General features: G+C 71.5%; 59 protein-coding genes (1 of these 59 only partly in view). 9 read left to right on the forward strand and 50 right to left on the reverse strand.

The features are described 5' to 3' along the window. Positions 1–193: 193 nt before the first annotated feature. From ACFP3R_RS07865 to eccCa, 7 genes are all read right to left on the reverse strand, one after another. Positions 194–493, reverse strand: coding sequence for a WXG100 family type VII secretion target (locus ACFP3R_RS07865; protein WP_380634258.1), 300 nt, complete (start codon positions 491–493; stop codon positions 194–196). Positions 494–563: 70 nt separating this feature from the next. Then, positions 564–875: a WXG100 family type VII secretion target gene (locus tag ACFP3R_RS07870; protein ID WP_380634260.1), complete on the reverse strand. Its 312-nt coding sequence runs from the start codon at positions 873–875 to the stop codon at positions 564–566. Positions 876–1,019: 144 nt separating this feature from the next. Continuing rightward, positions 1,020–1,442, reverse strand: coding sequence for a hypothetical protein (locus ACFP3R_RS07875; RefSeq protein ID WP_380634262.1), 423 nt, complete (start codon positions 1,440–1,442; stop codon positions 1,020–1,022). Positions 1,443–1,460: 18 nt separating this feature from the next. Next, entirely contained in the window at positions 1,461–3,236 is a 1,776-nt protein-coding gene (locus ACFP3R_RS07880; RefSeq protein ID WP_380634264.1) for a type VII secretion-associated protein, read from the reverse strand. 97 nt (positions 3,237–3,333) lie between these two features. After that, positions 3,334–6,240 carry an AfsR/SARP family transcriptional regulator gene (locus ACFP3R_RS07885; protein WP_380634266.1) on the reverse strand — a complete coding sequence of 969 codons (2,907 nt, stop codon included), beginning with the start codon at positions 6,238–6,240 and terminating at the stop codon, positions 3,334–3,336. 322 nt (positions 6,241–6,562) lie between these two features. Continuing rightward, entirely contained in the window at positions 6,563–9,295 is a 2,733-nt protein-coding gene (locus ACFP3R_RS07890) for an AfsR/SARP family transcriptional regulator (RefSeq protein WP_380634268.1), read from the reverse strand. A gap of 544 nt (positions 9,296–9,839) precedes the next feature. Further along, on the reverse strand, positions 9,840–13,844 hold the full coding sequence (eccCa, locus tag ACFP3R_RS07895) for a type VII secretion protein EccCa (protein ID WP_380634269.1): 4,005 nt from the start codon (positions 13,842–13,844) through the stop codon (positions 9,840–9,842). Positions 13,845–14,104: 260 nt separating this feature from the next. Between eccCa and eccD the strand changes: the two genes are divergently transcribed. Then, complete coding sequence (eccD, locus tag ACFP3R_RS07900; RefSeq protein WP_380634270.1) at positions 14,105–15,499, forward strand: type VII secretion integral membrane protein EccD; 1,395 nt, start codon at positions 14,105–14,107, stop codon at positions 15,497–15,499. Between the two features lie 7 nt (positions 15,500–15,506). Continuing rightward, positions 15,507–16,934 carry a type VII secretion-associated serine protease mycosin gene (gene mycP / locus ACFP3R_RS07905; protein WP_380634272.1) on the forward strand — a complete coding sequence of 476 codons (1,428 nt, stop codon included), beginning with the start codon at positions 15,507–15,509 and terminating at the stop codon, positions 16,932–16,934. A 90-nt stretch (positions 16,935–17,024) separates the two neighbouring features. Here the strand turns inward: mycP and ACFP3R_RS07910 are convergent, their stop codons facing one another. The 3 genes from ACFP3R_RS07910 to eccB form a co-directional block, all read right to left on the reverse strand. Beyond that, the gene (locus tag ACFP3R_RS07910; protein WP_380634273.1) at positions 17,025–18,137 is read right to left on the reverse strand and encodes a WXG100 family type VII secretion target; all 1,113 of its coding nucleotides are present in this window, start codon (positions 18,135–18,137) and stop codon (positions 17,025–17,027) included. Beyond that, positions 18,137–18,493 (reverse strand): hypothetical protein, encoded by a 357-nt coding sequence (locus ACFP3R_RS07915; RefSeq protein ID WP_380634275.1) that lies wholly within the window; start codon positions 18,491–18,493, stop codon positions 18,137–18,139. The genes ACFP3R_RS07910 and ACFP3R_RS07915 overlap by 1 nt, the downstream gene beginning before the upstream one ends. 217 nt (positions 18,494–18,710) lie before the next feature. Then, positions 18,711–20,354: a type VII secretion protein EccB gene (gene eccB, locus ACFP3R_RS07920; RefSeq protein WP_380634277.1), complete on the reverse strand. Its 1,644-nt coding sequence runs from the start codon at positions 20,352–20,354 to the stop codon at positions 18,711–18,713. Between the two features lie 283 nt (positions 20,355–20,637). Here eccB and eccE point away from each other — a divergent pair, with 283 nt between their 5' ends. The 4 genes from eccE to ACFP3R_RS07940 all read left to right on the forward strand — a co-directional run bounded on the left by eccE (position 20,638) and on the right by ACFP3R_RS07940 (position 25,121). Further along, the gene (eccE, locus tag ACFP3R_RS07925) at positions 20,638–21,840 is read left to right on the forward strand and encodes a type VII secretion protein EccE (RefSeq protein ID WP_380634644.1); all 1,203 of its coding nucleotides are present in this window, start codon (positions 20,638–20,640) and stop codon (positions 21,838–21,840) included. Positions 21,841–21,854: 14 nt separating this feature from the next. Beyond that, entirely contained in the window at positions 21,855–22,559 is a 705-nt protein-coding gene (locus ACFP3R_RS07930) for a hypothetical protein (protein ID WP_380634646.1), read from the forward strand. 257 nt (positions 22,560–22,816) lie between these two features. Beyond that, positions 22,817–24,376 carry a S8 family peptidase gene (locus ACFP3R_RS07935; protein ID WP_380634278.1) on the forward strand — a complete coding sequence of 520 codons (1,560 nt, stop codon included), beginning with the start codon at positions 22,817–22,819 and terminating at the stop codon, positions 24,374–24,376. Between the two features lie 145 nt (positions 24,377–24,521). Then, positions 24,522–25,121 carry a Uma2 family endonuclease gene (locus ACFP3R_RS07940; protein WP_380634280.1) on the forward strand — a complete coding sequence of 200 codons (600 nt, stop codon included), beginning with the start codon at positions 24,522–24,524 and terminating at the stop codon, positions 25,119–25,121. Between the two features lie 3 nt (positions 25,122–25,124). On the opposite strand, the gene truA is transcribed toward ACFP3R_RS07940, so the two are convergent. The 38 genes from truA to rpsL all read right to left on the reverse strand — a co-directional run bounded on the left by truA (position 25,125) and on the right by rpsL (position 49,311). Next, positions 25,125–25,913 carry a tRNA pseudouridine(38-40) synthase TruA gene (truA, locus tag ACFP3R_RS07945; RefSeq protein ID WP_380634283.1) on the reverse strand — a complete coding sequence of 263 codons (789 nt, stop codon included), beginning with the start codon at positions 25,911–25,913 and terminating at the stop codon, positions 25,125–25,127. A gap of 59 nt (positions 25,914–25,972) precedes the next feature. Next, a complete protein-coding gene (gene rplQ, locus ACFP3R_RS07950) occupies positions 25,973–26,551 on the reverse strand; it encodes a 50S ribosomal protein L17 (RefSeq protein ID WP_380634286.1) in 579 nt (192 codons plus the stop codon). A gap of 58 nt (positions 26,552–26,609) precedes the next feature. Next, positions 26,610–27,668: a DNA-directed RNA polymerase subunit alpha gene (locus ACFP3R_RS07955; RefSeq protein WP_380634288.1), complete on the reverse strand. Its 1,059-nt coding sequence runs from the start codon at positions 27,666–27,668 to the stop codon at positions 26,610–26,612. A gap of 163 nt (positions 27,669–27,831) precedes the next feature. Next, positions 27,832–28,437 (reverse strand): 30S ribosomal protein S4, encoded by a 606-nt coding sequence (gene rpsD, locus ACFP3R_RS07960; RefSeq protein WP_344036119.1) that lies wholly within the window; start codon positions 28,435–28,437, stop codon positions 27,832–27,834. A 23-nt stretch (positions 28,438–28,460) separates the two neighbouring features. Further along, complete coding sequence (gene rpsK / locus ACFP3R_RS07965) at positions 28,461–28,868, reverse strand: 30S ribosomal protein S11 (protein ID WP_015105236.1); 408 nt, start codon at positions 28,866–28,868, stop codon at positions 28,461–28,463. A 33-nt stretch (positions 28,869–28,901) separates the two neighbouring features. Beyond that, positions 28,902–29,282 (reverse strand): 30S ribosomal protein S13, encoded by a 381-nt coding sequence (rpsM, locus tag ACFP3R_RS07970; RefSeq protein ID WP_380634290.1) that lies wholly within the window; start codon positions 29,280–29,282, stop codon positions 28,902–28,904. A gap of 216 nt (positions 29,283–29,498) precedes the next feature. Beyond that, a complete protein-coding gene (rpmJ, locus tag ACFP3R_RS07975) occupies positions 29,499–29,612 on the reverse strand; it encodes a 50S ribosomal protein L36 (RefSeq protein WP_010148647.1) in 114 nt (37 codons plus the stop codon). A gap of 49 nt (positions 29,613–29,661) precedes the next feature. Then, positions 29,662–29,883, reverse strand: a complete 222-nt coding sequence (gene infA, locus ACFP3R_RS07980; protein ID WP_005166804.1) for a translation initiation factor IF-1 — start codon at positions 29,881–29,883, stop codon at positions 29,662–29,664. Between the two features lie 169 nt (positions 29,884–30,052). Then, positions 30,053–30,919: a DUF1707 SHOCT-like domain-containing protein gene (locus tag ACFP3R_RS07985; RefSeq protein WP_380634292.1), complete on the reverse strand. Its 867-nt coding sequence runs from the start codon at positions 30,917–30,919 to the stop codon at positions 30,053–30,055. 165 nt (positions 30,920–31,084) lie between these two features. Beyond that, positions 31,085–31,858 (reverse strand): type I methionyl aminopeptidase, encoded by a 774-nt coding sequence (map, locus tag ACFP3R_RS07990; RefSeq protein WP_380634294.1) that lies wholly within the window; start codon positions 31,856–31,858, stop codon positions 31,085–31,087. 47 nt (positions 31,859–31,905) lie between these two features. Further along, complete coding sequence (locus ACFP3R_RS07995) at positions 31,906–32,457, reverse strand: adenylate kinase (RefSeq protein WP_380634296.1); 552 nt, start codon at positions 32,455–32,457, stop codon at positions 31,906–31,908. Then, on the reverse strand, positions 32,457–33,767 hold the full coding sequence (gene secY, locus ACFP3R_RS08000) for a preprotein translocase subunit SecY (protein ID WP_380634298.1): 1,311 nt from the start codon (positions 33,765–33,767) through the stop codon (positions 32,457–32,459). Before secY ends, ACFP3R_RS07995 begins: the two co-directional genes overlap by 1 nt. A gap of 282 nt (positions 33,768–34,049) precedes the next feature. Continuing rightward, on the reverse strand, positions 34,050–34,289 hold the full coding sequence (locus ACFP3R_RS08005) for a hypothetical protein (RefSeq protein WP_380634299.1): 240 nt from the start codon (positions 34,287–34,289) through the stop codon (positions 34,050–34,052). A gap of 662 nt (positions 34,290–34,951) precedes the next feature. Further along, positions 34,952–35,395: a 50S ribosomal protein L15 gene (gene rplO / locus ACFP3R_RS08010; protein ID WP_380634300.1), complete on the reverse strand. Its 444-nt coding sequence runs from the start codon at positions 35,393–35,395 to the stop codon at positions 34,952–34,954. Next, entirely contained in the window at positions 35,392–35,577 is a 186-nt protein-coding gene (gene rpmD / locus ACFP3R_RS08015; protein WP_033428588.1) for a 50S ribosomal protein L30, read from the reverse strand. The genes rplO and rpmD overlap by 4 nt, the downstream gene beginning before the upstream one ends. Before the next feature lies 1 nt (position 35,578). Next, complete coding sequence (rpsE, locus tag ACFP3R_RS08020; RefSeq protein WP_037330379.1) at positions 35,579–36,187, reverse strand: 30S ribosomal protein S5; 609 nt, start codon at positions 36,185–36,187, stop codon at positions 35,579–35,581. A gap of 34 nt (positions 36,188–36,221) precedes the next feature. Then, positions 36,222–36,635: a 50S ribosomal protein L18 gene (rplR, locus tag ACFP3R_RS08025; RefSeq protein ID WP_380634301.1), complete on the reverse strand. Its 414-nt coding sequence runs from the start codon at positions 36,633–36,635 to the stop codon at positions 36,222–36,224. Position 36,636: 1 nt separating this feature from the next. Next, positions 36,637–37,176 (reverse strand): 50S ribosomal protein L6, encoded by a 540-nt coding sequence (gene rplF, locus ACFP3R_RS08030; protein WP_380634302.1) that lies wholly within the window; start codon positions 37,174–37,176, stop codon positions 36,637–36,639. A gap of 16 nt (positions 37,177–37,192) precedes the next feature. Continuing rightward, complete coding sequence (rpsH, locus tag ACFP3R_RS08035; protein WP_344036131.1) at positions 37,193–37,591, reverse strand: 30S ribosomal protein S8; 399 nt, start codon at positions 37,589–37,591, stop codon at positions 37,193–37,195. Positions 37,592–37,727: 136 nt separating this feature from the next. Beyond that, entirely contained in the window at positions 37,728–37,913 is a 186-nt protein-coding gene (locus ACFP3R_RS08040; RefSeq protein WP_053715226.1) for a type Z 30S ribosomal protein S14, read from the reverse strand. Position 37,914: 1 nt separating this feature from the next. Further along, on the reverse strand, positions 37,915–38,478 hold the full coding sequence (rplE, locus tag ACFP3R_RS08045) for a 50S ribosomal protein L5 (protein ID WP_380634304.1): 564 nt from the start codon (positions 38,476–38,478) through the stop codon (positions 37,915–37,917). Then, positions 38,478–38,792 carry a 50S ribosomal protein L24 gene (gene rplX / locus ACFP3R_RS08050; protein WP_344036135.1) on the reverse strand — a complete coding sequence of 105 codons (315 nt, stop codon included), beginning with the start codon at positions 38,790–38,792 and terminating at the stop codon, positions 38,478–38,480. Before rplX ends, rplE begins: the two co-directional genes overlap by 1 nt. Positions 38,793–38,794: 2 nt before the next feature. Beyond that, complete coding sequence (gene rplN, locus ACFP3R_RS08055; RefSeq protein WP_015805282.1) at positions 38,795–39,163, reverse strand: 50S ribosomal protein L14; 369 nt, start codon at positions 39,161–39,163, stop codon at positions 38,795–38,797. A gap of 63 nt (positions 39,164–39,226) precedes the next feature. Beyond that, positions 39,227–39,511 carry a 30S ribosomal protein S17 gene (gene rpsQ / locus ACFP3R_RS08060; protein WP_380634305.1) on the reverse strand — a complete coding sequence of 95 codons (285 nt, stop codon included), beginning with the start codon at positions 39,509–39,511 and terminating at the stop codon, positions 39,227–39,229. Further along, positions 39,508–39,756, reverse strand: coding sequence for a 50S ribosomal protein L29 (gene rpmC / locus ACFP3R_RS08065; protein WP_380634307.1), 249 nt, complete (start codon positions 39,754–39,756; stop codon positions 39,508–39,510). Before rpmC ends, rpsQ begins: the two co-directional genes overlap by 4 nt. Continuing rightward, positions 39,756–40,175: a 50S ribosomal protein L16 gene (rplP, locus tag ACFP3R_RS08070; protein ID WP_033436719.1), complete on the reverse strand. Its 420-nt coding sequence runs from the start codon at positions 40,173–40,175 to the stop codon at positions 39,756–39,758. The genes rpmC and rplP overlap by 1 nt, the downstream gene beginning before the upstream one ends. A gap of 3 nt (positions 40,176–40,178) precedes the next feature. Then, positions 40,179–41,021: a 30S ribosomal protein S3 gene (gene rpsC, locus ACFP3R_RS08075; protein WP_344036139.1), complete on the reverse strand. Its 843-nt coding sequence runs from the start codon at positions 41,019–41,021 to the stop codon at positions 40,179–40,181. Then, positions 41,021–41,419, reverse strand: coding sequence for a 50S ribosomal protein L22 (gene rplV, locus ACFP3R_RS08080; protein WP_344036140.1), 399 nt, complete (start codon positions 41,417–41,419; stop codon positions 41,021–41,023). Before rplV ends, rpsC begins: the two co-directional genes overlap by 1 nt. A gap of 36 nt (positions 41,420–41,455) precedes the next feature. Further along, positions 41,456–41,737 (reverse strand): 30S ribosomal protein S19, encoded by a 282-nt coding sequence (gene rpsS, locus ACFP3R_RS08085; RefSeq protein ID WP_015105260.1) that lies wholly within the window; start codon positions 41,735–41,737, stop codon positions 41,456–41,458. Between the two features lie 18 nt (positions 41,738–41,755). Continuing rightward, a complete protein-coding gene (gene rplB, locus ACFP3R_RS08090; protein WP_380634309.1) occupies positions 41,756–42,592 on the reverse strand; it encodes a 50S ribosomal protein L2 in 837 nt (278 codons plus the stop codon). Positions 42,593–42,614: 22 nt separating this feature from the next. Further along, positions 42,615–42,914, reverse strand: coding sequence for a 50S ribosomal protein L23 (gene rplW / locus ACFP3R_RS08095; RefSeq protein WP_073885918.1), 300 nt, complete (start codon positions 42,912–42,914; stop codon positions 42,615–42,617). After that, positions 42,911–43,603: a 50S ribosomal protein L4 gene (gene rplD / locus ACFP3R_RS08100; RefSeq protein ID WP_380634311.1), complete on the reverse strand. Its 693-nt coding sequence runs from the start codon at positions 43,601–43,603 to the stop codon at positions 42,911–42,913. The genes rplW and rplD overlap by 4 nt, the downstream gene beginning before the upstream one ends. Before the next feature lie 2 nt (positions 43,604–43,605). Next, positions 43,606–44,256: a 50S ribosomal protein L3 gene (rplC, locus tag ACFP3R_RS08105; protein ID WP_380634312.1), complete on the reverse strand. Its 651-nt coding sequence runs from the start codon at positions 44,254–44,256 to the stop codon at positions 43,606–43,608. A 52-nt stretch (positions 44,257–44,308) separates the two neighbouring features. After that, positions 44,309–44,614: a 30S ribosomal protein S10 gene (rpsJ, locus tag ACFP3R_RS08110; protein WP_003938093.1), complete on the reverse strand. Its 306-nt coding sequence runs from the start codon at positions 44,612–44,614 to the stop codon at positions 44,309–44,311. 329 nt (positions 44,615–44,943) lie between these two features. Next, the gene (gene tuf / locus ACFP3R_RS08115; protein WP_380634313.1) at positions 44,944–46,137 is read right to left on the reverse strand and encodes an elongation factor Tu; all 1,194 of its coding nucleotides are present in this window, start codon (positions 46,135–46,137) and stop codon (positions 44,944–44,946) included. A 134-nt stretch (positions 46,138–46,271) separates the two neighbouring features. After that, positions 46,272–48,374, reverse strand: a complete 2,103-nt coding sequence (fusA, locus tag ACFP3R_RS08120; protein ID WP_380634315.1) for an elongation factor G — start codon at positions 48,372–48,374, stop codon at positions 46,272–46,274. Positions 48,375–48,466: 92 nt separating this feature from the next. Then, positions 48,467–48,937, reverse strand: a complete 471-nt coding sequence (gene rpsG, locus ACFP3R_RS08125) for a 30S ribosomal protein S7 (RefSeq protein ID WP_380634316.1) — start codon at positions 48,935–48,937, stop codon at positions 48,467–48,469. Further along, entirely contained in the window at positions 48,937–49,311 is a 375-nt protein-coding gene (gene rpsL / locus ACFP3R_RS08130; protein WP_030473471.1) for a 30S ribosomal protein S12, read from the reverse strand. The genes rpsG and rpsL overlap by 1 nt, the downstream gene beginning before the upstream one ends. 437 nt (positions 49,312–49,748) lie before the next feature. Between rpsL and ACFP3R_RS08135 the strand changes: the two genes are divergently transcribed. The 3 genes from ACFP3R_RS08135 to ACFP3R_RS08145 all read left to right on the forward strand — a co-directional run bounded on the left by ACFP3R_RS08135 (position 49,749) and on the right by ACFP3R_RS08145 (position 51,535). Next, positions 49,749–50,708, forward strand: coding sequence for a phosphotransferase (locus tag ACFP3R_RS08135; protein WP_380634318.1), 960 nt, complete (start codon positions 49,749–49,751; stop codon positions 50,706–50,708). Between the two features lie 38 nt (positions 50,709–50,746). Next, on the forward strand, positions 50,747–51,031 hold the full coding sequence (locus ACFP3R_RS08140) for a TFIIB-type zinc ribbon-containing protein (protein WP_380634319.1): 285 nt from the start codon (positions 50,747–50,749) through the stop codon (positions 51,029–51,031). 96 nt (positions 51,032–51,127) lie between these two features. Next, complete coding sequence (locus ACFP3R_RS08145) at positions 51,128–51,535, forward strand: hypothetical protein (protein ID WP_380634320.1); 408 nt, start codon at positions 51,128–51,130, stop codon at positions 51,533–51,535. 140 nt (positions 51,536–51,675) lie between these two features. On the opposite strand, the gene ACFP3R_RS08150 is transcribed toward ACFP3R_RS08145, so the two are convergent. Then, complete coding sequence (locus tag ACFP3R_RS08150) at positions 51,676–55,572, reverse strand: DNA-directed RNA polymerase subunit beta' (RefSeq protein ID WP_380634322.1); 3,897 nt, start codon at positions 55,570–55,572, stop codon at positions 51,676–51,678. A gap of 104 nt (positions 55,573–55,676) precedes the next feature. Further along, on the reverse strand, positions 55,677–56,217 hold the final stretch of the coding sequence (gene rpoB, locus ACFP3R_RS08155; protein WP_380634324.1) for a DNA-directed RNA polymerase subunit beta. It continues 2,942 nt past the right edge of the window; only the last 541 of its 3,483 coding nucleotides appear in the window; its start codon lies beyond the right edge, outside the window; the stop codon is at positions 55,677–55,679.

A 56,217-nucleotide genomic window follows, 5' to 3' on the forward strand; every position in this document is an offset into this window, starting at 1 on the left:
CCTCGGTCGCGGCGGTCCGCGCCGCGCTCGGCCGCGGCTGGCCGCCGCCCTCGGCCGCGCCGGCCCATGCCGCCCCCGGCCGCCCGACCGGCCCCGACGCCCCACCCCGGCCCACCACCGCACGCAAAAACGCGGGCCCCGGAACCGACGTCGAGTTCCGGGACCCGCGAAAGGCGCTGCGCGCCGGGGGAGATCAGCCGCCCCAGCGGTTCGCGTTCTGCTGCTCGGCGGCCTGGTACGCCTCGCCGGCCTGGAGGACGGCGGTGGCGATGCTGGCCAGCACCTGCTGGATGCCGGCGGCGGCCTCGTCCCACTCCTTCTGGCGGGCCTGGTACTCGGTGGACGCGCCACCGTCCCACTGGGCGATGAGCGGCGCGAGGCGGGACTTCAGGTTGTCCAGCTCGGACTGCACCTGGTTCGCCTGGCTCTGGATCGCGGAGCCCGAGCTCGACATTTCGCCGAAGCTGACCTTGATGCGGTTGGTGTCGACCATGATTCCCCTCTTAAAAGACCAAGTCAGGAAGAAGCGAAAAGCGGGTGGAGCGGAAGTGCGGCAGGACCTGTCAGCCGTTGAGGCGGTTGGCGATGGAGGACATCACCTGGTCCTGGTCCTGGTCCTGGGTGAGGTAGGTGGAGGCGGTGCCGCTCATCTGCTCCGCGATCTCCACCAGCGCCTGGTGCAGCTTCTGGGCGTCGCCGTTGAAGCGCTCCATCAGGTTGGTGAAGGCCACCGCGGCGCTACCGGCCCAGGCGCTGGACAGGCCCTCTACCGTGCTGCGGAGCTGCGACAGGATGGCCTGCACCGACTCGTCGACGCTGATGATGTCCTCAGCGCCCTTGACCAGTTCGGCGTGTCCAGTCTGAAAGCCACTCATTCGTGAGACCCCCTAGGTCTTCTCGATCAGGCGTTCTCGGTTCGTACGCCTCTTCCGACGCAGACCCTGCCACGCCCGGTTCCGCCCTGGCGCGTTTTTCCCGGAAGTAGTTGCGCTAGTAAACGTTTGGGAGAGCAAACGGCGTCAGTAGAGGATTCGCGCTTGCGAAAAGTCCTCGTCATCGCCGGTGTCGGGGGGCAGTTGACCGCTCGGGCCGGCCACCGCGCGAGAACCGAGCGGAGTGGTGGGCGCCACGGAATTTGCATCAGCGTCCGTTTGCTCTCGCGATTTCTCCGGCGCGGGCAACTCCGCCGCGGCCGGCAACCGCTCCACCGGCAGGCCCCGGTGCTCGCGGAACCCGGCGGCGACGCGCCGGACGTCCGCCGAGGTCGCCTCGTGCGCCCCGGGCCGCACCTCGCGGCCGCGGGCCCGCTCGGCCAGCTCCCGGTTGCGCTCGCGCTGGGCCGCCGTCCGCGCCCCGGCCGCCGCGGCGGCCCGGGTGGCCCTGGTCACGGCGGCGTCGAGGTCCGCGCGGAACCTGGCCGTGGACTCCGGAATGCCGGTCATCGTCTCCCCTGGGGTCTGTCAGCCGGTCACGGTCAGCGTGCGGACGACCTGCTCGCACGCGGGTCGGACCCGCTCCCGCCCGTCCGCCGGGTACTGGCAGCCGACGCTGACCTGGAACGAGTCCTGGAACAGCACGTACCAGTCGATGGTCGTCGCGCCCGCCGTCTCCCGGTAGTGGACGACGTCCTTGCCCGCGAAGGTGGCGGAGGCGTCGAACCCGGACAGACCGGTGCCCCGGTCGTAGAGCGCGCGCAGCTCGGACCGGGCCCGGTCCGGGTCGGTGGAGGAGTCGTAGTCGAGCTTCTGCTCCTGCACCGCGATGGCCTCCGGGCCCGCGCCGCCGGAGGCGGGCTCCAGCAGCACCTTGCGGGTCTCGACCTGCCCGCCGGTCTGCTCCCAACCCGCCGGCGCGGTGAAGCTGTAGTCGTACTGGGCGATCGCCCGACCGCCGGCGGCCGAGGCGGACGACCCGGTCGTGGCCGGTCCCGGCGTGCCGTCCTCGCCCCGGCTCAGCGCGTAGGCCACGGAACCGCCGACGGCGGCCAGCACGACCACCGCCCCGGTCACCAGCAGCGGCACCCGGCTCCGGCGCGGCGCGGGCGGCGGGTGCGGGAAGTGCGCGGGGAACCCGGTCGGCGGCGGGGTGATGCGCCGGGTGATCCGGCGGGTGCCGTCGTCGGGGATCCGCCGCGTGGCCTCGTCGCGCGGCGGCAGGGCCCCGGTGCGCAGCGGGTCCGCGGCCACCGCCCGCAGCGCGCCCCGCGCCACCACGGTCTCCGGCTGGTCGATGCTCGTCGGCACCACCCCGGACTGCTCCAGCACCAGGCGGGCCACCAGCGGTATCCGGCTCGACCCGCCGACCAGGAACACGCCCGACAGCTCGCGCGGGTCCAGCCCGGCGTCGCGCACCGCGCCCACGACCAGCGCGGCGGCCCGGGTCAGCGGCGCGGCGACCAGGCGCTCCAGGTCCGCGCGGGTGACGTGCGCGTCGGGGAACGGCGGCGGCAGCGGCACGTCGGTGTAGGAGTGCCGGGACAGCGTCTCCTTGGCGCCGCGCACGTCCTGGCGCAGCACCCGGCGCTTGCGGCGGTCGGCCAGCTCCCGGCCCTCGACCAGCCCGCGCCACGCGTCCGGGTCGCCCGGGGCGACCAGCGAGCCGATGTGGTCCAGCAGCGCCTGGTCGACGTCCGCGCCGCCGAACCCCGGGTCGCCCTTGGCGGCCAGCACCCGGAACGAGCCGCCCCGCCGCACCACCACGCTCGCGTCCACCGTGCCGCCGCCCAGGTCGAGTACGGCCAGCGCCGCGCCGTCCGGCACGGCGTGGGTCGCGGAGTGGAACACGGCCGCCGCGACCGGCTCCGGCACCAGCCGCGTCTCCTGCGCCAGGCCCCGGGCCGCCCCGAGCAGCACCCGGGTCCGCATCGCGCCCCAGTCGGCGGGGTGGGTGAGCACCAGCAGGTCGACCGGGGCGTTGCCGGCCACCCGCCGCGCCTCGCCCACCGCCCGCGCCAGCACCGCCCGCACCACGTCCGACACCGGCAGCACGCTGGTGCCCAGCAGCAGTTCGCCCTCGTCGACCCGGCGCTTCGGGTGCGGCTCGTAGCGGGAGGGGTCCACGGCCGCCTGGCGCTCGGCCTCCTGCCCGACGAACAGCGTGCCGTCCGCCGCGGCGAACACCGCCGACGACACGATCGGCTGGCCGTCGACCACGACCACCTGGGGTTCCCGCCCGTTCCGGGACAGGGCGACGCAGGTGCTGGACGTGCCGAAGTCCACCGCCACGTGCAAGCTCATGCGCCATCCCCTCGTCCCGGCACCCGCGGGCACGCACATGCATACCCGATGCGGGAACGATCCGTCCCCGCCGCACACCCCGCCGCCGGCGCCGCGGTCACGGCGCCGCGGATCCCCCCGTCCCCCCGACCGCGGCGCCGGCCTCCGCGAAGGCCCTGCGCATCCGCTCCACCTCCAGCGCCGTGCCGACCTCGCCGTACTCGCGCAGGGCGGGCTCCAGCACGGCCAGCGCGTCGGCCGGCCGGCCCAGCGCCAGGTAGCCCTCGCCGATGGACGCCGCCGCGTTCGCCGCCCCGATCCCCTCGCCCACCTCGACGAAGATCCGGTACGCCCGCGTCGCGAGCCGCACGCCCTCGGCCGGGCGACCGGTGGCCACCGCCACCCGGCCCGCGAGGCTCGTCACGTAGCCCGTGCCCCGCAGGTCGTCCACGACGTCGATCCGCGCCACGGCGCGGGCCGACGCCTCGGCCGCCCGCGCCAGGTCGCCGTGCTGGAGGGCGCACCTGGCCACGCTGTGGTTCAACTGCACCTCGGCCAGCTCGTTGCCCAGCTCGCGGCACAGGGCCAGGGTCTCGTCGAAGTGCGGCAGGGCCTCCTCGTAGCGCCCGGAGTGGGCCAGCATCAGGGCCAGCTCGCGCCGCACCGAGCAGGCCGCGCTCCGGACGCCGCCGCGCCGCGCCGCCTCCACCGCGCGCCGGGCCAAAGCCACGTCCGCCACACCGGTGCGCAGGTGGCCGTAGTGCGCCAGCGACGCCAGGGCGAGCGCCTCCGCGGCGTGGTCGCCGTCCCGGCCGAAACCGCGGGCGCACTCCGCCAGCGAGCCCAGCAGCTCGTCGTCGAGCGACGCCTTGATGTGCTGGATCGCCAGGTGGTACCTCATGCGCCCGGCCCACCGGTCCTCGCCCGCGTCCCGGAGGGCCCGCTCGACCACCCCGGCCAGCTCGATCACCCGGTCGTTGGGGACGAACACGTCCAGGTACCGCATGGCGCGCTCGTAGAGCCGGAAGGACTCGACCGCCCACCCCCGCCGGGCCGTCGCCTCGATGGCGCGCTCCAGCGCGACCTGCTCGGCCAGCAGCCAGGCGACGCCGTCCGCGGTCAGCCGCTCGACCTCCCGCGCGGGCAGCACGCCCGAGGGCTCCACCGGGCTGAGCGGCACCTCGTCCACGCTCTGGGTCGTCCGCCCGGACGCCGCCTCGGCCAGCGTGGTCAGCACGCCGAAGTAGGCGCGCAGCACCGCGTCGTTGCCCGCCGGGTCGTCCGCGGCGGCCATCTCGGCCGCGTAGACCGCGAGGACGTCGTGCAGGCGGTAGCGCGGCTCGCCGGTCGCGTCCGCGCCCGTCTCCTCCAGCAGGTTCGCCTCGACCAGCTGCTCCACCGCGGGCTCCGGGTCGTCGAGCCCGGTGAGCGCCCTGACCACCCACGAGGCCACGTCCACCGCGCCGAGCAGGCCCAGCCGGCGGAACGCCAGCGCCGCCTCCGGCGCCAGCGCCCCGTAGCTCGGCTCCAGGCTCGCCCGGACCTCCAGGTCCCCCGCCGCCAGCTCGTCCAGCCTGCGCCGCTCGTCGACCAGCCGGGCGGCGAGCTTCGCCGGCGGCAGGGACGGCCGGGCGGCGAGCCGGGCGCCCACGATCCGCAGGGCCAGCGGCAGCCCGCCGCACACCTCGACGACCTCGTCGACCGCCCGCCCCGCCGCGGCCACCCGGTCCGCGCCGATCATCAGCGACAGCAGGTCCAGCGCCATCGCGGGGGACAGCGGCGGCACCCGCAGCACCCGGACGCCCGGCAGGCCGGACAGCCGCCGCCGGCTGCTGATCAGCACCGCGGTGCCGGGCGTGCCCGGCAGCAGGTGCCGCACCTGCGCCACGCTCGCCGCGTCGTCCAGGACCAGCAGCACCGCGCGGTCGGCCACGTGCGCGCGGAAGGCGGCGGCCCTGGCCTCCAGCCGGTCCGGGATGGCCGAGGAGGCGACGCCGACCGCGGTCAGCAGCTCGGCCAGCACCTCGCCCGGGTCGCGGGGCGCGCGGCCCGCGCCGTCGAGCCGGACGAACAGCTGGCCGTCGGGGAACCGGTCGCGCAGCGCGTGCGCGACCCGGACCGTCCAGGCGCTCTTGCCGCCGCCGGGCGGGCCGGTGATCGCGACCACCGGCACCCCGGTGCCGCCGGAGCGGCCGGTCAGCAGCGCGATCGCCTCCTTGCACAGGTCCTCGCGCCCGACGAAGTCGACCGTCTCGGGCGGCAGCTGGCACAGCGCGGTCCACGCGCCGGACGCGCCGGACGCGGCGGGTGGCGCGGCCGGGGGCGCGGGCTCGCCGACGAGCACGGTGTGGTGCACCGCGCGCAGGTACTGGCTCGGGTCGACGCCCAGCTCCTCCACCAGCCGCTCGCTGATCGCCCGGTACTCGGCCAGCGCCTCGGCCTGCCGGTCGCCGCGGTGCAGGGCGAGCACCAGCTGGCCCCAGAACCGCTCCCGCAGCGGGTACGCCTTCGTCAGCGCGCGCAGCTCGGGCACCAGGTCCACGGCGCGCCCGGCCGCCAGGTCCGCCTCGATCCGCCGCTCCAGCACCACCAGCCGCTCCTCCCGCAGCGGCTCGACGTCCTCCTGGTGCAGCGCGTCGGACCGCACGTCCGACAGCGGCTCGCCCCGCCACAGGCCCAGCGCCTCCGCGCACCGGCCCTCGGCGGCCAGCGCGCGGAACCGGTGCAGGTCCAGCGCGTCGGGCCCCACCTCGGCGAGGTAGCCGTTGGTCGTGGTGCGCACCACGTTGGCCTCGCCCAGCGCCTGCCGCAGGCGGGTCACCACCATGTGCAGCGTCGAGCGGGCCCGCGCCGGGTTGCCCGCGCGGCCGTCCCACAGCCGCTCGACCAGCGCGTCCACCGTCACGGTCTGGTTCGCGCGCAGCAGCAGGGTCGCCAGCAGCACCCGGGCCAGGCCGGCGGGCACCTCGACCCGCTCGTCGCCGTGCCACACCTCCAGCGGGCCCAGCACGGTGAACCGGATCACGCGAGGGCCGCCCGCCGACGCGCGTGCGGTGGCACCGGACCACGTCCCCACCGGGCCAGGGCGGAACCCGGCACCTCGACCCGAACCACCATGCCCCTCCCCCTGGACGTGGACCAGTTTACGGCTGGTGGCGGGTTGTGCGCCCACCGTTGTGCGCGCCGGTGCCGCGACCGTCCACACGGGTGGGTCACCGCGCGACGGGGGGATCGGCCCGCACCAGCTCGACCGGCGCGGCCGTCGGCCGCGTCCGGGCGCGGGGGCCCGCCGCACCCGGGACCGCCGGCGCGGTGGCCCCCGACCGGGTCGGGGGCCACCGCGCCGCTCACCCGGCGACCAGCTCCGCCAGCCGGGCCCGGACCTCCTCCGCCCGCGGGTTGGCGTCGCGCTCCAGCACCTCCAGCGCCCTGCGCAGGGCGTCGCGCGCCCCCGCGGCGTCCCCGGTGGCCTCCAGCGCCGTGGCCAGGTTGTCCAGGGCGAACACCTCCTGGCGGGCGCTGAGCAGGTGCCGCGGCAACGCGAGGATCTCGGTGAACTCCCCGATCGCCAGGTCGAACCGGCCCAACCCGAGGTAGATCACGCCCAGCGTGTCCTTGACCGAGGCCAGCAGGTCCTGGTCGGCCCGCAGGCAGGTCTCCATGGCCTCCAGGCAGGGCGCGAGCGCCCGCTCGTACTCCCCCATGCGCGTGAGCGTGTCGGCGTAGTTGTTCAGGGTGACGGTCGTGTAGTCCGCGCCGGGCAGGGCGCGCGACAGCTCGATGGCCCGCACGTGCAGCCGGCACGCCTCCTCGAACCGGCCGGTCCGCGAGTAGACGCCCGCGACCTGGGCGACGGTCGACGCGGTGCCCCGGACGTCGCCCACCCGCTCGCGCAGCCGCAACGCGTCCTCGAACAGCCGCAGCGCGCTGTCGTACTCGGTGCGGTTCTTGGCCAGGCAGCCCAACGTGTGCAGGGAGAGGGCCTCCGCGTACTCGTCGCCGACCGCGCGGGCCGCCTCCAGCGCGATCTCGGACAGGTGGGTCCACTCGGCCGAGTCCTGGCGCAGGTTGAGCCACGGCCACATCGCGTTGGGCAGCCGCCAGCCGTGCTCGGGGAACCCGTGTCGCCGCGCCAGCCCGACCGCCTCGACCAGGTTGCGGTGCTCGACCTCGCACCAGGCGGACGCGCCGTCCCGGTCGGCGAGCACCACCGGGTGCACGGCCTCGTCGGGCGTGGTGAGCGGGACCGCGGCGTGGTGCCGCGACATCAGCGCGCCCGCGCGGTGGGCGGAGTGCAGGTGGAAGTCGAGCAGCCGGCGCACCGCGGCGCGGCGCTCCGCCGCGGTCTCGTGCTCCTGCACCAGCTCGGCCGCGTACGCGCGCAGCAGGTCGTGCCACGCGTAGCGGCCGGGCTCGTGCTCGGTCAGCAGGTGCGCGCCGGTCAGTTCGCCCAGCACGCGGCGGGTCCGCCCGACCGGCAGGCCCGCGAGGCTCGCCGCGGCGGCCACCGGCACGTCCCGACCGGCCGCGACGCCGAGCAGCCGGAACAGCCGGGCCGCGGCCGGGCTCAGCCGGCGGTAGGACCAGGACAGGGCGGTGCGCACGCTCGTGGCCCGGTCGCCGGTCTCCAGCGCGTCGAGCCGGGTCTCCTCGTCGGCCAGCTCGTCGACCAGCGCCCGCAGCGGCAGCCGGGGGTTCACCGCGGCGCGGGCGGCCACCACGTTGAGCGCCAGGGGCAGGCCCGCGCACCGGGCCACCAGCTCGTCGATCGCCCCCGCGTCCGCGTCGACGCGCCGGGCCCCGAGCCGGCGCCGGAGCAGGACCACCGAGTCGCCGGCGTCGAGCAGGCCGAGGGTCAGCGGTGCGGCGCCCTCGCCGGCGACCAGGCCGGTGAGCTGGTTGCGGCTGGTCACCAGCACGGCGCAGCGGGGGCCGGCGGGCAGCAGCGGCCGCACCTGGTCGGCGTCCCGGGCGTTGTCCAGCAGCACCAGGACCCGTCGGTCGGCCAGCAGGCTGCGGTACATCGCGGCCATCTCGTCCACGGTGGGCGGAACCGTGGCGGGCGACACGCCCAGCGCGTCGAGGAAACCGCGCAGCACCACCCGGGGCGGCACCGGCTCGCCGCCGACGTCGAACCCGCGCAGGTTGGCGTGCAGCTGCCCGTCCGGGAACCGGTTCGCCACCCGGTGCGCCCAGTGCACCGCCAACGCCGTCTTGCCCACCCCGGCCGTGCCGTTGACGGCCGAGATCACCGCGCCGCCGCCGGACGCGGCCTCGTCCAGCGCGGCGATCGCGTCCCCGCGTCCGGTGAAGAACGGCGGCGGCGCGGGCAGCTGCCGGGGCACCGCCGGGCCGCGCGGCGCCGGCTCGTCGCCCAGGACCCGCCGGTGCACCTCCCGCAACGCCGGTCCGGGCTCGACGCCCAGCTCGTCGACCAGCTGCTCGCGCACCTCCCGGTAGGCGGCCAGCGCCTCGGCCTGCCGGTCCGCCCGGTGCAGGGCCGCCACCAGCTGCGCCCACAGCCGCTCGCGCAGGGGGTACTGCCTGGTCAGCGCCCGCAGCTCGGGCACGAGCTCCGCCGCCCGGCCCACCGCCAGGTCCGCGTCGACGCGCCGCTCCAGCACGCCCAGCCGCTCCTCCAGCAGCGGCGCGACCTCCTCGCGGTGCAGCGAGTCCGACCGCACGTCCACCAGCGGCTCACCGCGCCACAGCGCCAGGGCCTCGGCGAACCGCCGCCGCGCCACCAGCTCCCGGTACCGGTGCAGGTCCAGGCTCCCCGGCGGCACCTCGGCCAGGTAGCCGTCGGCGACCGTGCGCACCACGTTGGCCTCGCCCAGCGCCTGCCGCAGCCGCGTCACCACCATCTGCAACGTCGCGCGGGCCCGCGACGCGGTGGGCGGCGCGCCGTCCCAGAGCCGGTCGATGAGCAGGTCGGTGGGCACCACCTCGTCGGCGCGCAGCAGCAGCGACGCCAGCAGGACCCGGGCCCGGCCGGCGGGCACGGGCACGGGGCGATCGCCGAGCCGCACCTCCAGCGGCCCGAGGACACGCAGCTCGACCGACAGCTCCCCCACCTCCACCGCCGTTGGAGCATAGGGGAGTCCTGATCACCGTGACAGCGCGGCGTGAGTCGACTGTGAGCGCCACCGGGCACAGTGGAGCCGGTTCACCGCGGTCCCGGTCCGGTGGGCGGGCGGCGGCAGGCAGGAGGGGGTCCGCCGTACGCGCGCCGGGCAGGTCCGATGGGGCGGCCCCGGGGGGACACCGGGGGCCGGGACCGGGGACCGGGGTGGACGCCACGACCCGTGGCCGCCGGGGCGCTTCCCCGCACCGGTGGCCACGGGTCGTGCCACGTGCGCGTGCGCGGGTCGGGCCGGTCCGGTCCGGTCCGGCAGGCGCGGCCCGCACCACCTCCCGCGGGCACGACGAGTCGTTCCGGCCCGGCGGGCGCTCGCAGCACGGCCCGCAGGCGCGGCCCGCGCCAGTCCGGCAGGCGCGGCCCGCACCACCTCCCGCAGACGCGTGGGGGCCCCACCGGTGTCCGGTGGGCCCCCCACGCGTCCAGACCGCGCGTCCAGACCTCCGAGCGCCCGGGGCCACCAGTCCGGCGGCCCCGACCACGCGCTACTCCGGGTCGATCCAGGCCACCTGGATGCGCTGCTGCCCGAACTTGCGGGTGACGAGCGTGCCCCGGCCCGGGGGCTGCGGCGAGGGCTTGAGGTTGCCCACGATGTTGCCCTCCTCCTTGGACCCCGACCCGACCATGATCGGCGCCGAGATCTCCTTGAGCTTGCCCAGGATCGGGTCGAACAGCGCCCGCGACGCGCCACCCATGCGGCGCACCACGATGATGTGCAGGCCGACGTCCTTGGCCTGCGGGATGAACTCGGCCAGCGGCTGGAGCGGGTTCACCCCGCCCTGCGGCGCGACCAGGTCGTAGTCGTCGACCACCACGAACAGCTCCGGCCCCTTCCACCAGGACCGGTTCCTCAGCTCCTCCTGCGTGACGTTCGGCCCCGGCAGCCGGCCCTGCATCGAGCCGCGGACGTCCTTGATCATGTCCGTCAACTGGTTGCCCGACACCGCGTAGGACAGCAGGTGGTCGGTCCCGATGTAGCCGAGCATCGTGCGCCGGTAGTCGACCAGCAGGATCAGCGCCTCGCTGGAGGTGTAGCTGCCCATGATGCCGCGCACGATGGTGCGCAGCATGTTCGTCTTGCCGGACTCGCCGTCGGCCAGCGCCATGAAGTGCGGGTCGGCGTCGAAGTCCAGGAAGACCGGCGCCAGCTCGTCCTCGTTGACGCCCAGCGGCACCAGGTGGCCCCGGTTGGGCCTGACCTGGAGCACCTGGTTCATCAGCTCGTCGTGCGGCAGCACGTCGGGCAGCAGGCGGACCTGCGGCGCGTGCCTGCCACGCCACGTGCCGCCGACCTTGGCGATCATGTCCTGCACGCCCGCCGCCACGTTGACGGCGTCCGACGAGGCGTCGATGCGCGGCAGCGCGGTCAGGAAGTGCAGCTTCTGCGGCGACAGGCCGCGACCGGGCCGGCCGGCGGGCACGTTGACCGCGACCTTCCGGTCCACCTCGGACTCGCTCGGGTCGCCCAGCCGCAGCTCGAACCGGGTGCCCAGCAGGTCCTTCATCGCGGGCCGGATCTCCGCCCACCGGTTGGCCGCCACCACCACGTGCACGCCGAACGACAGGCCCTGCGCGGCGAGCGCCTGGACCGCCGGCTCCAGCACCTCGAACTCCTGCCGGAAGTTCATCCAGCCGTCGACCAGCAGGAACGCGTCGCCGAAGTCGTCGTCCCGGATCTCGCCGCGCCGCTTGCGGTTGCGGAACTCGACCATCGAGTCGATGCCCTGGGCGCGGAACCGCTGCTCGCGCTCGGAGATCAGGCCGGACAGCTCGGCCACCATGCGACGCGCCTTGTCCACGTCCAACCGGCTGGCGAAGCCACCGACGTGCGGCAGCTTCTCCAGCGCGGCGAGCGTGCCGCCACCGAGGTCGAGGCAGTAGAACTGCACCTCCTCGGGCGTGTGCGTCAGCGCCATGGACGTGACCAGGGTGCGCAGCATCATCGACTTGCCCGACTGCGGGCCGCCGACGATCGCGCCGTGGCCGGCGGCGCCGGAGAAGTCGGCCCACAACAGGTCGCGGCGCTGCTCGAACGGCTTGTCGACCACGCCGAGCGGCACCTGGAGCTTGCCGTTGGCGAAGAACCCCGGCGCGGTCAGACCGCGGTCCTCGGTCTGCTGGAGCGGCGGCAGCAGGGTGTCCAGCGACGGCGGCTCGTTCAGCGGCGGCAGCCACACCTCGTGCGCCGGCGGGCCCTGGCCCACCAGGCGCTCGACCACGACCTCCAGCTCGCTGGGCTCGTTGGAGTCCTCTTCCTTCTTCTGCTGGACCACCGGCTCCAGCGGCCGGATCGGCTCCTTGGGGACCTCGATGTAGTCCGGCACGAAGAACCGGGGCCGCTTGTCGCTGGTCACCGGCGCGGCCGGGCCGCCGACCTGGATGCCGGCGGGCCGGTACGGGCCCGACACGTACAGCGCCTTGAACCGGGTCAGCGGCGAGCCCTGCACGCCCAGGTAGCCCGAGCCCGGGATGGGCGGCAGCTCGTAGGCGTCCGGCACGCCGATCGCGGCGCGCGACTCCGCGGCGGAGAACGTCTTCAGGCCGATCCGGTAGGACAGGAACGTGTCCAGGCCGCGCAGCTTGCCCTCCTCCAGGCGCTGCGAGGCCAACAGCATGTGCATCTGGAGCGACCGGCCGACGCGACCGATCTGGAGGAAGATGTCGATGAAGTCCGGCTTCGCCGTCAGCATCTCGGAGAACTCGTCGATGCAGATGAACAGCGCGGGCAGCGGGTCGAGGTCGGCGCCGTTCTCGCGCGCCTTCTCGTAGTCCCACACGTTCTTGTAGTTGCCCTTGGCCAGGACCTCCTGGCGGCGGGACACCTCGCCGGCGATGGCGTCCTTCATCCGGTCGACCAGGGTCAGGTCGCCCGCCAGGTTGGTGATCGTCGCGGCGACGTGCGGGGCCTTGTCCAGGCCGAGGAACGTCGCGCCGCCCTTGAAGTCGACGAGGATCATGTTCAGCGTCGTCGACGAGTGCGTGGCCAGCATCCCGAGCACGAGCGTGCGCAGGAACTCGGACTTGCCGGAACCGGTCGCGCCGATGCACAGGCCGTGCGGACCCATGCCCTCCATCGCCGCTTCCTTGATGTCCAGCTCCACCTGCTGGCCGAACTCGCCGATGCCGAACGGCACGCGGTAGCGGTCGCGCACCGGCCGGGGCCGCCACGCCGACTGCACGTCGAAGGTCATCGGGTCGCCGGGGATGCCCAGGAACTCCAGCAGCGGCGGGTTGTTGCTCATGGACAGCGGGTCCTCGTCGACGCCGCCCGAGTCCACGCCGCCGATCCGGTACGGCGACAGCCGGCGCGCCAGCGCCTCGGCCTCGACCACGCTCAGCCAGTCCGGCGCGCCGAACCACTCGACGCCGCTCGCGCTGCGGGCGCCCAGCTTGTCGTCCTCGATGACCAGCCGCAGGCCGCGGCGGGCGGTCAGGTTGCCCAGCGACTCGGACAGGTCGAGCAGGGTGACGCCGACCAGGCCCTCCTCCAGGACGATCTGCTCCTCGCGGGTCACGTCGCCGTCGTCGATGAGGATCACCACGTGCGGCTGGTCCGCGGGCGGCGGCGCGTTGCGGGTGAACCGCTGCCGGTCGCGCAGCTGCTCGTCCAGCATCTGCTCGACCTCGGTCAGCGAGCCCGCCATCATCCGCATCTGGCCGATGCCGTCGATGATGGTGGGGTGCTGCACGTGCGGCAGCCACTTCATCCACTCCCACTCGGCCTTGGTCCGGCCGGTGGTGACCACCGCGATGAGCAGGTCGTCCGGTGAGTGGAAGGTCGCCATCTGCGCGAGCAGGGCGCGGGCCAGGCCGCGCTTGACCTCGATCTCGCCGAGCAGGCCGACCGCGGCGAAGCCGCGCAGCGCGATCGAGATCGGCAGTTCGGGCACCAGCGAGTGGGCGCGCACGAACCGGCGCAGCGCCAGCGTCGCGATGGGCTCCAGCTCCTCGACCGGGCCGGTCTGCGGCGGCACCAGGCGGGTGGCCAGGCGCTGCGAGCCGCGGCCCGCGCGCAGGTGGCAGAAGTCGGGGTCGTTCTGCCGGCGCTCCCACATGCGCCGGGTGGTGGCCAGGGACCAGAGCACCTGCGGGTCCGGGTGGACCCACTCGCGCTCGGCGCGCTGCTCGTTGGCCGCCTCGCGGGCGCGGTCCCGCATCTGGCCGAGGTACCGCAGGTAGTCCTTGCGGTCCTCGTTCATCTCGGCCTTCTTCTGGCCCCGGCCGCCGCCCATGCCGCCGGCCATCATGCCGATGGTCGACACCAGCATCATGCCCGGCATGATCATGGCCGCCGGGCTGCGGTTGCTGTAGGAGAACATCAGGACCATCATCCCGACGGACGAGACGATCATGACGACGGGCAGCGCCTTCATCATGATGTTGCCGGGGATGACCCGGGGCACCTCGGGCGGTGGTTCGAGGTGGACCTCACCGCCGGGCGGGCGGGGCGCGGCGAGGCGTGCCGTGCGCTTGAACTGCAGCGTGCTCACCTGACGGGCACCTCTTCAAACTCGATCCAAGACCGCTTGGCGCGCGTGCGGGCGCGGCCGGTCGCACCCGACACTATGGCGCACCGGGGCACCTCCCGGAGGTGGGTCCGGCAAAGAGTGTTGCGCACGTGTTGTGCGGAACGGCACTGCCGCGACGCCCGGGGCGGCCATACTTGGGTCCGCCGGAGGGTCCGCCGACCGGACCAATACAGTCGGGGCGACCTGCGGCACACACTCATCCAGGACTTTAGGGGGCGCTGGTGGCGACCGGTACGACGGTGTTCAGCCGGGTGACGGTGGTGGCGCCGCGGACGCGCATCGACGTCGCGCTGCCCGCCGACGTGGCCGTGGCCGACCTCCTGCCGATGCTGCTGGACATGGCCAAGGAGGCCACTCCGGACGGCGGCGTGCGGCACGGTGGGTGGGCCCTGGCCAAGCTCGGCGACGGCCCGCTCGACCCCAGCCGCACGCTGGCCTCGCTCGGCGTGGTCGACGGCGAGCTGCTCCAGCTCCGCAAGCGCAACGAGAACCCGCCGCCGCCGCTGTACGACGACGTGGTCGACGCGATCGCCGAGTCCGACCCGGACAGCTTCCGGCCGTGGACCAAGGACACCGCGCGCCGCTACGGCCACCTCGCGGGCGCGCTGGCGCTGATCACGGCCGCGGTCGCGGTGCTGCTGTCCGGCCCGCTGGCGGGCGGCACCAACCTGGGCCCCGCCCTCAGCGCGGGCCTGGTGGCCATCGCGGCGCTGGCCGCGGGCGCGGTCATCTCCCGCTCGTACAACGCCACCGGCACCGGCGTGCTGATCGCCGCGGCGGGCGGCCTGCCGATGGCGTACGTGGCCGGCCTCTACGCCGTGCCCGGACCGGTCGGCCGGCCGAGCCTGCTGCTGGCCAGCGCGCTGGTGCTGATCTTCGCCTCGGTGGCGATCCTGCTGATCGGGCGCGGCATCACGGTGTTCATCGCCGCCGCCACCGCGGGCGCGCTCAGCGGCCTGGCGTTCCTGATCGGCATCTTCGTCGACCACCCGGTCGAGGGCATCGCGGCGGCCACCGCGGCGGTCTCCCTGGCGGCGCTGTCCGCGCTGCCGCGGCTGACCATCCAGCTGGCCAAGCTGCCGCTGCCGACCGTCCCGGGCAGCGCCGAGGACCTCAAGGAGGACACCGGCTTCCCGGAGTACTCGGTCATCGAGCGCCGCACCGCCAACGCCCACGAGTACCTGACCGGCACGATCATCGGCTGCGGCGGCATCGCCGCGGTGTTCGGCGTGATCGCCGCCTCCGACGACAGCATCTGGGGCACGCTGCTGGCGATCGTGGTGACCCTGGTGCTGCTGCTGCGCGGCCGCTCCTACGCCAACGGCGCGCAGGCGGTGGCGCTGCTGGTCAGCGGCATGGTGGCGGGCACCGGCGTGCTGGTCGGGTGGCTGCTCCAGTCCTCGCCCGCCGACCGGCTGCTGTACGTGTTCGGCTCGCTGGTGGCCGTGGGCGCGACGGCCCTGGTGCTCGGCGTGATCTTCCCCAACCAGAAGTTCTCGCCGGTGCTGCGCCGCACGGTGGACGTGCTGGAGGCGATCCTGATCGCCGCCGTGCTGCCGCTGGCGCTGGCCGTGATGGACCTGTACGTCGCCATGCGCCAGCTCATCCCGGCGTGAGGTCGTGATGCGGACCCGCAAGCTCGCCGCGCTGCTCGCCGTGGCGGTCACCCTGGTGACCGGGCCCGGCGCGCACGCCCAGCCGACCTCTGCCGCGCCGCCGGAGCGGCCGAACTCGCAGCCGCCGCCGGTCGACCCGGGGCTGCGGCCGGCGAACGTGCCGGCGCAGGAGGACGTCGGCTACACCAAGAGCGTCGAGTGCATCCGGTCGGGCACGAACAACCGGCGCATCGAGAACCGGCCGTGGGGGCAGATGCAGCTGCGCCTGGAGGAGGCGCACCGCTTCGCCACCGGCCGGAACGTGAAGCTGGCGGTCATCGACACCGGCGTCAACGCCCAGCACCCGCGCCTGGCCGGCCGGGTCAGCGCGGGCGGCGACTACGTCGAGACCAACGAGAAGGGCGTCAAGGACTGCGACGGCCACGGCACCGGGGTGGCGGGCGTCGCCGCGGCCAGCCGGGACGACGCGACCGGCTTCGTCGGGGCCGCGCCCGAGGTCCAGGTCATCGCGATCCGGCAGACCAGCAAGCACTACGAGTTCAAGGACCCGGCGAAGGTCGACAACCGGCCCACCGCGGGCAAGGTCGGCACGCTGGCGCAGGCCATCGTGGTCGCGGTCGAGCAGGGCGCGCAGGTCGTCAACATCTCGCTGACCGCCTGCGCCGCGCCCCACGAGCCGAGCAGGCAGGAGCGCGAGCTCCAGGCCGCGATCGACTGGGCGGTCAACGCCCGGGACGTGGTCGTGGTGACCGCGGCGGGCAACATCGACCCGGCCAACGGCTGCGAGGGGCAGAACGACAACGAGGACGTCGACGACGTCCGGGTGGTCGCCTCGCCCCCGTGGTACGCCGAGAACGTGCTGTCCGTGGCCTCGATCAACCAGATCGGCGAGGTCTCGTCGTTCTCGGTGTGGGGCCCGTGGATCAGCGTGGCCGCGCCCGGCGAGGGGATCGTCACCCTCGACCCGGCGGGCGAGGGCCTGACCGACGCGAACGTCGACCCGACCGGCAAGGTCACCGCGATCCAGGGCACCAGCTTCGCGGCGCCCTACGTGGCGGGCGTGGCGGCGCTGGTGCGCGAGCGGTTCCCGCACCTCGACGCGCGGCAGGTGATGAACCGCATCAAGGCCACCGCGCAGCACCCCGGCAACCCGGAGGGGCGGGACCGCAAGGTCGGCTACGGGATGATCAACCCGGTGGCCGCGCTGACCGCGGAGCTGCCCTCGGAGCGGCCGGGCGCGAAGCCCGTGTCGCCGGAGCAGGTGATGACCACCCTCGATCCGCTGAACCCGCCGGACCGGACGCCGATGATCGTGGCGCTGTCGGGCACGGGCGCGGGCGTGGGCCTGCTGCTGCTGACGCTGTTCATCGTGCACACGGTGAACCGGAACCGGGCCCGCCGCGCGGCCGTGCCGGCGAAGAGATCGCTGATCTGACCTCGCGGAGGACGACCTCGCGGAGAACGTGCAGAAGGGCCGCCCGGGTTCGTCCGGGCGGCCCTTTCTCCGGCTCTCGGTCTCGGGCCCTCAGTCCTCGCCGAGCACCGGGGGCGCGGACTTCTTGGGCCTGCCGAACAGCTCCTCGGCGGTGCCGGTGACGCGGACCTTCGACTGGTGCTCCCGGTCGCCGCCCTGCTGGCCTCCGGCGCCGCCCATGGGGGGCATCATGCCGCCGCCCACCACACCCGTCCGGGCCGCGCCGCCCGCCGCGCCGGCCGGCCCCGCCGCCGCTGCCGCCGGTCGCGGCGCGGGTTCGGCGGAGGGCCCGGCGACGGTCGTCGACCCGCCCTGCTGCACCTGCTCGGACGCGCCACCGCCGGGACCACCCGGCACACCGCCACCCGGCACACCGCCACCCGGCACACCGCCACCGGGGACGCCGCCACCGGGGACGCCACCGCCGCCGGCCGCAGCAGCGGCAGCAGCACCAGCAGCGGCAGGCTTCGGGTCGGCGGGCTCCCCGGCCCCGGCCCCACCCGGCGCGGGCTTCCCCGGCTGGTCGGCCGCGGGCTGCTCCGGCGCGCTGAACGCCCAGTTCCGCTCGGGGTAGCGGTGCTCCACCACCACGTCCCCGAACCGCTCCGGCTCGGACACGCCCTCGCACAGCCGGACGAACGCCTCCAGCACGTCGCGCACGGCCTCGTGCAGCTCCCGCGCCGGGTCGTGCAGCTCGTCCAGCAGCTCCACCACGCGCCGGTCGCCGTCCAGCGGCAGGGCCGCCGCGCCCGACACCGCGTCGGCCGCCTCGGCGAACACCCGCGACATGTCCCGCACGATGCCCCGCACCACCTCGGCGGTCCGGTCCAGCGCCTCGCCCATGGCGTGCATCGCGTCGGACACGTCCTGCCCGGCCAGGCCCACCTGGCGCACGTGGTCCACGAACGAATCGGCGTCCCGGCCCCGCCAGGCCGAGTCGAGCTTGCCCAGGGGCCCGGTCAGGTCGCGCGTCACGCGCTCGACCACGACGCCGGCCGCGCGCCACCGCTCGGCCTCGTCCTGGAGTTCGCCCCACTCGCCCAGCACCGGCCTGAAGTACTCGGCGACCAGGTCCCGCACGCCGAGCCGGCGGCTGATGCCGGACAGGTAGTCCAGCTCCGGTCCCACCGCGGCGGCCAGCTGACGGCCGTCCCCGGCCCGCATCAGCCCACCCCGTCCAGGCGCCGGCCGGCGGCGCGGACCAGCGCGAGCGCCTCGTCGTCCTGGCTGCCGTAGTGCTCGGACACGCGGTGCAGCCCCTCGGCGGCCGCCGCCAGCACCTCGCACGCCCGGTCGAGCTGCTGGTGGAGCACACCGGCGGCCCGCTGGTAGGCGACACCGCCGCGCAGCACGCGCCCCAGCTCGCCGAAGCCGTCGGGCGGCACGGGCGCCCGGCGCAGGTCGTCGCGCGCCCGGGACAGCTCGGCGGCGGCGTCCTCCAGGCGCTCGGCGTACAGCTCGATCCAGCGCGGGTCGACCGACACACCCGCCGCCGCGGACCCCGGTGGGACCTCGTTCACCCCGTCACCTCCCGCACCTGTGACGGGGGCCGGTCCGCTCCGGTTCCGCCGCCGCGCCCAGCCGCCCGGTATGCCTGCCCAGCCGCGCCCAGCCGCCTTGGCGGCCCCGCTCAGCCTCGCTCAGCCGGCCTGCTCAGCCGCCTTGACGGCCCCGGCTCAGCCGCGCCCCGCTCAGCTCTGCCGGCCCCGCTGAGCCGCCCCCGCCCAGCCGCGCCGCTCAGCCGCCCTGGCGAGCCCGCTGCTGCTCGGGCAGCAGCCCGTTCTCCTTGGGCACCGGGATGGAGTCCCAGCTGCGGGAGGCGTCGTTGCGGTTGAGCTGGGGCCCGTTGGGCAGCAGTCGCAGGATCGACTCGGGACCGGGCATGAACCCGTCCGCGCCGAGCCCGAGCGCGCCCGAGGTGAGGGTGTCGGGGATGCCGTACTTCACCCCGCGCCCGGTGACCAGGTGGATCGGGCCGGTGGCGAAGTCCTGCGTGGACGTCGCGCTGCGCACCACGGCCGCCTTGCCCGGCGCCATCACGAACTGGCTGACCACCTCGCCGGTCGCGCCCACCTGGTTGATGTCCACCGGCGCCACGGCGGACGGGATCGGCAGCGACGGCGAGATGGTCACCCTGGTGTGCTGCGACCGGTTGGCCGAGGTCATGTCCTTCGCCTGCCAGCCCAGGCAGATCACCCGGTTGTTCTGGTTGTCCTGGAGGACCTCGGGCACCTCGGTCGGGTAGTCGTCGAAGTCCAGCTCGCTGACCTTCTGCGCGTTGTTGGTCCGGGCGATGTCCACCTGGCGCGGCCGGGCGCCCTGCGCGTACTTCGCGCGGATCAGGTCGCCCGCCGCGCGGCTGATCTCCTGGAGCCCCTCGCGCAGCGCCACGTAGAACACCGGATCGGCGCCGGTGCGCGCCACCTCGATGACGTCGCCGACCTTCAGGCGCTCGTTCGAGACGTAGGTCACGGGCTGGTCGCGGCCCTCGATCTCGGGCGCCACCAGGGGCTTGGCCTCGGGGATCGCGTTGAGCAGGCCGGAGCTGATCGCCCGCGGCCGCCGGTTGTTCAGGTTCAGCGCGGTGAGCACCTCGGCCTGGGTCAGGTCGACCTTGGCGCGCACCGTGGAGGTGGAGGTGACCTTGGAGTTCACCGGCGCCTTGTAGATCAGGTACGCCTGCTTGTCGTCGGTGCCCGCGCGCACCAGCAGGGCCTGGTTGCCGTCCAGCACCTGGTCGCCACCGCTGTAGCCGGCGAGCACCGTGGTGGTGAACCGGCCCGGCGACCCCGGGTCGTTCAGCGACTCGTCGAGGGTCAGCGCGTCGCACACCGACCAGTCGGCGCCGATCCGGTCACCGGTCTTGGGCAGCACGTCCGGGCCGTCCGGGATGCCGGTCAGCCGGCCCTTGGGCAGCTTCGCCAGCGCCTTCTCGGTGACCAGCTTCGGGTCACCGCCCGCGGCCTGCGGCGCACCGGCCTGCGCGGCGGAGCCCGCCGGCGCGTCCGAGCCGCCCACCGCGGACTGGCTCTTGTCGGGCTGCTGCTGGGCCAGCAGCAGCAACCGCGCGGACGCCAGGTTCGTCATCGGGATGAGCGTGCGCGGGTTGCCCTGGCGCACCACGTAGACCTGTCCGGTCTCCTTGGAGATGGCGATCTGCGTGTTGTCGTCCACCTGCGGGTCCGGGGAGAAGAAGCCGAAGATGAGGAAGCCGATCAGGATCACGACACCCAGCAGCACGCCGACCCCGGTGGCGCGGGAGTGCGTCCGCATCGGGTCGTGCAGCATCACCGCGTCCCGGCGGACCAGGGCGGACTGCATCCGGCGCAGCACGAATCGGTACGCCTGGACCTGTGACTTGGTGGTGGGTGTTGATGCCATTCTCGGCTCGCTGCTCTCCCGGTCGCGGTACGGTCTTGCACGATAGCCGGACGGCGGGTGGTCCGTGCGCGGGTTGGCCAGACCCGGCAGGTCCGCCCGGCGCACGCCGACGGAAAGAGAACCAGACCGGATGTCCGTCACCACCCCACGACCGGGACCCGCCCCGCAGCCGGGGCCGCCCAACCCCGCCGCGGCCCGCGCGCAGCCCGCCGGGAACGCCGTGCGCGCCACCCTCCTCCGCGCCCGCCGCCGCACCGCCGGCGCCAGCCTGGGCGCGCTGCCGGTGGCCAACCTGGTGGTGCTGGAGGTCGGCATCGCCCTCGGCCTGGTGCTGATCGCGGTCGGCGCGACCGGGGACACCGTGGCGCCCGTGCCGATGTACGTCGCGGGCGGCGTGGTGCTGATCGCCCTGGTCCTCGCGTTCACGAAGTCCCGGGGCCGCTGGCTGACCCAGTGGATCTCGCTGGTGGTGCGCTACAGCTCCCGCTCGCACGGCCGCACGGCCAAGCGCACCGGCCCGGTGGAGGCGAAGCCCCCGTCGGAGGAGGAGAACTCGGTCATCGGCCCGGACGACCCGCGGGTGGCGCTGCTGCGCCTGGCGGTGCCGGACCTGGTGGTGGCCAAGGGGATCGACCACGAGCGCAACCCGCTGGGCCTGGCGTGGCACCAGGGCGCGTGGACCGCCGTGCTGCTGGTCGACCCGGCGCCGAACCTCATCACCGCGGTGGGCAGCGCGCCGTCGCTGCCGCTGGGCGCGCTGGCGCCGACGCTGGAGGACCGCGGCGTGGTGCTGGACGCGATCTCGGTGATCTGGCACTGCTACCCCGGCAGCGCGGCGCTGCCGGCGAACTCCCCGGCCCTGAACTCCTACCTGGAGGTGCTGGGCCCGCTGCCCGCCGCGGCGCGGCGCACCACGTGGATCGCGGTGCGGCTGGACCCGCGGCGGTGCCAGGCGGCGATCCGGGAGCGCGGCGGCGGCGTCGTGGGCGCCCACCGCGCGCTGATCGGCGCGCTGTCGCGGGTGCGCAACGCGCTGGAGTCGACCGGGGTGTCGATCCGGCCGCTGGACCCCGACGAGCTGATCCGGGCGGGCATCTCGGCCGCCGAGCTGACCTCGGTGGCCGGGTCGAACAACGCGGTGTCGCTGCGGGAGAAGTGGTCCGGCGTGACCGCGGGCGGCGTCGGCCACTCCAGCTACGCGATCACCGGCTGGCCCGCGAAGGGGATGCGCAACAACCTCAACGCCCTGACCGGGGTGCGCGCGCTGTCGTCCACGCTGTCGCTGACCATCTCGCCGAGCACCGAGGAGGGCCAGGTCGGCCTGCGCGGCATGGTGCGGGTCAGCGCGCGGACGCCGTCCGAGCTGGACCGCGCCGACGACCGGCTCAAGACGCTGGCGGACAAGCTGGACATCACCCTGACCCCGTTGAACGGCCTCCAGGTCTCGGGCCTGGCCGCGACCCTCCCGCTGGGCGGTGTGGCGTGACCAACCCCCGGCTGATGAACTCGCGCGGCGCGGGCGTGGCCCCGGAGTTCCTGGTGTCGCCGCAGCTGCTGGACGTGGTGAGCCCGTCGGGCGACCGCGGCGGCATGGTGCTCGGCTCGGGCCTCCAGGGCGAGCCGCTGACGATCTCGGTGCTGCGCTCCGCGCCCACCCGCATGGTGGTCGTGGGCGGGCTGTACCTGGCGCGGCAGATCGCGCTGCGGGCCATGGCGACGGGCGCGTGGATCACCATCGCCACCGGCCGCCCGGCGGCGTGGCAGCCGGTCGTGCGCGCGGCGGGCGCGGGCCAGGACGGGCGCCCCTCGCCGCTGGTGCAGCTGCGCCGGCTGAGCCCGGTGGAGCTGCCCCGGCCGTCGGAGGACAGCCCCCTGCTGGTCGTGCACGACGGCGGGCACGTGCCGCAGGAGCTGTTCCCGCCGCGGTCGCCGTGGCAGACCACCATGTACGTGTTGCCGTATTTGCACCCGCAGGCGGCGACCACGGCGAATACCGCGGACCTGGTGCTGCTCCAGCGGCTGCCGATCGGTCAGGCGCAGTTGGCGTCGCAGATCTGGCGGTTGCCGCCGCAGATGGCGCACCAGCTGACGACGTTGAAGGACGACCAGGTGATCGCGCTGGGCACGAACCTGTGGCGGCCGTTGCGCCTGGTCACGACGCCCGGTGAGCAGCAGATCCTGGGTGCCGTGCGCCGCGGCGACTGACCCGCGACGACCGACCCGCCACGCTTTACCGCCCCCGGACCGACAGGTTCGGGGGCATATTTTTTGCGATCGGTCCAGGCACTTTACGCAGCAATTCGTTGACAGCTGGAAAAAAAGTGTTGATCGGCCGTTCGTCCTATGTTTCCAAATAATTCTTGCGCAGCCCCCGCAGGCGAACTAGGAACGACTCACCGTGTTCGGACGGTATCGGGCTCGACACCGTGCGAACACACCCCTGCGAGGAGGAGACGCCGCACATGGGAGATGTTCGCACGTCCTGGACGAGGAGGCTGGGCGGAGCCGGCCTGGCCACCGGCACGGCATTCGCGGTGACGGCGGCGCTGACCACCTTCAGCGCAGCGGCGGAGGGGGACATCCGCGGGCTCGGCGCGCCGAACGCGGTGAAGGACAGCTACATCGTCGTGCTCAAGGACACGGGCGCGAGCAGCGTGAGCGCGCTGAGCGGCAAGTACCAGGCCGTCGTCAAGCACACCTACACGCGTGCGCTGCGCGGGTTCTCGGCCACCATGACCGAGGCCCAGGCCCGCAAGCTGGCCGCCGACCCGTCGGTGTCGTACGTGCAGCAGGACGGCGAGGTCACGATCTCCGGCACGCAGGCGCCGACCCCGTCGTGGGGCCTCGACCGGATCGACCAGGCCGCGCTGCCGCTGGACAACTCCTACACCTACCCGAACGAGGGTGAGGGCGTCACGGCCTACATCATCGACACCGGCATCCGGAACTCGCACGGCGACTTCGGCGGCCGCGCGTCGTCCGGCCGCGACACCGTGGACAACGACAACGACACCGCCGACTGCAACGGCCACGGCACGCACGTGGCGGGCACCGTCGCGGGCACCGCGCACGGCGTGGCGAAGCTGTCGAAGCTGGTCGGCGTGCGGGTGCTGAACTGCGCGGGCTCCGGCACCTACGCGGGCGTCATCGCCGGTATCGACTGGGTGACCGCCAACGCGGTCAAGCCGGCCGTGGCGAACATGTCGCTGGGCGGCGGCGCGGACGCGACCGTGGACCAGGCCGTGCGCAACTCCATCGCCTCCGGCGTCACCTACGCCATCGCGGCGGGCAACAGCAACGGCGCGGACGCGTGCAACTACTCGCCCGCCCGCACGGTGGAGGCGATCACGGTCGGCTCCACCACCAACACCGACGCCCGGTCGTCGTTCTCCAACGTCGGCACCTGCGTGGACATCTTCGCGCCGGGCTCGTCGATCACCTCGGCCTGGTACACCGGCGACACCGCCACCAACACCATCAGCGGCACGTCCATGGCGGCCCCGCACGTGGCCGGCGCGGCGGCGGTCTACCTGGCGGCCAACCCCACCGCGACCCCGCAGCAGGTGCGGGACGCCCTGGTGGACGGCGCCACGAACGGCGTGGTGACGAGTCCGGGCACCGGCTCGCCGAACAAGCTGCTGCGCGTGGTCGGCGACGCCACCGAGCCGCCCACCGGCTGCGACGCCCAGACCAACGCCACCGACGTGGCCGTGCCGGACCTGGGCACGGCGACCAGCTCGATCGCCGTGTCGGGCTGCGCGGGCAAGGCCGGCGCGGCGGCGCGGGTCGAGGTGCACGTCAAGCACTCCTACCGCGGCGACCTGGCGGTCGACCTGATCACGCCCAGCGGCGCGGTCAAGCGGCTCAAGGTGGAGTCCGGCTCGGACAGCGCCGCCAACCTCGACGCGACCTACACGGTGAACCTGTCGGCCGAGAACTCGAACGGCACGTGGCAGCTGCGGGTGCGCGACGCGTACCGGCAGGACACCGGCTTCATCGACTCGTGGACGCTCGACCTCTGAGCCCCGCCGGTCCCGTGAGCCCCCGGTAGCCCCGGGCGCACACCGCGCACGGCCCCCTCACCACCTTCCGCCGGTGAGGGGGCCGTGCGCGTTTCACCTGGTCAGGGGGTTGTTTGGCCGTTGGGGCGAGGGCAGGCTCATACTCATGTCGATCCAGGAGGTGGAGATGTCCGCAGCCGTGCAGCACCCGATCGGCCCTCACACCGTCGAGGACTGGCTGGCCCTTCCCGAACCGACGGACGGGTCACGCACCGAGCTGATCTCCGGGTACTTCCACATGTCTCCTTCACCAGCCGGTAGGCACCAGCGCGTCGTCCACCGGTTGACCAGGCAAATCGAAGACGCCATCTGGGCCGCGGGCCGGAAGAACCTGCACGTCGTGCCCGGCGTGGCGGTCAGGATTTCCTCCGCGCTGCGCACCGGCCTGATCCCTGACGTGGTGGTCCTCGACCAGGACCCCGAACTCGACGCGAGCTTCCCCGCGGAGTCGATGCTCATGGCGGTCGAGGTCTGGTCTCCGGGCAACACGCGGGCCGAGCAGGAGAGCAAGGTGTCCGCCTTCGCCTCGGCAGGGGTGCCCTTCGTGTGGACCGTCAACCAGCGGGACCGGCTGGAGCTGACCGCGTACCGTCTCGTTCAGGGGCGGTACCTCGCCCAGGACGTCCTGCTCACGGACTGTCGGGCGACCGTCGAGGCGGCACCGCTCCCGATTCCCGTGGACCTGAGCGGCGTCCTCGGCTGGTAGCCCTCAGGCCGGCGCGCCGCGCACGTTGCGCGTGACGGCCGCCCGCGCGGCCAGCTCCCCGTCAGCCGGGTAGTCCACCCGCACCAGCGACAACCCGTGCGCCGGGGCCACCGCCACCTCGCTCGACCGCCCGCTCAGCGACAGCAGGGAGGCGGGCCACCCGACGGGCTTGCGCCCCTCCCCCACCGCCAGCAGCGCCCCCACCAGGCTGCGCACCATGGAGTGGCAGAACGCGTCCGCCGACACGTGGGCGGTCAGCAGCCCGCCCTCCCGCACCCACTCCAGCCGCTGGAGCTCGCGGATCGTCGTCGCGCCCTCCCGGCGGCGGCAGAACGCGCAGAAGTCGTGCTCGCCCAGCAGCAGCCGGGACGCCTCGCCCAGCGCGCCCACGTCCAGCGGCCGGGGCCAGGCCAGCGTGTCCACCCGCCGCAGCGGGTGGGCCCCGGAGGGCGCGTCGGTGACCCGGTACTCGTAGTGCCGCCGCAGCGCCGCGAACCGCGCGTCGAACTCCGCCGGCACCACCCGCGCCGAGAACACCCGCACGTCCGGCGGCAGGGCCCGCGCCAGCCGCCTCGGCAGGCCGGCCACGTCGGTGGTCGGGGGCAGGTCGACGTGCGCCACCTGACCCGAGGCGTGCACCCCGGCGTCCGTGCGCCCCGCCACGGTCAGGCCGACGTCGAAGCGCAGCACCGTGGACATGGTGTCCTCCAGCACCCCGCACACCGTGCGCCGGCCCGGTTGGCGGGCCCACCCCGAGAAGTCCGTGCCGTCGTAGGCCAGGTCCAGGCGCACGCGAACGAGCCCGTCACCCCGAGAGGGGGCGACGGGCTCGTCGGCGAAGGGGGAGTCCGTCAGGACTCGTCCTTCTTGGCCTGCGGCTGGGCGGACTCGTCGTCGGCGCCCTCGGCGGGCTCCTCGTTCGCGTCCTTCGTGGCGGACTCGGGCGCCTCGGCGTCCTGGTCCTCCACGTCCTCGGCCTTGGTCTCCTCGGCCTCGGTGGCCTCGGTGGCCTTCGGGGCCTCGTCCTTGGCGAAGCGGGTCTTGCGGGCCCGCTCGGCCTCGGAGGCGACGGTCTGCTCCGCGACCAGCTCGATCACGGCCATGGGGGCGTTGTCGCCCTTGCGCGGCAGCGTCTTGGTGATGCGGGTGTAGCCGCCGGTGCGCTCGGCGAACTGCGGGCCGATCTCGGCGAACAGCTTGTGCACGATGTCCTTGTCGCGGATGACCTTGAGGATCTCGCGACGGTTGTGCAGGTCACCGGCCTTCGCCTTGGTGATCAGCTTCTCGGCGTACGGCCGGAGCCGCTTCGCCTTCGCCTCCGTGGTCGTGATCCGACCGTGGGTGAACAGGGACGTGGCCAGGTTGGCCAGCATCAGCCGCTCGTGGGCCGGCGAGCCCCCGAGACGGGGTCCCTTAGTCGGGGTGGGCATCGAATTGCTCCTCGGATTTCTTCCTGATCCTCTGCTCCGGCCCGGCCGCTAAGCGGCCTCAGAGCTGCTCGGTCTCCGCGTAGTCCTGGCCGTCGTCGTGGGTGTCCACGGACGTGTCCGCGGCACCCCAACCACCGTCGGTCGGGTAGTCCGACGCGGCGGCCGAGGGGTCGAACCCGGGGGGGCTGTCCTTCAGCGCGAGGCCGAGGCCGACGAGCTTCATCTTGACCTCGTCGATCGACTTGGCGCCGAAGTTGCGGATGTCCAGCAGGTCCGCCTCGCTGCGCGAGACCAGCTCGCCCACCGTGTGGATGCCCTCGCGCTTCAGGCAGTTGTAGGACCGGACGGTGAGGTCCAGGTCCTCGATCGGCATCGCGAACGCCGCGATGGTGTCCGCCTCGGCGGGCGAGGGGCCGATCTCGATGCCCTCGGCGTCGACGTTCAGCTCGCGTGCGAGGCCGAACAGCTCCACCAGCGTCTTGCCCGCGGACGCGACGGCGTCGCGCGGCGTGATGGAGGGCTTGGTCTCCACGTCGAGGATCAGCTTGTCGAAGTCGGTCCGCTGCTCGACACGGGTGGCCTCGACCTTGTAGGTCACCTTCATGACGGGCGAGTAGATCGAGTCGACGGGGATGCGGCCGATCTCGGCACCGGCCTGCTTGTTCTGCACGGCGGGGACGTAGCCGCGACCGCGCTCGACCACGAGCTCGATCTCCAGCTTGCCCTTGCCGTTCAGGGTCGCGATGTGCAGGTCCGGGTTGTGCACGGTGACACCGGCCGGGGGCACGATGTCGCCCGCGGTCACCGCACCAGGCCCCTGCTTGCGCAGGTACATGGTCACCGGCTCGTCCTCCTCGGAGCTGACGACCAGCTCCTTGAGGTTGAGGATGACGTCGGTGACGTCCTCCTTCACACCGGGCACGGTCGTGAACTCGTGCAGCACGCCGTCGATGCGGATGCTGGTCACGGCCGCGCCGGGGATGGACGACAGCAGGGTGCGGCGGATGGAGTTGCCGAGGGTGTAGCCGAAGCCCGGCTCCAGCGGCTCGATGACGAACCGGGAGCGGGTCTCGTTGACCGCTTCCTCGCTGAGCGAGGGACGCTGGGAAATCAGCACTGGGTTCTTCCTCTTCTCTTACCCCGGCGCCCGCCATATGACGCCGTGGGACACCAGTCGCGGAGACCGGCGAACGCGCGCGGCACACCATTCCGTGCCGCCGCGGGACCCGACCGGAGGGACCTGCCCGGTTCGGAAACGCGAGCCGGCCCCTCCGGGAGGATCACTTCGAGTAGAGCTCGACGATCAGCTGCTCGGTGACGGGCGTGTCGATCTGCGCCCGCTCCGGGAGCTGGTGGACCAGGATCCGCAGGTTCGACTGCACGACCTGGAGCCACGCCGGCACCGGGCGGTCGCCGAACGAGGCGCGAGCGGCCTCGAACGGGAGCGTCGGCAGCGACTTCGGCTTCACGTCGATGATGTCGAACTTCGACACCCGGTAGCTCGGGATGTTCACCTTCTGGCCGTTCACGATGAAGTGACCGTGGCTGACCAGCTGGCGGGCCTGGCGCCGGGTGCGCGCGAGACCCGCGCGGTACACGACGTTGTCCAGGCGGGACTCCAGGATCTGGAGCAGGTTCTCACCGGTCTTGCCGGTGCGGCGGACCGCTTCCTCGTAGTAGCGGCGGAACTGCTTCTCCAGCACGCCGTACGTGTAACGGGCCTTCTGCTTCTCCTGGAGCTGGAGCAGGTACTCCGACTCCTTGATGCGACCGCGGCCGTGCTGGCCGGGCGGGTAGGGACGGCGCTCGAACGCCTGGTCCCCGCCCACGAGGTCGACCTTGAGGCGACGCGAGATGCGCGTGGCCGGTCCGGTGTAGCGAGCCATGGTGTCTTACTCCTCCCCGTGCCTCAGACCCGGCGCCGCTTGGGCGGGCGGCAGCCGTTGTGGGGCTGCGGGGTCACGTCCTGGATGGTGCCGACCTCGAGACCGGCGGCCTGCAGCGAACGGATCGCGGTCTCGCGGCCGGAGCCGGGACCCTTCACGAACACGTCCACCTTGCGCATGCCGTGCTCGGCGGCCTTGCGCGCGGCGTTCTCCGCGGCCATCTGCGCGGCGAAGGGCGTCGACTTGCGCGAGCCCTTGAAGCCGACGTGGCCGGCGGAGGCCCAGCTGATCACGTTGCCCAGCGGGTCCGTGATGGACACGATGGTGTTGTTGAACGTGCTCTTGATGTGGGCCTGGCCGTGCGAGACGTTCTTCTTCTCCTTGCGCCGGACCTTCTTGACCCCGGCGCCCGTACGGGACTTGGGTGGCATCTCTGGGTGATCTCCTACGTAGTGCGCGAGGTCTTACTTCTTGCCGGCCTTCTTCTTGCCCGCCACGGTCTTCTTCGGACCCTTGCGGGTGCGCGCGTTCGTCTTGGTGCGCTGCCCGCGGACGGGCAGGTTGCGACGGTGGCGCAGCCCCTGGTAGGTGCCGATTTCCATCTTGCGGCGGATGTCGGCCTGAACCTCGCGGCGGAGGTCACCCTCGACCTTGAAGTTGTTCTCGATGTAGTCCCGGAGCTTGGCCAGGTCCTCATCGGAGAGCTCCCGCACCCGGACGTCCGGGGAGAGCTCCGTCGCCTTCAGCACTTCCTGGGAGCGGGTGCGCCCGATGCCGAAGATGTAGGTGAGCGCGATCTCCAACCGCTTCTCGCGGGGGAGGTCGACGCCAACGAGTCGTGCCATGCGGCGCTTTGCTCCTGTCGTCGTTTCTCCAGGTCTGCTCCTCGCCCGGTTCCGGGACTGACTCGCTGCGCCATCCGGTCGTTCTCACGACCGGTGTCCCGGCCCCGGCCTGGAGTCCGGGGGTGTGCCCGCGCGGGTGTGCCGCGGGGCAGGTGCGAGGAGGCTTGCTTCCGTGTCGCGTCGGTGAAGACTCGACCCGTGCTCGGTCGGTGCTGGTCAGCCCTGGCGCTGCTTGTGGCGCAGGTTCTCGCAGATCACCATGACCCGGCCGTGGCGGCGGATCACCTTGCACTTGTCGCAGATCTTCTTGACGCTCGGCTGGACCTTCACGCCTGAGCTTCTCCTGCGTCAGCCGGCGCGCCGAGGGGCGCGCCGGAGGTCACTTGTAGCGGTAGACGATGCGCCCGCGGGACAGGTCGTAGGGTGAGAGCTCCACGACTACCCGGTCCTCCGGGAGGATGCGGATGTAGTGCTGACGCATCTTGCCGCTGATGTGAGCCAGGACCTTGTGCCCGTTCTCCAACTCGACGCGGAACATCGCGTTGGGGAGCGGTTCGACTACGCGGCCCTCGACCTCAATGGCCCCGTCCTTCTTGCCCATGTCCTCCGCGTTTCGTGACGGTGGGTGCTTCCTGGATAGGTACTTGCCCGGGGCACGCGGCACCCCGACTCCGGATAAGGCCCTTGCGAACCCTTGTCACCCACCAGGGGAAGCCCCGGGCATGACGGAACCGGCGCGACGTGTGCGCCACCCGTCCATAGTACGCGCGTTACCGCCGAAGCCCAAATCGGACCAGGTGGGCGGTGAGGACCACGATGCCGAGCGGGCCGGCCACCCACAGCCACCACGGGTAGACGGACGTCTCGGACGTGCCGTTGATGATGCCCCAGATGAGGAGGTTGATCGCGCTGGCGAACAGCCACACGACGGTCAGCACGGTGAGGAAGACGGTCGCCTTGCCGCGCTTCTCGGGCACGGGCGGGGGCTCGCGGCGCGGGCGCTGGGGCTGCCGCTGCGACGACGGGGCGTAGCCGGTGCCGGCGGGGGCGCCGTAGCCGGTGCCCTGGTCGTACCCGGTGTCCCGGTCGTAGCCGGGGTCGCGGTCGGCGTGCGCGTCCGGACCGATCCGGGCGCCCGCGGGGGCGCGGCCCGAGGAGCCGCCGGCCGCCGGCCCGTCCTGCCACACCGGGGTGGGCTTGGCGTCCGCGGCCCGGTCGTCCCGGTCGTCCCGGCCGCCGGGGGTCGAGGCGTCCTGCCACACCGGGGCCGGTCGCCCGCTCCCGGCCTGCTCCTGGCCGTCGACCGGGGCGCTGCGCCACACCGGGGCGGCGTTCGGGTCGTCCTGGACCGGCACCGGCCGGCTCTGCCAGAGGGGCTCGGGGCGGTCGCCGCCCGCACCGCCGGGGAGCGGCCGGTCCCGGTCCGCCGGGGACGGGCCCCGGTCGGGGCCCCGGTCCGGGTCCGGCAGGTCGGCGGTGAGGTCGCGCAGCTCGGCGTAGCTGCGGGCGTCCTGGACGGCCCGGCTCCGCTCGTCGAACTCGGTCCGGGTGAGCCGGCCCTCGGCGTGGGCCTTGGCCAACCGCGCGACCACCACACCGCGATCGTCGTCCGCGGCCTTGAAGTGTGACTCGGTCATGGGCTGCGCACTTCCTCCGGGCGACAGGCGACGAGGCCGTTGCTGTCCGTTACGCGGTCAGCCTACGCCCGTAGCGTCCCCCGAGGGGGCCGATGATCCACAGCACAAGACGGTTTCACGAAGCTGTCACTCGTTCAGCGGATATTGGTCACCCGTTGGAGCGATTCACTCCTCCGGCGCGGTCAGCACCCACGGGCCGTCCTCGGTGATGGCCACCGAGTGCTCCCAGTGGGCGGCGCGCGAACCGTCGGCGGTGACGACGGTCCAGCCGTCCTCCAGCTCGACCGTGCGCCGGCCGCCCAGGGTCAGCATCGGCTCGATGGCGATCGCCATGCCGACCTTCAGCCTGGGGCCCTTGCCCGGCTTGCCCTCGTTGGGCAGGAACGGGTCCATGTGCATCTTCGTGCCGATGCCGTGGCCGCCGTAGCCGTCGACGATGCCGTAGTCCACGCCGTGCTCGTCGCCCGCCTGGGTGGTGGCCGACTCGATGGCGAAGGAGATGTCGCCGAGCTTCTTGCCGGGCACGGCCGCCGCGATGCCCGCGAGCATCGAGCGGCGGGTGGCCTCGGACAGCTTCAGCTCGGCCTCGGTCACCGCGCCCACCGGCAGGGTGATGGCCGAGTCGCCGTGCCACCCCTCCAGGATGGCGCCGCAGTCGATCGAGATCAGGTCGCCCTCCGCGAGCACCTGGGTGCGGCTCGGGATGCCGTGGACGACCTGCTCGTTGACCGACGCGCAGATCGAGGCCGGGAAGCCGTGGTAGCCCTTGAACGACGGGATGGCCCCGGCGTCCCGGATCGTCTGCTCGGCGAGCTCGTCCAGCTCCGCGGTGCTGACCCCGGCCTTGGTGTGCGCGGTCAGCGCCACGAGCGTGCGCGCCACGACCAGGCCGGCGGCCCTCATGGCCTCCAGCTGGCCGCGGCTCTTGATCTCGATCATGCGGTCACGGCCTGGTACCACGCGCCGTAGGGCATCGACAACACCGTTCACTTCACGTCGCGCAGCGCGCGGATGGCCCGTTCGCTGATCTCTTCCACCTCGCCGACCGCGTCGATCGGCACGACGACGTCGGCGTAGTGGTCGAGCAGCGGTGCGGTCTCCGTCCGGTACACCTGCTGGCGGTGCCGGATCACGTCTTCCTTGTCGTCCGTGCGGCCGCGGGCGAGCAGGCGCTCGACCACGACGTCCTCGTCGACCCGGAACTCCAGCACCGCGTCGAGCGAGTGGCCGGCCGCCGCCAGCATCTCGCCGAGCACGCCCGCCTGGGCGACGTTGCGCGGGAAGCCGTCGAGCAGGAACCCGCCGGTCGCGTCCGCCTGGGCGAGCCGCTCGCGGACCATCTCGTTGGTCACCTCGTCCGGGACGAGCTCACCGGAGTCCAGGTACTCCTGGACCTCCTTGCCGAGGTCGGTCTGCTGGCTGATGTGAGCGCGGAAGAGGTCCCCGGTGGAGATGTGCGGCACGCCGAGCTTGCTGCTGAGCAGCTGGGCCTGCGTGCCCTTGCCCGCTCCGGGCGGGCCGACGAGAACGATTCGCACTAGCGGAGGAACCCTTCGTAGTTGCGCTGCATGAGCTGGCTCTCGATCTGCTTCACGGTGTCGAGACCGACACCGACCATGATCAGCACCGCGGTGCCGCCGAACGGGAAGTTCTGGTTCTGGCCCTGACCGGTGAGGTCGAGGAACAGGTTCGGCAGGATGGCCACGATGCCCAGGTAGAGCGAGCCGGGCAGCGTGATCCGCCCCAAGACGAAGCGGAGGTACTCGGCGGTGGGTCGACCCGGTCGGATGCCCGGGATGAACCCACCGAACTTCTTCATCTCGTCGGCGCGCTCGTCCGGGTTGAACGTGATGCCGACGTAGAAGTAGGTGAAGAAGACGATCAGCAGGAAGTAGAGCGCGATGTGCACCGGGCTCGACTGGCTCACCAGGTGCGTCTGCACGAAGGTCTCCCACCAGCTCGGCGCGGAACCGTCGGTGGAGGCGGTCAGGCGCGCGATGAGGTCCGGGAGGTAGAGCAGCGACGAGGCGAAGATGACCGGGATGACACCGGCCTGGTTCACCTTGAGCGGCAGGTAGGTCGAGGTGCCGCCGTACATCCGGCGGCCGATCATGCGCTTCGCGTACTGGACCGGGATCCGGCGCTGGGCCTGCTCGACGTAGATGACGCTGGCGATGATCAGCAGGGCCGCGAGGCAGACCAGGAAGAAGGTGAGGCCACCGCGGTCCCAGATGATCTTGCCCTCGATCGGGATGCGGGCCGCGATGCCGCAGAAGATCAGCAGCGACATGCCGTTGCCGATGCCCTTCTCGGTGATGATCTCACCGAGCCACATGATCACGCTGGTGCCGGCGGTCATCACGACCACGAGGACGACCAGGTTGAAGATGCTCTCGTCCGGGATGACCGGGACGGGGCAGTTGGCGAACAGCTGGTCCCGCACGGCCAGGGCGATGATGCCCGTGGACTGGAGGACCGCCAGCGCGATGGTCAGGTAGCGGGTGTACTGGGTCAGCTTGCCCTGACCCGCCTGCCCTTCCTTCTTCAGCTGCTCGAACCGCGGGATGACCACGGTGAGCAGCTGGACGATGATGCTCGCGGTGATGTAGGGCATGATGCCCAGCGCGAAGATCGACAGGTTGAGCAGCGCACCGCCGCTGAACAGGTTGATCAGCGAGTACACGCCTTGCTGGTCGACCGATTCGATGCACTGTTTGACGTTCTTGAAGGAGACGCCCGGCGCGGGCATGGTCGCACCCAACCGGAACACCACGACGATCCCCAGGGTGAAGAGGATCTTCTTGCGTAGGTCCGGCGTCGCGAGAGCCGAGCGGAATGCGCCGAGCACGCGAACCTCCATCAGCGTTGCCGCCCCGCCTGGGTCGGCATCCGTGCGGTACCGGCTGTGTTGCCGGCACAGTCTTGCGGTCGTCCCGCCGGCCAACGCCGACGGTGGCGGAAGCGACGGGTAGCCGCGACCGACCCGGAGGACATCCGGGTTCAGCCCGCGACTCTAACAGCCGCGAGGCGGATCGCCGTAGCCAGTCGTCATACACAGTTGGTACCTGATCGACTACGCGTGCTCGCAAGCCGCCGAACGGATCAAGTTCGACGGCCCGCGGCTCCGGGTTCACGTCCGGGGAACGGCCGAAGCGCCCGCCGTCCCCGGCAGGACCGCCCCGGTGGCCTCGCCCGGGCGGGCCTCGGCGCGCCGGGTCGGGCCGGCCCTGCGGGTGCCCGCACCGACCGCGCCGCAGGCGGTCCCGGCGAGCACGGCCGGCTGGAGCGGGATGGACCCGCGCGCCGGGTCGACGAACCGCGGGACGAAGGCGGTGAAGATCAGCACCACCCCGGGGTCGGAGATCGCCACCAGGAACTCCCCGCACGGCGGATCGGTGCCGCCAGCAGCGCTTTCCCCGCCCGGACCGGCGGCGAGGACCCGGACCGCGGGTTACCCCGGGCAGTCCACCCCGACCCACTCGGTGATCGTCAACGCGAGGCGGCTCGGAACCAACCCGGGCCAAAACCCGACCACCACACCGCCGGCCTGCCCAACAACGCCCCTCCGTCCCCCACGACCTCGACAGGACCGTGCTGACCGGAGTTGGCACATCCCCAGGAGCTTGTCGGCGCCCAGGATCAACGCGCCCACCACCAGGGGCACCGAAGAAGACGACGAGCCACACGCCCGCACGCCAACCCACCGGCACACCCGGTTTCCGCCCTGCGCGAACGTCTCACTTGGCCAACCGGCAACGGTCAACCGCGAGTCGTACGTCCACGCCCACCGTGTCGTACGTTCCGGACCCCCGAGTTTAACATTCGCGTCGCTCCGTACCTGGTCAGCGATTACCCGCGGGTAACCCCGAGGTGGACGCGAACGTTGAACTCACCCGTCCTGAACGTACGACACGGTGGGTCTGAACGTACGACTCGCGGGGTCTGGAGGTACGACTCGCGAGGGAGGGGGGAAGTGGAACGGCCCCCGGAGCTGGGCTCCGGGGGCCGTTCTCGGGTGAGGTGACCTGGTGGTCAGAGCTCGACGGTCGTGCCGCCCGCGGCCGCGATCTTGTCGACCGCGCTGCCGGAGAACTTGTTGGCGACGACATCGACCTTGACGCCGTTGAGGTCGCCGTTGCCGAGGACCTTCACCAGCTGGTTCTTGCGGACCAGGCCGGCGTTGATCAGGGCGTCCACGTCCACCCGACCACCGTCGGGGAACAGGCGCGCGATGTCGCCCACGTTCACCACCTGGTACTCGGTGCGGAACGGGTTGCGGAAGCCCTTCAGCTTCGGCAGCCGCATGTGCAGCGGCATCTGGCCACCCTCGAAGCGCGGCGAGACGTTCTTCCGCGCGCCGGTGCCCTTGGTGCCTCGGCCCGCGGTCTTGCCCTTGGAGCCCTCACCGCGACCCACACGGGTCTTCGCGGTCTTGGCGCCGGGAGCCGGACGCAGGTCGTGGATCTTGATGGTCACGACTGGACCTCCTCGACGACCACCAGGTGGCGCACGGCGTGGATCAGGCCGCGGACCTGCGGCGTGTCCTCGCGGACCACCGACTGGCGGATCTTGCGCAACCCCAGGGTCCGGAGGGACTCACGGTGGTTGTGCTTGGTACCGATGCTGCTCTTGACCTGGGTCACCTTGAGCTGAGCCACGTCAGACCCCCGCCCCTGCGCGAGCGCGCAGCATGCCGGCGGGCGCCACGTCCTCCAGGGGGAGGCCGCGGCGCGCGGCCACCTCCTCCGGACGCTGGAGGCCCTTCAGGGCGGCCACGGTGGCGTGCACGATGTTGATGGCGTTGTCGGAGCCCAGCGACTTGCTCAGCACGTCGTGGACACCGGCGCACTCCAGCACCGCGCGGACCGCGCCACCGGCGATGACGCCGGTACCGGCCGAAGCCGGGCGCAGCAGCACGACACCGGCCGCCTTCTCGCCCTGCACCGGGTGGGGGATCGTGCCCGCGATGCGGGGGACGCGGAAGAAGTTCTTCTTCGCCTCCTCCACACCCTTGGCGATCGCCGCCGGCACTTCCTTGGCCTTGCCGTAGCCGACACCGACCATGCCGTCGCCGTCACCGACCACGACGAGGGCGGTGAAGCTGAACCGACGACCACCCTTCACGACCTTGGAGACGCGGTTGATCGCAACCACGCGCTCCAGGTGCGGGGTCTTCTCCTGGGCCGCGCCGCCGCGGCCGCCGTCACGACGGTCGCGACGCTCACCGCGCTCGCCCCCGCCGCCTTCGCGACGCGTGCGTCCTGGCATCAGGCGTCCCTCTCAATTCCGAAGATGTGCATTGTCAGAACTCCAGCCCCGCCTCACGGGCGGCATCGGCCAGAGCCGCGATCCGGCCGTGGTAGGCGTTGCCGCCCCGGTCGAACACGACCTTGGAGACACCGGCCTCCTTCGCGCGGGCGGCGACCAGCTGGCCGACCTTCGCCGCGCGGGCCTTCTTGTCGCCGTCGACCGCCCGGACGTCTGCCTCCACCGAGGAGGCGGCCGCCAGGGTGTGGCCCGCGAGGTCGTCGATCAGCTGCACGGAGATGTGCTTCGACGACCGGTGCACCGCCAGGCGCGGACGCTCCGCGGTGCCGCTGACCTTCTTGCGGAGGCGGAAGTGACGGCGGGTCTTGGCGACGCGGCGGGTGGTCGAGATGTCCTTGCCCACCGGCTTCCGCCCCGAAGAGGCGGACTTCGTTGCAGTCTCGCTCATGTCACTTACCCGTCTTTCCGACCTTGCGGCGGATCTTCTCGCCCGCGTACCGCACGCCCTTGCCCTTGTACGGGTCGGGCTTGCGCAGCTTGCGGATGTTGGCGGCGACTTCGCCCACGAGCTGCTTGTCGATGCCGGCCACGGAGAAGCGGGTGGGGGTCTCCACCGCGAAGGTGATGCCCTCGGGGGCCTCGACCTTCACCGGGTGGCTGTAGCCCAGCGCGAACTCCAGGTCGGAGCCCTTGAGCGCCACGCGGTAGCCGACCCCGTGGATCTCCATCTTCTTCTCGTAGCCCTGCGTCACGCCGACGACCATGTTCTGCACCAGCGTGCGGGACAGGCCGTGGAGCGAGCGGCTGCGGCGCTCGTCGTTCGGGCGCTTGACCTCGAGGGTGCCGTCCTCGGCCTTCTCGATGATGATCGGCTCGGCGATGGTCAGCGACAGGGTGCCCTTCGGCCCCTTGACGTTGACCTCCCGGCCCGCGATGTTCACGTCGACCCCGGAGGGGACGGTGATCGGCAACTTCCCGATGCGCGACATGCCTGGTCCCCCTCCCTTACCAGACGTAGGCGAGGACTTCGCCGCCCACGCCGGACTTGTTGGCCTGACGGTCGGTCATGAGACCGCCAGAGGTCGAGATGATCGCGACGCCCAGACCACCGAGGACCTTCGGCAGGTTGGTCGACTTCGCGTAGACGCGCAGACCGGGCTTCGACACGCGGCGGAGGCCGGCGATGCTGCGCTCCCGGTTCGGGCCGTACTTCAGCTCGATCACCAGGTTCTTGGCAACCTCGCCCTGCTCATCGCCGTAGCTCGCGATGTAGCCCTCGCGCTTGAGGATCTCGGCGATGTTGGCCTTCAACTTCGAGTGCGGCATCACGACCTTGTCGTGGTAAGCCGAGTTCGCGTTCCGCAGACGCGTCAACATGTCTGCGATCGGGTCGGTCATCGTCATGGTGACCTGGTCAACCTTTCTCGCTGCGGTTCCCCAGTCAGGGTCCGCGGCTCGGTGCGGGTGTCCCGCGGGAGCCGGGTCGTGAGCGGGCCTACAGCGAAGTGGAGTGAGAAAAAAACCTGCCGCCGTGCTGGGACTACCAGCTGGACTTGCTCACACCGGGCAGCTCGCCCCGGTGGGCCATCTCACGGAGGCAGATCCGGCACAGGCCGAACTTGCGGAACACCGAGTGCGGGCGCCCGCAGCGCTGGCAGCGGGTGTAGCCCCGCACCTTGAACTTCGGCTTGGCCGCGGCCTTGTTGATCAGCGCCTTCTTGGCCATGTCAGTTCTCCCTGAACGGGAAGCCCAGGAGCTTCAGCAGCGCCCGGCCCTCCTCGTCGTTCGTGGCGGTGGTGACGACCGTGATGTCCATGCCGCGGGGGCGGTCGATGGCGTCCGGGTCGATCTCGTGGAACATCGACTGCTCGTTGAGACCGAACGTGTAGTTCCCGTTGCCGTCGAACTGCTTGCCCGACAGGCCGCGGAAGTCACGGATTCGCGGGAGGGCGATCGTCAGCAGCCGGTCCAGGAACTCCCACATGCGGTCGCCGCGCAGCGTGACGCGCGCGCCGATCGGCATGCCCTCGCGCAGCTTGAACTGCGCGATGGACTTGCGGGCCCGACGGACCTCGGGGCGCTGACCGGTGATGATCGCCAGGTCGCGCACGGCGCCCTCGATCAGCTTGCCGTCGCGGGCGGCGTCGCCGACACCCATGTTCACGACGACCTTCACCACGCCGGGGGTCTGCATGACGTTGGCGTACTCGAACTGCTTGCGCAGCTCGGCCGCGATCTCCTCGCGGTACCGCGTCTTGAGCCGCGGCGTGGTCTTCTCTGCGGTGGTCATCAGATGTCCTTCCCGTTACGACGGGAAATGCGGACCCGCTTGCCCTCGTCGTTCGTCCGGTAACCAACGCGGGTCGGCTTGCCGTCCGAGTCGACCACCATCACGTTGGACACGTGGATGGGGGCCTCCTGGGTCACGATGCCGCCCGACTGCGCGCCGCGCTGGGTCTGCGTGATCCGGGTGTGCTTCTTGATGCGGTTGACGCCCTCGACCAGGACCCGGTTGTCGGCGGGGTACGCCTGGATGACCTTGCCCCGCGCGCCCTTGTCCTTGCCGGCGATGACCACGACGGTGTCGCCCTTCTTGACCTTCATGGTCAGAGCACCTCCGGCGCCAACGAGATGATCTTCATGAACTTCTTGTCGCGCAGCTCGCGACCGACCGGGCCGAAGATGCGGGTGCCGCGCGGCTCGTTGTCGTTCTTGATCAGCACCGCGGCGTTCTCGTCGAACCGGATGTACGAGCCGTCGGGACGGCGCTTCTCCTTGACGGTGCGGACGACGACGGCCTTGACCACGTCGCCCTTCTTCACGCCGGCACCGGGGATGGCCTGCTTCACCGTCGCGACGATGATGTCCCCGATACCCGCGTAGCGGCGGCCGGAGCCACCGAGAACACGGATGCAAAGGATTTCCTTCGCACCGGTGTTGTCGGCGACGCGCAGCCGCGACTCCTGCTGGATCACTTACTTCTCCTGACCATTCCTGGCCCGCCAGATTTCCGACCTGACAGGCTCGGTCTTACAGCTCTACTTGGCCTTCTCGAGGACCTCGACGAGGCGCCACCGCTTGGTCGCCGACAGCGGCCGGGTCTCCATCAGCAGGACGCGGTCGCCGACACCGGCGGTGTTCTGCTCGTCGTGCGCCTTCACCTTGGTGGTGGAGCGCATGACCTTGGAGTAGCGGCGGTGCTTCTTGCGGTCCTCGACCGCGACGACGATCGTCTTGTCCATCTTGTCGGACACGACGTAGCCCTCGCGGACCTTGCGGTCGTTGCGCGACTCGGTCCCGGTCACTTCGTTGCTCTCGCTCATGCCGCACCCTCACCAGTGGAAACCGCGTCGGGAGAGGACGACAGGCCCAGCTCCCGCTCCCGCATCACGGTGTAGACCCGGGCGATCTCGTTCCGGACCGTCCGCAGGCGGCGGTTGTTGTCGAGCTGCCCGGTGGCCATCTGGAAGCGGAGGTTGAACAGCTCCTCCTTCGCCTCCCTCAGGCGCAGCACGAGCTCTTCCTCGGTGAGCTCACGCAGCTCGGAAGCGGTGGTACCCGCTGCCATCAGAACTCACCACCCTCACGCGTGACGATGCGGCACTTCATCGGGAGCTTGTGGATCGCGCGGCGGAGCGCCTCGCGGGCCACGGCCTCGTTCGGGAAGCTCATCTCGAAGAGCACCCGACCCGGCTTGACGTTGGCCACCCACCACTCCGGGGAGCCCTTGCCGGAACCCATGCGGGTCTCGGCGGGCTTCTTGGTCAGCGGGCGGTCCGGGAAGATGTTGATCCAGACCTTGCCACCACGGCGGATGTGCCGGGTGATGGCGATACGAGCCGACTCGATCTGCCGGTTGGTCACGTAGGCCGGCTCCAGCGCCTGGATGCCGAACTCACCGAAGGTGACCCTCGTACCGCCCTTGGCAGCACCGGACCGACCGGGGTGGTGCTGCTTGCGGTGCTTGACCCTGCGCGGGATGAGCACTACTCAGCCCTCCGTCTTCGCGACGTCCGGGGCGTTGCTCGCGGCAACGTCACCGGTCGTCTGGTCACTGGCCTGCGCGGCGCGTCCCGCCTCGGTGCTCGTCGCGGTGGTGCCGCTGGCACCGGAACGACGGGCCCGGTTCGGGCGCTCACCGCGGTCGCGCCGCGGCGCGCGCTCGGCCGACGGCGCGGCGTCGCGCTCGCGCTTGGCGGAGATGCCGCCGACCACGTCGCCCTTGTAGATCCACACCTTCACGCCGATCCGGCCGAACGTGGTGCGGGCCTCGAAGAAGCCGTAGTCGATGTCGGCGCGCAGCGTGTGCAGCGGCACCCGACCGTCGCGGTAGTGCTCCGAGCGGGACATCTCGGCGCCGCCGAGACGGCCGCCGCACTGCACGCGGATGCCCTTGACCTGCGGCGAGCGCATGGCCGACTGGATCGCCTTGCGCATCGCGCGGCGGAAGGCCACGCGGTTGGACAGCTGCTCCGCCACGCCCTGCGCGACGAGCTGCGCGTCCGACTCGGGGCTCTTCACCTCGAGGATGTTGAGCTGCACCTGCTTCTTGGTGAGCTTCTCCAGCTCACCGCGGATGCGGTCGGCCTCGGCGCCGCGGCGACCGATGACGATGCCCGGCCGGGCGGTGTGGATGTCGACGCGGACCCGGTCACGGGTGCGCTCGATCTCCACCTTGGAAATGCCGGCACGCTCCATGCCCTTCGAGAGCAGCTTCCGGATCTTGACATCCTCGGCCACGTACTCGGCGTACTGCTTGTCGGCGTACCAGCGGGACTTCCAGTCGGTGGTGATCCCCAGCCGGAAGCCGTGCGGGTTGATCTTCTGGCCCACTACCGGTTCCCCTTCGCGCTGGTCTTCTTGGGACGGCTCTCCACCTCGACGGTGATGTGGCTCGTCCGCTTGCGGATCCGGTAAGCGCGGCCCTGGGCGCGCGGGCGGAACCGCTTGAGGGTCGGACCCTCGTCCACGTAGACCTTCGACACCCACAGGGTGTCGGGGTCGAGGGACAGGTTGTTCTCGGCGTTGGCCACGGCGCTCGCGAGCACCTTGCGGACCGGCTCAGATGCCGCCTGCGGCGCGAACTGGAGCACGGCCAGGGCCTCGCTGGCGCTACGACCCCTGATGAGCTCGACGACGCGACGCACCTTCATCGGCGTGTCGCGGACGTAGCGAGCCCGAGCCACGGCGCGCGGGAGCTCCGGCGCTTCGGCTTCGTTGCGGGCGTTCATCGCTGCTTCCCCTTGCTCTTCCTCTAGTTCGTCGCCTTAACGGCGGCGCGACTTCCGGTCGTCCTTGATGTGACCCTTGAACGTGCGGGTCGGGGCGAACTCGCCGAGCTTGTGCCCGACCATCGCCTCCGTGACGAACACCGGCACGTGCTTGCGGCCGTCGTGCACCGCGATCGTGTGGCCCAGCATGTCGGGGATGATCGTCGACCGGCGGGACCAGGTCTTGATGACGGTCTTCTTGCCCGACTCGTTGAGGACGTCCACCTTCTTGAGCAGGTGGTCGTCCACGAAGGGGCCCTTCTTAAGGCTGCGAGGCATCCTTCACTCCCTCCCTGCTCAGCGCTTCTTACCGGTGCGACGACGCCGGACGATGAGCTTGTCGCTTGGCTTGTTGCGGCGGCGCGTGCGGCCCTCGGGCTTACCGGCCGGGTTCACCGGGTGGCGACCACCGGAGGTCTTGCCCTCACCACCACCGTGCGGGTGGTCGACCGGGTTCATGGCGACACCGCGGACGGTGGGCTTCCGACCCTTCCAGCGCATGCGGCCGGCCTTGCCCCAGTTGATGTTCTGGTGCTCGGCGTTGCCGACCTCGCCGACCGTGGCGCGGCACCGGACGTCCACGTTGCGGATCTCGCCCGAGGGCATCCGCAGCTGGGCGTAGGGGCCGTCCTTGGCCACGAGCTGCACGCTGGCGCCGGCCGAGCGGGCGATCTTCGCGCCGCCGCCCGGGCGGAGCTCGATCGCGTGGATGACCGTGCCGACCGGGATGTTGCGCAGCGGCAGGTTGTTGCCCGGCTTGATGTCGGCCTTGGGGCCGTTCTCGATCCGGTCGCCCTGCTGCAGCTTCGACGGCGCGATGATGTAGCGCTTCTCGCCGTCGGCGTAGTGCAGCAGCGCGATGCGCGCGGTGCGGTTGGGGTCGTACTCGATGTGCGCGACCTTGGCCGGCACGCCGTCCTTGTCGGTGCGGCGGAAGTCGATCAGGCGGTACGCCCGCTTGTGACCGCCGCCCTTGTGTCGGGTGGTGATCTTGCCCGACGCGTTGCGGCCACCGCGGCCGTGCAGCGGGCGGATCAGCGACTTCTCCGGCGTCGACCGAGTGATCTCGGCGAAGTCGGAGACGCTCGCACCGCGACGACCCGGAGTCGTCGGCTTGTACTTGCGAATGCCCATCTCTACGCAGTCCTCGTCGTCATCAGGCGGCCGGGCCGCCGAAGATCTCGATCGGCTTGCTCTCGGCGGACAGCGTCACGATGGCGCGCTTGGTGTCCTTGCGCTTGCCGTAGCCCGTCCGGGTGCGCTTGCGCTTGCCCTGGCGGTTGATCGTGTTGACGCTGACGACCTTGACGCCGAAGACCTTCTCCACGGCGATCTTGATCTGGGTCTTGTTCGAGCCGGGAGCCACCACGAAGGTGTACTTGTTCTCCTCCAGGAGCCCGTAGGACTTCTCGGAGATGACCGGCGCGAGCAGGATGTCCCTGTGGTCGGGGATCACTTGGCGGCCTCCTCGTCCACGTCGGACGCGGTGGCGGTCGCCTCGGCGGAGCCCTTGCCCTGCTGGGCCTTGCTCGCCAGGAAGACGTCGAGCGCGTCCTTGGTGAACACCACGTCGTCGTTGACCAGCACGTCGTAGGTGTTCAGCTGGTCGGGGGCGATGATGTGCACGTGCGGGAGGTTCCGCAGGCTCACCCAGGAGACCTCGTCGGTCCGCAGCAGCACCGCGAGCACGCGGCGGGCCTGCGTGACCGTCTCCAGCACCTTGCGGGCCGACTTGGTCGACGGGGCGTCGCCCGCGACGAAGCCGCTCACCACGTGCACCTGGCCGGCGCGCGCCCGGTCGGAGAGGGCACCGCGCAGGGCGGCGGCCTTCATCTTCTTGGGGGTGCGCTGCGAGTAGTCGCGCGGCTGCGGGCCGTGCACGACGCCACCACCGGCGAACTGCGGCGCGCGGGTCGAGCCCTGGCGGGCCCGGCCGGTGCCCTTCTGGCGGTACGGCTTCTTGCCACCGCCGGACACCTCGCCGCGGGTCTTCGTGGAGTGCGTGCCCTGGCGGGCCGCGGCCAGCTGGGCCACGACGACCTGGTGCAGCAGCGCCACGTTGGCCTGCGCGTCGAAGACTGCCGAGGGCAGCTCGACGGAGCCGTCGGTCGCGCCCTCCGGGGTGCGGATCTCAACGGAAGTCATGATCAGGCACCACCCTTCGCAGCGGTCTTGATGAACACGGTGCCGCCCTTGGGACCGGGAACCGCGCCCTTGATGAGCAGCAGCCCGGTCTCGGCGTCGACGCCGTGCACCTTGAGGTTCTGGGTGGTCACGCGGACGTGACCCATGCGGCCCGCCATGCGCAGGCCCTTGAACACGCGGCCGGGCGTGGCGCACCCGCCGATGGAACCGGGCGAGCGGTGCTTGCGCTGGGTGCCGTGGCTGGCGCCGAGGCCCTTGAAGCCGTGGCGCTTCATGACACCCGCGGTGCCCTTGCCCTTGCTGGTGCCGACCACGTCGACCACAGCGCCGGCCTCGAACACCTCGGCGGTGATCTCCTGGCCGACCGTGTACTCGGAAGCGTCCGTGGTGCGCAGCTCCGCCAGGTGGCGGCGCGGCGTCACGCCGGCCTTGGCGTAGTGGCCCGCGACAGGCTTGTTCACCTTGCGCGGGTCGATGGCGCCGAAGGCCAGCTGCACGGCCGAGTAGCCGTCGTTCTCCTGGGTCCGAACCTGGGTGACCACGTTCGGCTCGGCCTTGACGACGGTCACCGGGACGACCCGGTTGTTCTCGTCGAAGACCTGAGTCATGCCGAGCTTGGTGCCCAGGAGGCCCTTAACCTGCCTGTCAGACATGAGTCTCTTTGCTCTCCGCCCCAAAAGGGATCAACACTGCCGCGTCCAACGCTTACTGGATGTTGACGTCGACGCTCGCCGGCAGGTCGATGCGCATGAGCGCGTCCACCGTCTTCGGCGTCGGGTCGAGGATGTCGATCAGACGCTTGTGCGTGCGCATCTCGAAGTGCTCGCGCGAGTCCTTGTACTTGTGCGGCGAGCGGATGACGCAGTAAACGTTCTTCTCGGTGGGCAGCGGCACAGGCCCGACGACCCGAGCGCCGGTGCGCGTCACGGTCTCGACGATCTTGCGCGCGGACGCGTCGATCGCCTCGTGGTCGTAGGCCTTGAGCCGGATGCGGATCTTCTGTCCCGCCATGATGGCTTGCCGTTCCTCTGCTTCTAGTACCGCCGCGGTGCGGGCACCTTTCGCGAGGTCACGGGACCTCCGGCGCGCTCCGCCCCCTATTCAGGACTGACACCGAGCGGTGTCACGGTGCCCGGTCCACGCGGTCGGGCGTGTCGCCCGTCCGGCCATGGCCCGGTCCCACTGATGCAACCCGTGGGATCTTGTCTTGCCCGATCAAACCCCGCTCGCGACGGGGCGGCCGAGTCCAGAACTCGAACCGGCCGCCCCGACGAGCAACCCGTCAATAGTTGCACACGGAGGTGCGCGAACCAAATCCGGGGGTGAGATGTGGAGCTAGATCACTTGATGATCTTGGTGACCGAGCCCGCGCCGACGGTCCGGCCACCCTCGCGGATGGCGAACCGCAGACCCTCGTCCATGGCGATCGGCTGGATCAGCTTCACGGCCATGGAGGTGGTGTCGCCCGGCATGACCATCTCGGTGCCCTCGGGGAGGGTCACGACGCCGGTCACGTCGGTGGTGCGGAAGTAGAACTGCGGGCGGTAGTTGTTGAAGAACGGCGTGTGGCGGCCGCCCTCGTCCTTCGACAGGATGTAGACCTGCGCGTCGAACTCGGTGTGCGGGGTGGTGGTGCCCGGCTTCACGATCACCATGCCGCGCTCCACCTCCTCGCGCTTGATGCCGCGGAGCAGCAGGGCGGCGTTGTCGCCCGCGCGGCCCTCGTCGAGGAACTTCTTGAACATCTCGATCGAGGTGACAGTCGTCTTGCGCGACTGCTCCTTGATCCCGACGATCTCGACTTCCTCGTTGACCTTGATGATGCCGCGCTCGATGCGGCCGGTGACCACGGTGCCGCGGCCGGTGATGGTGAACACGTCCTCGACCGGCATCAGGAACGGCCGGTCGACCTCGCGCTCGGGCTCCGGGATGTTCTCGTCCACGGCGTCCATCAGGCCGATGAGCTTCTCGCCCCACTCGGCGTCGCCCTCCAGCGCCTTCAGCGCGGAGACGCGGACCACCGGCAGGTCGTCACCCGGGAACTCGTACTCGGAGAGCAGCTCGCGGACCTCGAGCTCGACGAGCTCCAGGATCTCCTCGTCGTCCACCATGTCGGCCTTGTTCAGGGCCACCACGATGTAGGGCACACCGACCTGGCGGGCCAGGAGCACGTGCTCCTTGGTCTGCGGCATCGGGCCGTCGGTCGCCGCGACCACCAGGATGGCGCCGTCCATCTGCGCCGCACCGGTGATCATGTTCTTGATGTAGTCGGCGTGACCGGGGCAGTCGACGTGCGCGTAGTGCCGGTTCGCGGTCTGGTACTCGATGTGCGCGATCGAGATGGTGATGCCGCGCTGCTTCTCCTCCGGCGCCTTGTCGATCTGGTCGAACGGCGTGAAGGGGTTCAGGTCCGGGAACTTGTCGTGCAGGACCTTGGAGATGGCAGCCGTCAGCGTCGTCTTACCGTGGTCGATGTGACCGATGGTGCCGATGTTGACGTGCGGCTTCGTCCGCTCGAACTTCGCCTTCGCCACTGGATTGTCCTCCTGGACTCTGTTGCTCGACCCGGCGGGCGGACTGCCGCCCGCCGGATCTCACGTCTGGGTGGTGCGGACCCCAGGGACTCACCCCGGAGAGCCCGCGTGGTGCTGCGGTGCTCCGGTTGGGGTTACTCGCCCGTCGCCTTCGCGATGATCTCCTTCGCGACGTTCGCGGGAACCTCGGCGTAGGAGTCGAACGTCATCGAGTAGTTCGCGCGACCCTGGGTCCTGGACCGCAGGTCGCCGACGTACCCGAACATCTCCGACAGCGGGACCAGTGCCTTGACGACACGGGCGCCGCTGCGCTCCTCCATGGCCTGGATCTGGCCGCGGCGGGAGTTGAGGTCGCCGATCACGTCGCCCATGTAGTCCTCGGGCGTGGTGACCTCGACGGCCATCAGCGGTTCGAGGATCGCCGGGCTCGCCTGGCGAGCGGCTTCCTTGAGCGCCATGGAACCGGCGATCTTGAACGCCATCTCCGACGAGTCGACCTCGTGGTACGCGCCGTCGAGCAGCGTCAGCTTCACGCCGACCAGCGGGTAGCCCGCCAGCACGCCGTACTGCATGGCGTCCTGGGCGCCCGCGTCCACGGACGGGATGTACTCCCGCGGGATGCGACCACCGGTGACCGCGTTGACGAACTCGTAGAGCGCGCCGTCCTCGGTCTTCTCCAGCGGCTCCAGGTCGATGAGGACCTTCGCGAACTGGCCGGAACCACCGGTCTGCTTCTTGTGGGTGTAGGAGTACTTGTCCACCTTGCGGCGGATCGTCTCCCGGTACGCCACCTGGGGCTTGCCGATGTTCGCCTCGACCTTGAACTCGCGGCGCATCCGGTCCACCAGGATGTCCAGGTGGAGCTCGCCCATGCCGGCGATGATCGTCTGGCCGGTCTCCTGGTCCAGGTTGACCCGGAACGTCGGGTCCTCCTCGGCCAGCTTCTGGATCGCGGTGCCCAGCTTCTCCTGGTCGGCCTTCGTCTTCGGCTCGATCGCCACCTGGATGACCGGCTCGGGGAAGGTCATGGACTCCAGCACGATGGGCGACTGCGGGTCGCAGAGCGTCTCACCGGTGGTGGTGTCCTTCAGCCCGATCACGGCGTAGATGTGACCGGCGATGGCCTCGTCGACCGGGTTCTCCTTGTTGGCGTGCATCTGGAAGATCTTCCCGATGCGCTCCTTGCGGTCCTTGGTCGAGTTGATGACCTGGGTGCCGGAGGCGACCTTGCCCGAGTAGACCCGGATGTAGGTCAGCTTGCCGAAGAACGGGTGCGCCGCGATCTTGAACGCCAGGGCCGAGAACGGCTCGTTCGTCGCGGGCTTGCGGAAGGCCGGCGTCTCGCCGTCCTGGAGCGTGCCCTCGACCGGGGGGAGGTCCAGCGGCGCGGGCAGGAAGTCGATCACCGCGTCGAGCATGGGCTGGACGCCCTTGTTCTTGAACGCCGAACCGCAGAGCACCGGGTAGGCGGAGCGGTTCTTGACGATGTCGCGGATGCCCGTCTTGATCTGCTCGACGGTCAGTTCCTCACCGCCCAGGTACAGCTCCATCAGGGCGTCGTCGGTCTCGGCGACGGCCTCGACGAGCGCCTCGCGGTACTCGGCGGCCTTGTCGGCGAGGTCGGCCGGGATCTCCTCGACCGTGTAGTCCTCGCCCTTCTGGACCTCGCCGCGCCAGGTCAGCGCGCGCATCTCCACCAGGTCGACGACGCCGATGAAGTCGCTCTCCGCGCCGATCGGGATCTGGATCGGCAGCGGCTTGGCGCCCAGGCGCTCCTGGATGGTCCGCACGGTGAAGTAGAAGTCCGCGCCGAGCTTGTCCATCTTGTTGACGAAGCAGATGCGCGGCACGTCGTACTTGGTCGCCTGCCGCCAGACCTGCTCGGACTGGGGCTCGACGCCCTCCTTGCCGTCGAACACGGCAACGGCGCCGTCGAGGACGCGCAGGTTGCGCTCCACCTCGACGGTGAAGTCGACGTGGCCCGGCGTGTCGATGATGTTGATCTGGTGGTTCTTCCAGAAGCAGGTCGTCGCGGCCGACGTGATCGTGATGCCGCGCTCCTGCTCCTGCTCCATCCAGTCCATCACCGCGGCGCCGTCGTGGACCTCGCCGATCTTGTAGCTGATCCCGGTGTAGAACAGGATCCGCTCGGTCGTCGTGGTCTTGCCCGCGTCGATGTGGGCCATGATCCCGATGTTGCGGACCTTGGCCAGGTCGGTGAGCACATCCTGTGCCACGGGTGTTTCCCCTGTCTTGAGCTAGCTGGGTAGCAGGCTCACTAGGGCTGGGAGAGCCCCGCCGGTCCCCTGGGGACCGGGGGGGCGTCACATCACCAGCGGTAGTGGGCGAACGCCTTGTTGGACTCGGCCATCTTGTGCGTGTCCTCGCGGCGCTTGACGCTCGCGCCCAGGCCGTTGCTCGCGTCGAGCAGCTCGTTCATCAGGCGCTCGACCATGGTCTTCTCACGGCGCTGCCGGGAGTAGGTGATCAGCCAGCGCAGGGCGAGCGTGGTCGAGCGACCCGGCTTGACCTCGATGGGCACCTGGTAGGTGGCGCCACCGACGCGGCGGGACTTCACCTCCAGCGCGGGCTTGACGTTGTCCAGGGCGCGCTTGAGCGTGACGACCGGGTCGGTGCCGTTCTTGTCGCGGGCGCCTTCGAGGGCGCCGTACACGATCCGCTCGGCCACAGAGCGCTTGCCGTCGACCAGCACCTTGTTGATGAGCTGGGTCACCAGCGGAGAGCTGTAGACCGGGTCGGAGATCAGCGGCCGCTTCGGGGCCGGTCCCTTGCGGGGCATCAGCTCTTCTCCTTCTTCGCGCCGTACCGGCTGCGAGCCTGCTTGCGGTTCTTCACGCCCTGCGTGTCGAGGGAGCCGCGGATGATCTTGTAGCGGACACCCGGGAGGTCCTTCACACGACCGCCGCGGACGAGCACCATCGAGTGCTCCTGGAGGTTGTGGCCCTCACCGGGGATGTAGGCCGTGACCTCGATGCCGCTCGTCAGCTTCACGCGGGCGACCTTGCGCAGCGCCGAGTTCGGCTTCTTGGGCGTGGTCGTGTAGACGCGGGTGCACACACCGCGCCGCTGCGGGCTGCCCTTGAGCGCCGCGGTCTTCTGCTTGGCGACCTTGTCCTGCCGGCCCTTGCGGACCAGCTGCTGGATCGTTGGCATACGCCGGCTGCTTCTTCCGTTCGCGTGCTCGTCGCATGGGCGGCGAGCTCTGTTTACCTGGTCCCTCTCTGCACCCGAGGTCGGGCGTGTCGCGCCACTGGCGGTGAGGCCGGGCGGATCAAGCACCAACTCCAGGTCCGCAAGCGACATCCCAGGATGCCCCTGCGCGTGGAGGTCACCGCGGCCGGCTTTCCAGCACCACTGGCGCGTAGGCACGCGGAGCGGCCCGACATGGGTCGGGCACGAGTACCAAAGATACCCCGGCCGGTTCCCGAGGGTCAAAACGGATGCCACTCGCCCTTGACAGCCCCACCCCCGTCAACGCCGCCGGCGCCGCGCGCATTCCCGCCCTGGGCGTGAGGTCCCGCACTCCGCCCAGGTCAGCCCCGGTGGGGTGATCGTCGGCCCGGCACCGGCCCACCGGGCACACTGAACGGGTGAACTCCGATCTCGTCGCGGGCATGGCCGCGCTGGTGGGGCCCGCCGCCGAGCCCGAGGTGCTCGCGGTGCGCGGCGACGTCGTGGTGGTCCGGGTCGGGGACGTGGTGCTCAAGGCCCACGAGGCCGGGACGGACCCCGTCGAGCTGGCCGGCCGGCTGCGCCTGGCCGCCGACCCGCGCCTGGCCGGCCTCCTGCTGCCGCCGCTGCTGGGGCCCGAGGTCGTGGCGGGGCGCGTGGTGTCCGGGTGGCCCCCGGGGACACCGGTGCCGCAGAGCGAGCCGGAGGACCTGCCCATGGAGGCGGCCGGGCGAATGCTGGCCGAGCTGCACCGGTTCGCGGCCGCCGACTTCGCGCCGCCCGTGCCGGCGGCGGGCGCGTGGCCGCGGATGCGGCGCGCGGTGCGGGAGCTGACCCTCGACACGCCGGCCGCCGACCTGGTCCGCCGGGCGTTCGCGACCCTGCCCGGCACCCACTCCCCCGGCACCCACTCCCCCGGCACCCACTCCCCCGGCACCCCGGCAGACACCCGGGCAGCGGGCGACCAGGCGGCAGACGACCCCCTGCCGGGCACGACGCTGATCCACGGCGACTGGCACCTGGGCCAGCTCGTGCGGCGGGACGGCGGGTACCGGCTGATCGACGTGGACGACCTGGGGGTGGGCGACCCGGCGTGGGACCTGGCCCGGCCGGCCGCGCTGCACCTGGTGGGCGTGCTCGACGAGGTGGCCTGGGGCCGGTTGCTCGGGGCCTACCTCGGGGCGGGCGGCACGGGCGTGCCGCGCGACGACCCGTGGTCGGCGCTGGAGGTGCCGGCCCGCGCGCTGGTGGTGCAGATGGCGGCGCGCGCCCTGACCGCGGCGGAGCGTGACGGCACGGAGCTGAACGACGCCCAGGATGCCCTGTTGGCGGCTTGCGCTCGCATCGTCTCGGCCCACGAACCGATGCGGCGTGGCTAATATCGGACACATCGCGTCAAGAGCAGGAGGCTCACACGATGCAGTGCCCCAAGTGTCACGGGAATATGCGCACGTTCGACCGCATGGGCGTGCACATCGAACAGTGCGACGGCTGCCGCGGGGTCTTCCTCGACTACGGCGAGCTGGAGGCCATCACCCGGCTGGAGCAGCAGGTGGCCCCGCCCCCGCCGCCCGTCGCACCCGCCCCCCAGCAGGTGCACTACGTGCAGCAGCCGCCCCCGCCCGCGTGGGGCTACGGCGGCGGCGGCCACTACGGGCACCGCAAGCACCGCGGCCTGGGCGGGCTGTTCTTCTCGTCCTGACCCGAACCGGTGGTGGTCCCGTGCGCGGGACCACCACCGTGGTTGTCACTGGTGAGGAGCAGGGGCGATACTCGGCGGTAACCGAGGAGGACCCCGATGTCCGTCGCCACCGAAGCCGCCCGGATCCGGGACCTGTTCGAGCAGGTCCAGGAGATCGAGGAGGTCGCCTCCAGCCTGTCGGAGGACGACGAGCGCCGGCTCAAGCTGAACGGCGTGGTGGCGAAGGCCCTGCGCGGCGCGCCCCCGGTGCGCCCCGTGGTCGCGGGCGAGCTGCTGGCGCTGACGGAGAAGACGGTGAAGGCGTGGGCGCGCGAGGGCGTGCTCGCGGTCCACAGCCGGGAGCCGCGGCTGCTCCTGGACCCCACCCGCCTGCACGAGGTGCTGCACGTGGTCGCGGACCTGCGCCGGGCGGGCCGGGCACGCGGCCTGCTGGACGAGGTGCACCGCAGGCTGGGCGACCAGGCACCGCCCGCCCTGCCCCACCTCACCCTCCCCCACCCCTGAAACCCGCGCGAGTCGTACGTCCAGGACCACCGTGTCGTACGTCCAGGACCCCCGAGTTCAACGTTCAGGACCCCACACACACGCGAGGAAGGCCCCCGGAGCACGAGGCTCCGGGGGCCTTCTTCAGCTGACCACGGCCTTCAGCGGTAGTCGCGGCCGAAGTCGTAGTCGTCCAGCGGCACCGCGGCGCCGGTACCCGTGCCGAAGACGTCCGGCGTGTAGTAGCCGTCGTCGTAGCTCGGGATCGCGTACGCCGCCGCACGCGCCTCCTCGGTCGGCTGCACCTGGATGTTCCGGTACCGGTTGATGCCGGTGCCGGCCGGGATCAGCTTGCCGATGATCACGTTCTCCTTCAGGCCGATCAGCTTGTCCGACCGGCCGTTGATGGCGGCGTCGGTCAGGACTCGCGTGGTCTCCTGGAAGGAGGCCGCGGACAGCCACGAGTCGGTCGCGAGCGACGCCTTCGTGATGCCCATCAGCACCGGACGGCCGGCCGCGGGCTCGCCGCCCTCGGCCACCACGGCCCGGTTGCCCGACTCGAAGTCCGCGCGCTCGACCAGCGAGCCCGGCAGGAACTCGGTCGCACCCGAGTCGATGATCGTCACCCGGCGCAGCATCTGCCGGACGATGACCTCGATGTGCTTGTCGTGGATCGCCACGCCCTGGGCCCGGTAGACCTTCTGGACCTCCTGCACCAGGTGCAGCTGGGCCTCGCGCGGCCCCATCACGCGCAGCACCTCGTGCGGGTCGGGCGTGCCCTCCAGCAGCTGCTGGCCGACGGCCACGTGGTCGCCGTCCTGGAGCGGGCCGGTGACCGTGTTCGCGAGCCGCTGGCGCTTGGACAGCTTCTCGAAGATGATCTCCTCGGACCCGTCGTCCGGGATGAGGGTGATCTTCCAGAACCGGTCGCCGTCCTCGATGCGGACCCGGCCGTCGACGTCCGCGATGGGCGCCTTGCCCTTCGGCACACGAGCCTCGAAGAGCTCCTGCACGCGGGGCAGACCCGTCGTGATGTCGTCGCCGGCCACACCACCCTGGTGGAAGGTGCGCATGGTCAGCTGCGTGCCGGGCTCACCGATCGACTGGGCGGCGACGATGCCGACGGCCTCGCCGACGTCGACCAGCTTGCCGGTCGCCATCGAGCGGCCGTAGCAGGACGCGCACACGCCGACCGCGGACTCGCAGGTCAGCACCGAGCGGACCTTGACCCTGGTCACCCCGGCCTCGACGAGCGTCGCCAGCGCCGGGTCGCCCAGGTCGTCACCGCGGTTGAGGACGACGTTGCCGCCGCCGTCGGTGATGTCCTCCGCGATGGTCCGGGCGTACACGGAGGTCTGCGCGAACTCGTGCAGCACCACCTTGTCGCCGAGCCGCTCGCCCACGGTCATGTTCACGCCGCGCGTGGTGCCGCAGTCGATCTCGCGGATGATGACGTCCTGCGAGACGTCCACCAGACGACGGGTCAGGTAACCCGAGTCGGCGGTCCGCAGCGCGGTGTCGGCCAGGCCCTTGCGGGCGCCGTGCGTGGCGATGAAGTACTCCAGCACCGACAGGCCCTCGCGGAACGAGCTCTTGATCGGCCGCGGGATGTACTCGCCCTTGGGGTTGGTCACCAGACCGCGCATACCGGCCAGCGACCGCACCTGGGTCATGTTGCCCGCCGCCCCGGACGCCACGATCATGCGGATCGAGTTGTCCTCGGGGAAGTTCGCCTCCATGACCTCGGCGACCTCTTCGGTGGCCTTGGTCCACACCTTGACCAGCTCGTTGTTGCGCTCCGTGTGGGAGAGCTGACCGCGCTGGTAGCGCTTCTCGACCGCGTCCGCGAGCTTCTCGTACTCGTCGAGGATGCCCTGCTTGGCCTCCGGCACGAGCACGTCGGAGATCGCGACGGTCACGCCCGAGCGGGTGGCCCAGTAGAAGCCGGCGTCCTTCAGCTTGTCCAGCGTCCGGGCGACGGTGACCATCGGGTACCGCTCGGCGAGGTCGTTGATGACCATGGCCTGCCGCTTCTTCGGCATGACCTCGTTCAGGAACGGGTAGTCCTGCGGCAGCACCTCGTTGAACAGCACCCGGCCCAGGGTGGTCTCGGCCAGCCACGGCTGACCGGGCTCCCAGCCCTCCGGCTCCTGGCCCTTCGGCGGGTTCTTGTCCGAAATGCGGATCTTGCACATGGCCTGGAGACCCAGGGCCTTGCGGTCGAACGCCATCTGCGCCTCGGCCGGCGAGGAGAACGCGTGGCCCTCGCCGAGGTCGTCCTCCTTGTGCCGGGTCAGGTGGTACAGGCCGGTCACCATGTCCAGTCGCGGCATGGCCAGCGGCTTGCCCGACGCGGGCGAGAGGATGTTGTTCGACGACAGCATCAGCACGCGCGCCTCGGCCTGCGCCTCGGCGGACAGCGGCAGGTGGACCGCCATCTGGTCACCGTCGAAGTCGGCGTTGAACGCCTCGCAGACGAGCGGGTGCAGCTGGATGGCCTTGCCCTCGACCAGCTGCGGCTCGAACGCCTGGATGCCGAGGCGGTGCAGCGTGGGCGCGCGGTTGAGCAGCACCGGGTGCTCGGTGATGACCTCTTCGAGCACGTCCCACACGGCCGGGCGGGCGCGCTCGACCATGCGCTTGGCCGACTTGATGTTCTGCGCGTGGTTGAGGTCCACCAGGCGCTTCATCACGAACGGCTTGAACAGCTCCAGCGCCATCTGCTTGGGCAGGCCGCACTGGTGCAGCTTCAGCTGCGGGCCGACCACGATGACCGAACGGCCGGAGTAGTCGACGCGCTTGCCGAGCAGGTTCTGGCGGAACCGGCCCTGCTTGCCCTTGAGCAGGTCGGACAGCGACTTGAGCGGCCGGTTGCCCGGACCCGTCACCGGCCGGCCCCGGCGGCCGTTGTCGAACAGCGCGTCGACGGCCTCCTGGAGCATCCGCTTCTCGTTGTTGACGATGATCTCGGGCGCGCCGAGGTCGATCAGCCGCTTGAGGCGGTTGTTGCGGTTGATGACGCGGCGGTACAGGTCGTTCAGGTCGGAGGTCGCGAAGCGGCCACCGTCGAGCTGCACCATCGGGCGCAGGTCCGGCGGGATGACCGGCACGCAGTCCAGCACCATGCCCTGCGGGTTGTTGCGGGTCGCCTGGAAGGCGGCCACGACCTTCAGCCGCTTGAGGGCGCGCAGCTTCTTCTGGCCCTTGCCGCTGCGGATGGTCTCGCGCAGGACGTCGGCCTCGGCGTCCACGTCGTAGTCACCCAGCAGCTTCTGGATGGCCTCGGCGCCCATGGCGCCGGTGAAGTAGTCGCCGTAGCGGTCGTACAGCTCGCGGTAGAGCAGCTCGTCCGCGATCAGCTGGGCCTTGTCCAGCTTGGTGAAGGTGGACCAGATCTCGTCGAGGCGGTCCAGCTCGCGCTGGGCGCGGTCGCGGAGCTGCCGCATCTCGCGCTCGCCGCCCTCCTTGACCTTGCGGCGGACGTCGGACTTGGCGCCCTCGGCCTCCAGCTCGGCCAGGTCGGCTTCCAGCTTCTGCGCGCGCGCCTCGACGTCGGCGTCGCGCTTGTTCTCCACGCGCTTGCGCTCGACCTGCATCTCGCTGTCGAGCGTCGGCAGGTCGTTGTGGCGCAGCTCCGCGTTGACGCCCACGATGACGTAGGCGGCGAAGTAGATGATCTTCTCAAGGTCCTTCGGGGCCAGGTCGAGCAGGTAGCCCAACCGGCTCGGGACGCCCTTGAAGTACCAGATGTGGGTGACCGGCGCGGCCAGTTCGATGTGGCCCATGCGCTCGCGGCGCACCTTGGCGCGGGTCACCTCGACGCCGCAGCGCTCGCAGATGATGCCCTTGAAGCGCACCCGCTTGTACTTGCCGCAGTAGCACTCCCAGTCCCGGGTGGGACCGAAGATCTTCTCGCAGAACAAGCCGTCCTTCTCCGGCTTGAGCGTGCGGTAGTTGATGGTCTCGGGCTTCTTGACCTCGCCGAAGGACCACTGGCGGATGTCGTCCGCGGTCGCGAGACCGATGCGGAGCTCATCGAAGAAGTTGACGTCGAGCACGTCTACTCTCTTCCCCTTTTTTGTTCGGTGCTGCTTGGGGTGCTGGCGGCTGGGTCACCGAGGGGGGACGCGGGAGGCGTCCCCCCTCGGTGACCGGCGGGGAACTAGTTGACGACGTCGTCCACGGACGGCGACTCGGACCTCGACAGGTTGATGCCGAGGTTCGCGGCCGCGCGCTCCAGGTCTTCGTCGTCACCGTCGCGCATCTCGATCGCGGCGCCGTCCGAGGACAGCACCTCGACGTTGAGGCACAGCGACTGCAGCTCCTTGAGCAGCACCTTGAAGGACTCCGGGATACCCGGCTCCGGGATGTTCTCGCCCTTGACGATGGCCTCGTAGACCTTCACGCGGCCCAGCACGTCGTCGGACTTGATGGTCAACAGCTCCTGCAGCGTGTAGGCCGCGCCGTACGCCTGCATCGCCCAGCACTCCATCTCACCGAAGCGCTGGCCACCGAACTGCGCCTTACCGCCCAGCGGCTGCTGCGTGATCATCGAGTACGGACCGGTCGAACGGGCGTGGATCTTGTCGTCGACCAGGTGCAGCAGCTTCAGGATGTACATGTAGCCGACCGACACCGGGAAGGGGTACGGCTCGCCGCTGCGCCCGTCGAAGAGCTGCGCCTTGCCGTTCTCCTTGACCATC

The sequence above is a fragment of the Saccharothrix lopnurensis genome (genome assembly GCF_042658445.1).
Taxonomy (GTDB): Bacteria; Actinomycetota; Actinomycetes; order Mycobacteriales; family Pseudonocardiaceae; genus Actinosynnema; species Actinosynnema lopnurensis.

Bases quoted from the DNA above. Each gene is read 5' to 3' on its own strand.
- ACFP3R_RS08140 (WP_380634319.1), top strand. From the start codon at position 50,747: ATGCAGTGCCCCAAGTGTCACGGGAATATGCGCACGTTCGACCGCATG.
- ACFP3R_RS07985 (WP_380634292.1), bottom strand. From the start codon at position 30,919: ATGACCGAGTCACACTTCAAGGCCGCGGACGACGATCGCGGTGTGGTG.
- rpsJ (WP_003938093.1), bottom strand. From the start codon at position 44,614: ATGGCGGGACAGAAGATCCGCATCCGGCTCAAGGCCTACGACCACGAG.
- ACFP3R_RS07930 (WP_380634646.1), top strand. From the start codon at position 21,855: ATGAACTCGCGCGGCGCGGGCGTGGCCCCGGAGTTCCTGGTGTCGCCG.
- rpsQ (WP_380634305.1), bottom strand. From the start codon at position 39,511: ATGAGCGAGAGCAACGAAGTGACCGGGACCGAGTCGCGCAACGACCGC.
- rpsD (WP_344036119.1), bottom strand. From the start codon at position 28,437: ATGGCTCGCTACACCGGACCGGCCACGCGCATCTCGCGTCGCCTCAAG.
- ACFP3R_RS08145 (WP_380634320.1), top strand. From the start codon at position 51,128: ATGTCCGTCGCCACCGAAGCCGCCCGGATCCGGGACCTGTTCGAGCAG.
- rpsH (WP_344036131.1), bottom strand. From the start codon at position 37,591: ATGACGATGACCGACCCGATCGCAGACATGTTGACGCGTCTGCGGAAC.
- rpsS (WP_015105260.1), bottom strand. From the start codon at position 41,737: ATGCCTCGCAGCCTTAAGAAGGGCCCCTTCGTGGACGACCACCTGCTC.
- rplR (WP_380634301.1), bottom strand. From the start codon at position 36,635: ATGAGCGAGACTGCAACGAAGTCCGCCTCTTCGGGGCGGAAGCCGGTG.
- rplD (WP_380634311.1), bottom strand. From the start codon at position 43,603: ATGACTTCCGTTGAGATCCGCACCCCGGAGGGCGCGACCGACGGCTCC.
- rplF (WP_380634302.1), bottom strand. From the start codon at position 37,176: ATGTCGCGCATCGGGAAGTTGCCGATCACCGTCCCCTCCGGGGTCGAC.
- rpsE (WP_037330379.1), bottom strand. From the start codon at position 36,187: ATGCCAGGACGCACGCGTCGCGAAGGCGGCGGGGGCGAGCGCGGTGAG.
- ACFP3R_RS07865 (WP_380634258.1), bottom strand. From the start codon at position 493: ATGGTCGACACCAACCGCATCAAGGTCAGCTTCGGCGAAATGTCGAGC.
- rplC (WP_380634312.1), bottom strand. From the start codon at position 44,256: ATGTCTGACAGGCAGGTTAAGGGCCTCCTGGGCACCAAGCTCGGCATG.
- ACFP3R_RS07940 (WP_380634280.1), top strand. From the start codon at position 24,522: ATGTCGATCCAGGAGGTGGAGATGTCCGCAGCCGTGCAGCACCCGATC.
- mycP (WP_380634272.1), top strand. From the start codon at position 15,507: ATGCGGACCCGCAAGCTCGCCGCGCTGCTCGCCGTGGCGGTCACCCTG.
- rpsG (WP_380634316.1), bottom strand. From the start codon at position 48,937: ATGCCCCGCAAGGGACCGGCCCCGAAGCGGCCGCTGATCTCCGACCCG.
- ACFP3R_RS07910 (WP_380634273.1), bottom strand. From the start codon at position 18,137: ATGCGGGCCGGGGACGGCCGTCAGCTGGCCGCCGCGGTGGGACCGGAG.
- ACFP3R_RS07935 (WP_380634278.1), top strand. From the start codon at position 22,817: ATGGGAGATGTTCGCACGTCCTGGACGAGGAGGCTGGGCGGAGCCGGC.
- map (WP_380634294.1), bottom strand. From the start codon at position 31,858: ATGATCGAGATCAAGAGCCGCGGCCAGCTGGAGGCCATGAGGGCCGCC.
- ACFP3R_RS07870 (WP_380634260.1), bottom strand. From the start codon at position 875: ATGAGTGGCTTTCAGACTGGACACGCCGAACTGGTCAAGGGCGCTGAG.
- infA (WP_005166804.1), bottom strand. From the start codon at position 29,883: ATGGGCAAGAAGGACGGGGCCATTGAGGTCGAGGGCCGCGTAGTCGAA.
- ACFP3R_RS07875 (WP_380634262.1), bottom strand. From the start codon at position 1,442: ATGACCGGCATTCCGGAGTCCACGGCCAGGTTCCGCGCGGACCTCGAC.
- eccB (WP_380634277.1), bottom strand. From the start codon at position 20,354: ATGGCATCAACACCCACCACCAAGTCACAGGTCCAGGCGTACCGATTC.
- ACFP3R_RS07880 (WP_380634264.1), bottom strand. From the start codon at position 3,236: ATGAGCTTGCACGTGGCGGTGGACTTCGGCACGTCCAGCACCTGCGTC.
- ACFP3R_RS08040 (WP_053715226.1), bottom strand. From the start codon at position 37,913: ATGGCCAAGAAGGCGCTGATCAACAAGGCCGCGGCCAAGCCGAAGTTC.
- rplE (WP_380634304.1), bottom strand. From the start codon at position 38,478: ATGACCACCGCAGAGAAGACCACGCCGCGGCTCAAGACGCGGTACCGC.
- rplB (WP_380634309.1), bottom strand. From the start codon at position 42,592: ATGGGCATTCGCAAGTACAAGCCGACGACTCCGGGTCGTCGCGGTGCG.
- rpsL (WP_030473471.1), bottom strand. From the start codon at position 49,311: ATGCCAACGATCCAGCAGCTGGTCCGCAAGGGCCGGCAGGACAAGGTC.
- rpmC (WP_380634307.1), bottom strand. From the start codon at position 39,756: ATGGCAGCGGGTACCACCGCTTCCGAGCTGCGTGAGCTCACCGAGGAA.
- rpsM (WP_380634290.1), bottom strand. From the start codon at position 29,282: ATGGCACGACTCGTTGGCGTCGACCTCCCCCGCGAGAAGCGGTTGGAG.
- rplX (WP_344036135.1), bottom strand. From the start codon at position 38,792: ATGAAGGTCAAGAAGGGCGACACCGTCGTGGTCATCGCCGGCAAGGAC.
- rplQ (WP_380634286.1), bottom strand. From the start codon at position 26,551: ATGCCCACCCCGACTAAGGGACCCCGTCTCGGGGGCTCGCCGGCCCAC.
- rpsK (WP_015105236.1), bottom strand. From the start codon at position 28,868: ATGCCACCCAAGTCCCGTACGGGCGCCGGGGTCAAGAAGGTCCGGCGC.
- rplV (WP_344036140.1), bottom strand. From the start codon at position 41,419: ATGAACGCCCGCAACGAAGCCGAAGCGCCGGAGCTCCCGCGCGCCGTG.